The organism is Rhizorhabdus antheiae (assembly GCF_049889055.1).
GTDB lineage: Bacteria > Pseudomonadota > Alphaproteobacteria > Sphingomonadales > Sphingomonadaceae > Rhizorhabdus.
On the sequence record NZ_JBLTWO010000001.1, the window covers coordinates 340,475 to 395,598 of the forward strand.

Here is a 55,124-nt window from a genome sequence, read left to right on the forward strand (position 1 = left end):
GCTGGTGCTCGTGCGGGGCATCGACCTTGCGTAGCCATGGCCCACAGGATCGGCAAGCGGCCCGGCTTTGACCGGGCCGCGCAGCGCGATGCGATCAGAGACTGTAGAAGTCGGGAAAGCGCTTCAGCAGTTCGCCGATCTCATTGTCCGATACGTTGAACTCGAAGCCTTCCTCATCGCCCTTGCGGCGATAGCCATAGACATTGGTCCACGACCAGCCGGGGGTGCCGTCGATCGGATAGACTTCCCAGGTCAGATGGCAGAGCGCCGCATCGGCCGACACCGGCACGACCTTGTAGTCGATCAGGCGGATGTCCGTTCCCACGCCGGTGCGGCCGAAACGGGCGACCTGATCGGTGCAGGCGGCATCGGCGGTCGCGCGGTCCTCGAAGCTGTGCACATGGCCCAGCGTGAAGGAGATATAGGGAAACAGATAATGGCCGGCGATGGCGCGGCCATCCTTGTCTAGCATCGCCTGCCCATAGCTGCGGCACAGCCCTTCGGGGCCCTTCAGCGCGGTGGTCGTCGTCATGTCTTTCCTCTCCCGTCCTGCAGCGCTCAGCCTTTGAAAACCTTGAAGATCCAGTCCCAATAGCCGGGCTCGGGACCGTCCTCGAACCCGAACTCGGCGCGGATATCGTCGATCTGGCGGTCGAGATGATCCTCCCAGCGGACCATGAACAGGGGCTTCTTCTGCTTGGCGCCGAGCGCATGGCCGCGCGCGAAGCCCTCGAGCAGCGACGGCAGCGCTTTCGGATAATGGAGCCCCGCGCGGCTGAGCGAGGTCGACATCAGCACCGTGCCGTAGAGGTTCAACTCATGGGCGAAGTCGGTCGAGAAATAATTGGCGTTGGCGACCGTGTTGGCGACGATCAGCGCGATCTCGCCCACCTGGCTCGGGCAGAGACCGGTGACCATATGTTCGATGTCGTGATTCTGTGCGCGCCGCTTGAGCAGGAATTCATAATCGTTGCGCGGCGCATCCTTGAACAGGAAATCGATCTGATAGCCGCTTCGCGCGATGAAGGCATGGATGCGCGCACCCAGCGTGCCCGGCGCGCAATGCGCGGTCTGTTCGGCGGTGAAGTCGGAGACGAAGCGCTCGTCGAGCCAGGCCGCGAATTCGGGCAGCCGCGCCTTTTCGGCCGCGAGCAACTCCATCGTTCGGACCGGATCGACCACCTCGCCCATCGCGCGCGACAGAGTGGGAATCAGATAGGCATCGGGCAGGTCGTGACCGTCGCGCTTCAACCCCATCTGCGCATAGACATCGCGGAACAGCGGACTGTTGAGATATTTGGAATTGCTGATCAGCACGCTCGACGTCACCGGCTCGACGGCGCCCATCAGATAGGCGGCTTCGTCGGCCGCGAGATTGGTTTCGACGTTCATGCCCTGTCATTCCTCTCCGTCCAGCCCGTGAAGGGCGGTTCCTCAATTTCGAGCACGGCCCAGCTCCGACCGACCAGATCGAGCGCATTGCTCACCCCGGCGCGGGCCATCACCCGGCGCATGCCGTCGGCATCGACCTGCACGTTCGACCGGCCGCCATTGGCGAAGCGCAGCGTCACGACCAGCGCCGCCTCCCCGTCATGGGTCGGGGTCAGGCACAGCGCCTCGATCACCGCGCCGTGGCTCACGTCCTGCCGCTCATGCCCCGCCAGCTTGGCCGGCCGAGGCCTGCGGCGGCTCGATGAACAAGATATCCGATGGCGTGATCACACTGGCCGGGCGGAAGACGAGGAACAGATTCCAGCTCTTGAGCTGCTCGATCGCCGCCTCGACCGGCGTGTCGGGCATCACCCGCGCGGCGATGCTCGGCCAGTCGTCGCCGCTCTGCGGCTGGATGAAGCGACGGCGCGGGGGAAGCGAAACGCTCATGCACTCTGCCTTTCGGTGATCTGGCCGGCGCGCGCCGGGGCATAGCCGGCCTCGCGGCTATAGGCCTGCACGCCGTTGACGAAGACGCGGTCGATGCCGCTCGCCCGTCGAATATAGCGGAATCCCGGCGCGGGCAGGTCCTCGACCGCGATCTCGGGGCCGCGATCGATCGTTGCGGGATCGAACAGCACGATGTCGGCCGCGTAGCCCGGCCGCAACAGGCCACGGTTGCGCAAGCCCCAGACCTGCGCCACGTCATGGGTCAGCTTGCGCACCGCGGTCTCCAGCGGCATCGCGCCGAAGCCGCGAACATAGCGGCTGAACAGATAGCCGGTGTCGCCATAGGTCGCGAAATTGGTGACATGCGCGCCGCCGTCACCCGCGCCGATGCCAATCAATGGGTCGGCCAGCATCTTGGCGATCTTGGCATCGTCATTATGGCCGATCGCATCGAGCCCGTAGGAGGTGGCGAGATTATCGGCCAGCGCGATGTCGATGATCACCTCGGCGATATGGCAGCCGCGCTCCTCCGCAAGATCGCCCACGCGCCGGCCCATCAGCGCCGGATCGGGCGTGCCCATCCGCTTCACATAGGCGTCGGCGAAGTCGATCTGCAGGCCGATCGGCATGAAGAAATTGTCCATCTCCGCCGCCAGCGCCTGCCGCCGCTCCGGATCGCGCAACACAGCGAGCTTTTCGTCATGCGGCAGCAGCGTCATCGCCCACCAGCCGGGCAGGGTCGCGAAGGTCGACATCGGCGCACCGAGATCGAAGGACAGGTCGATCGGCCGCGTCTGCATCTGCGGCACCACGCGCGCACCATGCGCGGTCTGCAGACGGATCCGGTCGAGCGCGATGCCGACCAGTTCGGGTGAGGCGTTACTGTCGAACAATGGGGAGAAGGTCGTCGAGATGCTGTGCTTGCGCGACAGGTCCGACAGCAGGTCGATCCGCGCGCAGAGCATGTCGGCATCCCAGAATTCGGGGACCATCTGCAGGATGCCGCCCTTCTTGCCGAGCGTTGCGCACAGGGCGTCGAGCTCGGCCGGTTCGGCCATGCGTGCGGGAACCGGGCGGTTCTCGTGATCGATATCGACCCAGGAGCCGCTCATCCCGACCGCGCCGGCGTCGAGGCATTCGGCGAGCAGCGCGCGCATCTGGGTGATCTCGGCATCGGTCGCCGCCCGCTCGCGCGCTTCGAGCCCCATCACCCACAGCCGCAGCAGGCTGTGCCCGACCAGCGGCGCGACATTGACGCCGAGGCGTGGCTTGATCGCCGCCAGATAGTCGGCGAAGCTCTCCCACGACCAGGTCAGACCCGCATCGAAGGCGTTTTTCGGCATCTCCTCGATCTTGCGGAAGGTCGCGCCGAGCAGGTCGCGATGCTCGGCCTTGAGCGGGGCCAGGCTGAGCGAGCAATTGCCCGGCATCACCGTGGTCACGCCATGTTCGAGCGAGGGCTGCGCCTGTCCGTCCCAGACCAGCTGCGCGTCATAATGGGTGTGCGGATCGATGAAGCCGGGTGCGATGACGCGCCCACCCGCGTCGACCGTCTCGCGGGCCTCGCCCTGGATTTCGCCGACCGCGACGATGCGGCCGTCGCGCACCGCGACATCGCCCCTGAAGGCCGGCGCTCCGCTGCCGTCACAGACCAGGCCATTGCGTATCACCAGATCGAGCATGGCATTCCCTCCTGTCCCGCCCGTGCTTTTCGCATCGAATGGCGGCTCTCGATAAAAAAGGTACATAGTGTCCCGAAAAAAGCAAGCGAGTCGGTGACGCGCGCTGGACTTGCCCTGCATCAGCGTGGCAGCGTGCAGCGATGGACATGACGGGCGAGAAGGTGACGACGCGCAGCCGGGGGCGACCGCGCGATGCGGAGATCGACCGGCGGATCATCGACGCGGCGCGGACGCTGCTCGCCGAGGGCGGCTATCATGCGCTCGCCTTCGACAGCATTTCGCAGATGACCGACATTCCGCGCTCGATGATCTATCGGCGCTGGCCGACCAAGGCGCATCTGGCGAACGAGATCGCCACCGGGGGCGGCGATCCTTTCCCCGACGTGATCGACCGGGACGGTCTGAAGGCGCAGATCGCGCTGCTCGCTGGACAGATTTTCGAGCGCTATCGCCGTGCCGACATTGGCGCGGCGGCGGTGGGCGTCATCGCCTCGACGCAGGGCGACCGCGCGTTGCAGGCCGAGTTGCAGCATGACAGCGAGTGCGACGCCCGCGCCCGCATGGCGTCGATCGTAGGCAAGGGAAAGGCGGCGGGCCTGATCGCGGCAAGCTGCGATTCCGACACGCTGTTCGACATGATGGTGGGCACGCTGCTCTACCGCGCGCTGTTCAGCCTCGAGACGCCGCCCGCCGACTATGTGGAGAGCGTCACGCGCCTCGTCGTCGACGGGGTCGCCACCCGCACGGAGCAATAGGACGGCGACCGCCGGTTTCCCGGACGGTCGCCACCGATTTCGTCAGGCCGGCTCGCCCGCCTGCACCGCCCGCGCCTCGCGCAGCACGGCTTCGGCCAGTTCGGGCCGGCAGATGATCAGGTCGGGCAGATAGACATCTTCCTGATTGTAGCGCAGCGGCGATCCGTCGACCCGCGAGCAGAACAGGCCATAAGCGGCGGCGACCGCCACCGGTGCGCAGCTGTCCCACTCATATTGCCCGCCGGTGTGGAGGTAGATGTCGGCCTCGCCGCGCACCACCGCCATCGCTTTGGCCCCGGCCGAACCCATCGCCACCAGTTCGGCGCCGAGCCGTTCGGCGACTTCGACCGCCTCGCGCGCCGGCCGCGTGCGGCTGACGAGCATCCGCAACGGCTGGTTGGCGGGCGGCAGAGGCTGCGGCCGGTCGGTCCGCAGCACGACGTCCAGCCCCGGCAACGCGACCGCGCCAACCGTGGCGACGCCGTCGATCGCAAGACCGACATGCACCGCCCAGTCGGCGCGCTCCTCGCCATATTCGCGGGTGCCGTCGACGGGATCGACAATCCACACCCGCGACTGCGCCAGCCGCTCGGCATTGTCCTTTTCCTCTTCCGAGAGCAGCCCGTCGTCAGGACGCTGCGCCCGCAAAGCATGGCAGAGGAACTGGTTGGCGGTCTGATCCCCCGCCTTGCCCAGCGCCTTGGCCGGGAACATGCCGCTGGCCCGCACTTCGAGCAGCAGCTTGCCCGCGACCTCGGCGAGGTGCGCCGCCAGTTCGGCGTCGGTCATCGCACCGCTCATGGGATGAGCCTGCGTATGATCTCCTCGGCCGCTTCCTCGGCAGTCATCGCGGTGGTGTCGATCCGGATCTCAGGGTCCTCGGGCGCCTCATAGGGACTGTCGATGCCGGTGAAGTTCTTCAGCTGGCCCGAGCGTGCCTTCGCATAGAGGCCCTTTACGTCGCGGGATTCGGCATCGGACAGCGGGGTGTCGATGTGGACCTCGATGAACTCGCCCGGCGCCATCATCGAGCGCACCATGTCGCGCTCCGCCCGGAAGGGCGAGATGAAGGCGGTGATCACGATCAGGCCGGCGTCGGTCATCAGCTTGGCGACCTCGCCCACCCGGCGGATATTCTCCACGCGGTCGGCATCGGTGAAGCCCAGATCCTTGTTCAGGCCATGGCGCACATTGTCGCCGTCGAGGAGGAAGGTGTGGCGGTTCATCCGCGCCAGCTTCTTCTCGACGATGTTGGCGATGGTCGACTTGCCCGCACCCGACAGACCGGTGAACCACAGCACGACCGGCTTCTGGTGCTTCATCGCGGCGTGATGTTCGCGCGAAATGTCGGTCGCCTGCCAATGGACATTCTGCGCACGACGCAGCGAGAAGTGCAGCATGCCGGCCGCGACGGTCGCATTGGTGATCTTGTCGATCAGGATGAAGCCGCCCAGCGAGTGGTTCTCGCCATAGGGCTCGAACACCAGGCTGCGGTCGGTCGACAGATTGGCCACGCCGATCGCGTTGAGCTCCAGCGTCTTCGCCGCCAGATGCTCCATCGTGTTGACGTTGACCTGATATTTGGGCGCCTGGATGCTCGCCGACACGGTCTGCGCGCCGAGCTTGAGCCAATAGGGTCGGCCCGGCAGCATCTCCTCGTCCGACATCCACACGATCGTGGCCTCGAACTGGTCGGCGGCCTGTGGGGGATTGTCGGCGGCAGCGATGACGTCGCCGCGCGAGCAGTCGATCTCGTCTTCGAGCGTGATCGTCACCGACTGGCCGGCGACGCCCGCGTCGAGATCGCCGTCGAGGGTCACGACACGCGCCACCGTCGAGGTCTTGCCCGAGGGCAGCACGCGGATCTTGTCGCCGGGCTTGACGGTGCCGGTCGCGATCAGGCCCGAGAAGCCCCGGAAATCGAGGTTCGGGCGATTGACCCACTGCACCGCCATGCGGAACGGCTTGTCCTGGTCCGACACCTGGTCGACCTCGACGGTCTCCAGATGCTCCATCAGCGCCGGGCCGCTATACCAGGGCGTGTTCGGCGACAGGCCGGTGATGTTGTCGCCCTTGAAGCCGGAAATCGGCATGGCGACGAACGCGCTGATGCCGATCGAATCGGCGAAGGCGCGATAGTCGGCGACGATGTCGTCGAAGATCTTCTGGTCGTAGCCGACCAGATCCATCTTGTTGACCGCCAGCACGATGTGCCGGATGCCGATCAGATGCGCGAGATAGCTGTGCCGCCGGGTCTGCGTCAGCACGCCCTTGCGCGCATCGATCAGGATGACGGCGAGGTCGGCGGTCGAGGCGCCGGTGACCATGTTGCGCGTATATTGTTCATGGCCGGGGGTGTCGGCGACGATGAACTTGCGCTTCTCGGTCCCGAAGAAACGATAGGCGACGTCGATCGTGATCCCCTGCTCGCGTTCGGCGGCGAGGCCGTCGACGAGCAGCGCAAAGTCGATCTCCTGCCCCTGCGTGCCGACGCGCTTGCTGTCGGCCTCGAGCGCGGCGAGCTGATCCTCGAAGATCATCTTGCTGTCGTAAAGCAGGCGGCCGATCAGCGTCGACTTGCCGTCGTCGACCGAGCCGCAGGTGATGAAGCGCAGCAGCGTCTTGTGCTGGTGGATCTTCAGATAGGCGTCGATGTCCTCGGCGATCAGGGATTCGACCTGATAGACGCTTTCCCCGGAGGTGGCGTTGAGCGTGCTCATCAGAAATAGCCCTCCTGCTTCTTCTTTTCCATGCCGGCGCCGCCGGCATCCTTGTCGATCACGCGTCCCTGGCGTTCGGACGTCGTCGTCAGCAGCGTTTCCTGGATCACTTCGGAGAGAGTCTTCGCCTCGCTCTCCACCGCGCCCGTCAGCGGGAAGCAGCCGAGCGTGCGGAAGCGGATCGAGCGTTCGGTGATCTCGGGGCGTTTGCCCATCACCTTTTCCAGGCGCTCGATATCGTCGGCCATGAACAGCTGGCCTTCCCATTCGAAGGTCGGGCGCTTCTCGGCGAAATAGAGCGGGACGATGGGGATGTCGTTCAGCTGGATATATTGCCAGATGTCGAGCTCGGTCCAGTTGGAGATCGGGAAGACGCGGATGCTCTCACCCTTGTTCTTCCGCGCATTGTAGAGATTCCACAGCTCCGGTCGCTGGTTCTTCGGATCCCAGCGATGGTTGGCCGAGCGGAAGCTGAACACGCGCTCCTTGGCGCGGCTCTTCTCCTCGTCGCGCCGCGCGCCACCGAAGGCCGCATCGAAGCCGTAGAGATCGAGCGCCTGCTTCAGCCCCTCGGTCTTCCACATGTCGGTGTGGAGCGGGCCGTGATCGAACGGGTTGATCCCGCGCTCCTGCGCTTCCGGATTCTGGTAGACGAGCAGTTCCATGCCGCTCTCTTCCGCCATGCGGTTGCGCAGCTCGTACATCGCCTTGAACTTCCAGGTCGTGTCGACATGGAGCAGCGGGAAAGGCGGCGGCGACGGATAGAAGGCCTTGCGGGCGAGATGCAGCATCACCGCCGAATCCTTGCCCACGGAATAGAGCATCACCGGCTTCTCGCACTCGGCAACGACTTCCCGGATAATGTGGATCGATTCGGCCTCGAGGCGTTCGAGATGGGTCAGGGTTATCGGGTTGGAAGCCATGCGGCACCCTCCTCATTTGTGGTTCCCTGCCATCTTACAGGGATGACTCGCGCTCGAAGCTCCCATATGGGAGATTGATGGCTCTTACGCGCACCGACGAAACGGAATTGCTGACCGCCCTGCACGAGGGGATGCATGAGACGCCGCGCTGGCAGACCTTCCTCGAACGCCTCCGCCGCCGCACGCGGGCCGACTATGTCTCGCTGATCTTCGCGCAGGGCCAGGCGCCGATGTACAAGGCGACCGAGGTTCATGCCGGGCGCAACATCCGCGCCGAGGCGCAGAAGCTGGAGGAACTCGCCCGGCTCGACCCGATTCCCTATGGCCGGCTGCGCCCGGGCCGCGTCTATTCGCCCGACGAACTGCTCGACCCGGCCGACCCGCGCTATGACCGCTTCCGGCACGAATATCTGTCGCAGATCGGCGTCAACCACAGCCGTTTCATGCGCGTGACCGAGCCTGGCGGCGCGAGCGCCTGGGCAGTCCTGCTGCGCGAGCGCGACAATTTCGTCGCCGCCGATGCCGCAGTGCTCGCCGCGCTGGAGCCGCATCTCGCCATCGCGCTGCGCAATTTCGCGACGCTGGAACGCGAGCGGATGCGCGCCAATGTCGGGGAGGATGTGCTGAAACGGGCCGGGCTGGCCTGGGCGGTCCTCGGCACCGAGGGCTCGGTGATCGCCAGTTCGCCCGATGCCCGGCCGATCCTGTCGCCGGGCGGCGCGCGCATCGTCGCGGGGACGGCGGAGGCGGAACGCAAGCTGGCGCGGCTGATCGAAACCTTCACCGCACAGCCGCATGGCGAACCGCAAGTGGTGCCGCTGGAGGACGATGCCGAACGCGGACTGGTCGCGCTGCCGATGCCCGATCGCCCGCTGACGGCGCTGACCATGCCCGCCTATGTCGCGGTCGTCCGCCTGCCCCGTGAACGCGACGACCGCCACGCCGCGCTGTTGTCCGCCCTGCACGGACTGACCGACAGCGAGGCGCGCCTCGCCATCGCCTTGTCGCGCGGCGAGTCGATCGCCGATGCCGCGTCGCTGCTCGGCCTCACCCTGGAGACCGCGCGCAACTACTCCAAACGAGTCTATGCCAAGACCGCCACGACCGGTCAGGCCGATCTCGTACGGCTCGTGCTCGAAAGCGTCGCGCTGCTCGCCTGAGCGACCTCAGGCCGGCTCGGCGACCCGCTGCGACGCCTTGGCCGAAGCCGCTGCCGACGTACCCGCCTTGCGCCCGAAGAAGGTGCAGTCGGCCAGGCTCATGCCCGAGCTATAGCCATGACCCCAGCGCGGCAGCCCGGAGGTCGCGCGTCCCGCCGCAAACAAGCCCGGTACCGGCTCGCCACCGCGATCGAGCACTTCGCCCGTCGGCAGCGTCGAGAGCCCGCCCAGCGTGAAGAAGGAGAAATAGCTGGTCGAGAAGTTGAGCTCGAGCGCGGCATAGGGCGGCTCGTCGAGCACCTTCAGCCATTTGGCTGACTTGTGCCAGACGGGGTCATGCCCCTCGGCCGCATAGCGGTTGAAAGTCCTGACCGTCGCGCTCAGCGTATCGGCGGGAAGGCCCAGTTCGGCCTCGACCTCTTCCCAGCTCTCATCGACCGCTGCGATGTCGATCCGGGCCAGTTCGATCGGCCGCGCGAAGATCGCATTGTCGACAAGCAGCCAGACGCGGTCGCCCGGCTGGTCGATCATCGTGCGGCTGACGCGGCCATGATAGCAATCCTCGTTCATGAACCGCTGTCCGTTGCGGTTGACGAAGATCCCCTTCACCAGGCTTTCGGGCATGATCCACGGACAGGTGGTGAAGAACTCGTCCATGTGGATCGCGTCGCCGCCGGCGCCCATGCCCATCAATATGCCCGATCCATTGTCATTCTCGCCGATCGGGTTGGCGAGCTTGATCGCCTCGGGCGCATAGCGGCGGAGCATGTCCTGGTTCATGCAGAAGCCGCCCGTACAGATCACGGTGGCGCCCGCGCGGACATAATGGTCCTTGTTGTCGATCCGCACGACCAGCCCGACGATCGCGGGGCCATCGGCGATCAGCGACACGACCCGCGCGTCGACGCGCACGTCGACCCCGGCCTCGCGCACGTTGCGCTCCAATATGTCGACGAGCTTGCGGCCTCCGCCCCAGCCCTCGAACTGGATCACATGGCCGCGCGGCGCCGGCTGGGCCTGCTCGCAGAAGGGCCAGGCTTCCTCGCTGCCCGACCATATCAGCGTGTCGTCGGTCGCCGGCTCGATGATCTTGCCGGGAACGAAGGTGCCCTTGTACGGCACGCCCTGCGCCTTCAGCCAGTCATAATGCGACAGGCTTTCGGCGGCGTAGAGATCGCACTTGGCATGGTCCGCGTCCGGCCCGCCCGCCATCTTGAGATAGGCGGCCAGCGCCTCCGGGCTGTCCTCGAAGCCGGCTGCCTTCTGCACGTCGGAGCCGCCGCCGATATAGATTTCCCCGCCCGACAGCGCCGAGGCGCCGCCGCTGCCCGATCCCATCTCGAACAGCGTGACCGACGCACCGCCGCGCGCAGCTTCGAGCGCCGCGCAGGCGCCCGACGCGCCGAAGCCGATTACCGCGACGTCGGTCTCGATGTCCCACCGGGCGACCTCGCCCACGCCAAGCGGCCGATGGAGCGAGGGGCTGGTCATTGCGCGGTCTCTCTTTCCTTGAGCATGTCGAGCGCAACGTCGACGATCATGTCCTCCTGCCCGCCGACCATCCGCCGGCGGCCGAGTTCGACGAGGATGGCGCGCGTGTCGAGGCCGTAGGTCTCCGCCGCTTTCTCCGCATGGCGCAGGAAGGAAGAATAGACCCCGGCATAGCCGAGCGCGAGCGTCTCGCGATCGACCCGCACCGGGCGGTCCTGCAACGGACGAACCAGATCCTCCGCCGCGTCCATCAGCGCCATGACGTCGCAGCCATGGTTCCAGCCCTTGCGGTCGACCGCGGCGACGAACACTTCGAGCGGCGCATTGCCGGCGCCCGCGCCCATGCCGGCCAGGCTGGCGTCGATGCGAACGGCACCTTGCTGTGCGGCGACGATCGAGTTGGCGACGCCGAGCGAGAGATTATGGTGCGCGTGCATGCCGCGCTCGGTCTCGGGCTTGAGCACCCGGTCATAGGCCTCGAAGCGCTCGCGGATGCCGTCCATATCGAGCGCGCCGCCGCTGTCGGTGACATAGACGCACTGCGCGCCATAGCTCTCCATCAGCAGCGCCTGTTGCGCTAGCGCCTCGGGCTCGATCATGTGGCTCATCATCAGGAAGCCCGACACGTCCATACCCAGGTCGCGGGCGATGCCGATATGCTGCTTCGACACGTCGGCCTCGGTGCAGTGCGTCGCCACGCGGACCGATCGCACGCCCAGATCATAGGCGCGCTTCAGTTCCTCGACCGTGCCGACCCCCGGCAGGATCAGCGTGGTGAGCACCGACTTCTCCAGCACGTCGGCGACGGCCTCGAGCCATTCCCAGTCGGTGTGCGCGCCGAAGCCATAATTGAAGCTGGCGCCCGACAGCCCGTCGCCATGGGCGACCTCGATCGCGTCGACGCCGGCGGCGTCGAGCGCCTTGGCGATCGCGCGGACATGGTCGATCCCGTACATGTGCCGGATCGCGTGCATGCCGTCGCGCAGCGTCACGTCCTGGATGTAGAGCTTGTTGCCGGCCTCTACGTCGAATCCCGCCATCTCGCGTCTCTCCTCAGGCGGCCATCGCGGCCAGGCGGCGCTTCGCGAGAAGCTCGCCCGTCGCCTTCGCGGCAGCGGTCATGATGTCCAGATTGCCCGAATAGCTGGGCAGATAGTCGCCGGCGCCCTCGACCTCGAGGAAGATCGAGGTCTTGATGCCGGTGAACTCGCCGCGTCCGGGGATGCGGAGCTTGTTGTTGTCGCCGAAGCGCTCGAACTGCACCTGCTGCTTCAGGCGATAGCCGGGCACATATTTCTGCACCTCGGCCACCATCTTCTCGACCGAGGCGCGGATCGTCTCCTCGTCCGCGCCTTCCGACAGGGTGAAGACGGTGTCGCGCATGATCATCGGCGGTTCGGCCGGGTTGAGGATGATGATCGCCTTGCCCTGCGTGGCACCGCCGACCGCTTCGATCGCGCGCGCGGTGGTGCGGGTGAACTCGTCGATATTGGCGCGCGTGCCGGGACCGGCCGAGCGCGACGAGACCGATGCGACGATCTCGGCATAATGGACCTTCGCCACCTGGCTGACTGCCGCGACCATCGGGATCGTCGCCTGGCCGCCGCAGGTGACCATGTTGACGTTGGGCTGGTCGAGATGCGCTTCCATGTTGACCGGCGGCACGGTGAACGGACCGATCGCCGCCGGGGTCAGGTCGACAACCTGCTTGCCGTCGGCGCGCAGCGCCTCGTCATGCACCTTGTGCGCATAGGCCGAGGTCGCGTCGAAAACGATGCCGATCTCCGGATAGCAGGGCAGCTTGCGCAGCCCCTCCAGCCCTTCATGCGTGGTCGCGATGCCATGCTCGCGCGCCATCGCCAGCCCCTCGGACGCGGCGTCGATGCCGACCACCGCCGCCAGCTCCATATTCTGCGGATATTTGATCATCTTCATCATCAGGTCGGTGCCGATATTGCCCGACCCGATGATCGCCGCCTTGAGACGTGCCATAATTTGTTCCTTAGACGAAGCGGGCGGCGCAGCGCCCGATGCCGTGCAATTCCATCTCGAAGACGTCGCCGGCCTTGGCGGGCGCCAGCGGGACCAGCGATCCCGACAGGATGACGTCTCCCGCCTCGAGGGTGACGCCGTGAGCGCCGAGCGTGTTGGCGAGCCATGCCACCGCTTCCGCCGGGGATCCCTGCACCGCCGAACCATAGCCCTCGGACAGCGGTTCGCCATTCTTGGTCACGGTGACGTGCAGCGCAGGCAGGTCGTGCGCGCGGGGATCGGCGCGGGCCTCGCCCAGCACGAACACGCCGCAGGACGCATTGTCGGCGACGGTGTCGACGATGCCGATCTTCCACTCGGCGATACGGCTGTCGACGATCTCGAAACAGGGCGCGATGCTCTCGGTCGCGGCGATCACCTGTTCGGCGGTCACGCCCGGCCCTTTCAGCGGTTCGCGCAGGATGAAGGCGATCTCGGCTTCGGCGCGGGGCTGGATGAGCCCCGTCGCGGCGATGTCGATCGTCTCACCGTCGATCCACATCCGATCGGTGAGGAAACCGAAATCGGGCTGGTGGACGCCCAGCATGTCCTGCACGGGCTTGGAGGTGACGCCGATCTTCTTGCCGACCACCCGCTCGCCATCGGCCTGGCGCCGTTCGAGGATGCCGAGCGAGATCGCATAGGCATCGTCGATCGTCAGGCTCGGGTCCTGACCGCTGATCGGCGCGAGCGTGGTGCCGTCCCGCAGTGCGCGATAGAGCCTCTCGGCCCAGACTGTCGTGTCAGCCATGGAGGAAGGCCAGCGTGTAGCGATTGAACTCCGCAGCCCGCTCAACCTGGACCCAATGGCCCACGCCGTTGAAGGTCATGAAGCGCGCATCGGGGCAGGCATCGAGAAAGCGCTGCGCCCCCGAGACCGGGCAGAAATCGTCCTGCAGACCCCAGAAGCCGAGGATCGGCATCGTCAGTTCGCCCAGGCGCGGGGCCAGATTGGGCGTCCGCATGCGGGCCAGCACGTCCTTCGACTGCGTGCGGGCAACCTCATAGCGCTCGGCGACGAGCTGGTCGCTGACGACCGACGCGTCATAGACGAGGTTGGTGATAAGCGCCCGCTGATCATCGAGCGAGAATTCGGGACTGCCGAAGCTCGACTTCATCTTCGCAATGCCGGGCATGGCGAAATAGACGGGCAGTTCCTCGATACAGCCCGGCGCCATCATCACCAGCTTCTCGACGAAGCCCGGATGATCGAACGCCAGCTGCATCGCGATGCCGCCGCCCAGCGAATTGCCGACGCACACCGCCGAGGTCACCCCGGCCTGGGTCAGCGCGTCATGGACGGTGTCGGTGAACAGCTGCAGCGTATAGTCGATTCCTTCGGGCTTCGACGACGCACCATAGCCGATCAGGTCGGGCAGCAGCACGCGATAGCCTGCAGCCACGAACTCCGACGCATTCAGGCGAAAGTTGGAAGCACCGGAGGCCCCCGGCCCGCTGCCGTGCAGGAACACGACAGCGGGGCCGGAGCCGGCCTCCGCCATGCTGATCTCATAATCTCCGCCGACCTTATAGGCCGTACGGACGAACTCGACTGTCATTGAAACCCCTCCAGTCGATTGGGAAAAAACTCAGAGGAACAGGAAGGACGGTGCCTGCCCGTTCAACGTGCCCACGAGGTCCGCCGCCATATTATTGGGGTCGTTCGCCACGTGCGCACGCGCCGCATTGATGTCGAGCCAGGGCTGAATGATCGGGCTGGACATATAGATCGCCCGGCCACCCAGCAGCGGCATGAGCTCGTCCACCAGATCGGCGCAGCGCCGGACGACGGTCGAAGACTGGTAGCGATAAAGAGCACGCTCGGACATTTCGAGCGGCTCGCCGCGATCGGCCTTCGCCATCATCTTGTCGAAGCTGGCCTCCAGCGTGGCCTCCATCTCGAGCAGCTGCGCATGCGCCTTGGCGATTGCGGCCATCAGGATGGGGTCGGTCTTCGACGCCTTGCCGGTGTTGGTCGATACGCGATCATTGGCGATCTTGATCGCCGCGTCGATCGCGGCGCGTGTACCGCCGAGTGCAGCCGAGGAGACCGAACGCACGAAGATCTGCGCCCAGGGCAGGCTGAACAGCGGCGCGCCATTCTCCTTCTGGCCGGGATTGGTGCAGAGGAAACCGTCCGCCGCGCGGTGGGTGCGATAGTCGGGAATGAAGGCCCGCTCGATCACGACATCGTGGCTACCGGTGCCCTGGAGGCCGAAGGTGTCCCATGTTTCCTCGATCCGGTAATCCTTGCGGGGGACCAGGAAGGTGCGCATGTCGGGCGCATCGCCCTCGTTCTTCGGCGGCACCAGCGAGCCGAGCAGCACCCAGTCGCAATGCTGCGATCCCGAAGAGAAACCCCAGCGGCCCGACAGATAGAAGCCGCCCTCGGCGTGCTCGACCTTGCCGACCGGCTGATAGGAGGAGGAAACCAGCACGCTGGTGTCCTCGCCCCAGACTTCGGCCTGCGCCTTGTCCGAAAAGAGCGCCAGCTCATAGGGATGACAGCCGACCACGCCATAGACCCAGCCCGTCGACATGCAGCCCTGCGCAATCTCCTTCAGCACCGAGAAGAAGACGTTGGGATGCATTTCATAGCCGCCCCAGCGCTTGGGCTGGAGGATGCGGAAGAAGCCGGCCTCCTTCATCTCGGCGATGGTTTCGTCGGGGATCCTGTGGGCGGCTGTCGCCTGCTTCGCGCGCGAGCGTAGCACGGGAATCATTGCACGCGCCCGCTCGACCAGATCTTCCGCGCTCGGGATCGCGACTTCCTCACTCTTAAGCATCGTCGCCATGTTCGTTTCCTGACCAGCCTCTCCGCATCCGATCCTTCATCAGATTCGTAATCCTAGCTATCGATTTCTACGCAAAGCGTCAACTATCGGAGCCAAGTTCTGCGATTGCCGATCTAGCAAAGCATGCAATCACGTGTTACGCATATGGTAGAAGGAGCGGGTTGACACCCGCCATATACGTAGTGGGAGGGTCGTTTTGAAACGCGCGCATAGGCTGTATGCAGCCTCTCTGGCTGTGCTGTCCACAGCGGGATTTTCGCCGCTTTCGGCGCAATCCGCCACCGACGACTCCGGCATCGGCGACATCGTCGTAACCGCCACTCGCATGGGCGAGACCCGGCTGCAGTCGACCCCGATCGCGGTGACGGTATTGGGCGGCGAAGCGCTCGATTCGCGCGGCGTGCGAGACGTTCAGGACCTGAAAGCCTATGTCCCGTCGCTCCAGGTCTCCGACCTGTCGGGCTACACGCAGCTGTTTATACGTGGCATCGGGTCGAACATCGTGTTCATCGGCTCGGACCCGAGCACGACGATCCACAGCGACGGCATCTACCTCGCCCGGCCGCTCAGCTACCTCACCGACTTCCTCGACGTCGAGCGGGTCGAGGTGCTGCGCGGGCCGCAGGGCACGCTCTATGGCCGCAACTCGGTCGGCGGCACGATCAATGTCGTATCGCGCAAGCCCTCCTCGACGCTGCAGGCGCAGGCGCAGTTCGGCTATGGCACCTATGACCGCTATGCAGCACAGGGCTATATCAGCGGCCCGATCGCGGGCGAGGTCCTTGCCAGCCTCGCGGTCGACGTCTCCGGCCATGACGCCTTTCGCGAAAATATCTCGACCGGCAATGACGTCGAAGATCTCAAATCGCGTGGTGTGCGGGCGCAGCTTCTTGCACCGATCGGCGAGGGAGAGTGGATCATACGCGGCGACTGGTCGCGCCAGTCGGGCGCGATGGCCGGCTATCCCAAGCTGATCCGGCCGACCGGCAATCCGTTCGACGACGCGATCCTCGGCGACTTCGACAAGGTGTCGATGAACCGCGACAATTTCACGGTGCTGAAGAATTACGGCCTGTCGAGCGACCTGTCCTTGCCGCTGTCCGATGGCCTCATCCTGCGCTCGCTGACCGGCTGGCGGGCCTTCCGGGGCTCGATCCTCACGGACTCGGATTCCAGCTCGCTCGACATTTTGCGCAACCTGATCGCGCCGATCCGCCAGAACCAGTTCAGCCAGGAGTTCACCCTGGTCGGCGAAAGCGACCGGTTCGACTGGGTGCTCGGCGCCTATTATTTCCAGGAGCGCAATCGCGAACCGCTCACGCTGGCCATCCTGCCCTTCGGCGCGTCGCATATCCAGCGGCCGCTGCTGAAGGCACGCTCCTATGCGGGCTTCGCGCAGGGCGAGTATAAGCTGACCGACGCGCTCTCCTTCGTCGCGGGCCTGCGCTATACGCGCGAGCGGAAGATCTATCGCATCACCGATTATTTCACGGCCTCGACCGATCCCGATCCGCGCGTCGCGGCGCAGGGGTTCGTCCTGTCGGGCGTGCCCGGTCTGCCTAACCCCTTCACCATCGACACCCGTCGCAACGATGATGCGCTGACGCCCAAATTCGGGATCAACTTCAAGCCGAGCGAGCAGATCCTGATCTACGCATCGGCGACGCGCGGCTTCAAGAGCGGCGGCTATGACTATGGCAGCAACAATGCCGTCGACGCCGCCGCCGGCTATGGCCCCGAAAAACTCTGGTCCTACGAAGTCGGCCTGAAGAGCGACATGCTCGACCGTCGGCTGCGCCTCAACCTGACGGGCTTCTATTATGACTATACCGATCTGCAGGTGCAGAGCTTCGTCCAGGTCGGCGCCTCCTTCGGCGCCAGGACGCAGAACGCGGCCACGGCGCGCGTGAAGGGGATCGAGGCGGAGATCGTAGCCAAGCCCGTACGAGCGCTGGAACTGACAGCCAATGTCGCCTGGCTCGATGCCGAGTATCAGCGTTACCCCAATGCCTTCGTCAGCACCTTCGGGTCCTTCGACGCCAAGGGGAAGCGCCTCAACAATGCGCCGACATGGTCCGCAACCTTCGGCGCGACCTATGCTTTCGATCTGAACGACGCCGGCAAGCTGACCGTCGGCGCCGACGCCCATGTCCAGAGCCGCATCTACTTCACCGCCGCGAATGACGGCGTCGGTGCGGTGGCGGGCTATGCCGAGCAGCAGCGCGGCTATGGCATCGTCAATGCGCGGATCGGCTGGACCAGCCCAGACGATGTGTGGAAGGCGCAGCTGATCGCGACCAACCTGTTCGACCGCGACTATATCGTGGGCACGGCCAACTATACGGCTGCGATCGCCGCGCGGCAGGGGCGCCCGCGTGAAATCCTCGGCCAGCTCAGCTACAGCTTCCGATGAACGCCCCCTTCCCGCCGGCGGCCGATGTCGGCGTTCCGGTCGAACAGCCGTTGTTGGTCGAGGATGTCGACACCGTCGCCTGGGACGAGAGCACCGACCTGCTCGTCGTCGGCCTCGGCGGAGCCGGCCTGGCGGCGGCGCTGGAGGGGATGGAGCGCGGTCTGTCGGTCACCGCCGTCGACCGCTACGCCTGTGGCGGATCGACCGCCGCCAATGGCGGTGTCTTCTATGCCGGCGGCGGCACCGCGATCCAGCGCGAGGCGGGCGAGGAAGACAGCCCGGAGGCGATGCTCGACTATTTGCGGATCGAGGCCGGCAAGGTCGTCAGCGACGAAACGCTGCGCCGCTTCGTCGAGCAGAGCCCCGAGACGGTCGACTGGATCCTGCGCCACGGCGGCAAGCTCGCCGCCTCGGTGTGGAAGGAGAAATGCTCCTATCCGCCGCTCGACCGTTTCCTCTACCACCCCGACAATTCGCTGGTGGCGAGCTATCGGGCGAAGGCGAAGCCCGCCGCACGCGGGCACCGTGCCTTTGGCCGCGACGGCAAGAAGGCCTGGGGCCTCGGCAAGTTCATCACCGGGCCGATGACCGAGTCCGCTCTGCGCCTAGGCCTCGTCTTCCACCGCTACAGCGAGGCTCGGCAATTGGTGGTCGACCGAGAGGGGCGCGTGGTCGGCGCGCGTATCCTGTCGATCCCCGAAGGGTCACCCGAGGCGCAACGCTTCGCCAGATATATCGCGCGCGCCAATGCCCTTCTCGCAGCACTTCCGCCCAGCATTCCACTCGCAGCGATCACCATCGCGCTCGGCAATCATTATCTGCGCAAGGCCGGCGAGATCGAGGCCAAGGCCCGTTTCTCGCGCCTGATCCGCGCGCGCGAAGGCGTGGTGTTGAGCGCCGGCGGCTTCATCATGAACCCCCAGATGGTCGGTCGTTATGCCCCGGCCTATGCCAGCGGCATGCCCAACGGGACGCTCGGCGACCAGGGCTCGGGCATATTGCTCGGCATGAGCGCGGGCGGTGCCACCGCATTGATGGACAAGGTCAGCGCCTGGCGCTTCATCAATCCGCCCAAGGCCTGGGCACAGGCGATCGCGGTCGACCGCGCAGGCGAACGTTTCGTCGACGAGACGGTCTATGGCGCGACGATGGGCGAGCATATCGTCGACCATCGCGGCGGGATCGCTTGGCTGATCTACGACAAGAACCTGCGGGAGGCCGCCTTCCGCCAGGCGCGCGATCCCAAGCTGGTACCCTTCCAGCGCGACGTCACGCTGATCAACCTGCTGTTCAATGCGCGCAAGGCCGATACGCTCGACGCACTGGCCCGGCGCATCGGCGTCGACGCAGCAGGGCTTGCCCGGACCGTCGCCGCCTATAATGCTGCCGCGCGCGGCGAGGCGCAGGACCCGTTCGGCAAGGAGGCGGTCGACATGCACCCGATCGAGCGCGGCCCCTTCTACGCAATGGACATATCGATCGACAGCCGCTTCCTGCCCCTGCCCGTGATCACCTTCGGCGGCCTGCGCGTCGCCGAGGAAAGCGGCCAGGTGCTCGACCGGGCGGGCAAGCCCATCGCCGGGCTTTATGCCGCCGGGCGCACGGCGGTGGGCCTAGCCTCGCAGACCTATGTCAGCGGGCTGTCCTTCGCCGACTGCTTCTTTTCCGGCCGCCGCGCCGCACGGCACGCGGCGCGGGCCAATGTCTGAGAGGAATTTGATGGACGACATTCACGGCATCGCGGGCAAGGTCGCCCTCGTCACCGGCGGTACGCGCGGGATCGGTCTCGCCATAGCGCGCAGGCTGGCCGGTGCGGGTGCCAAGGTCGTGGTCTGCGGGCGGAACAGCGGCTCGATCGAAGGCATCGAGGCTCTCGCCTGCGATGTGCGCGACCCGGACGCGGTCAAGGCGATGGTCGACGACATCGTCGCCCGCCATGGCCGCCTCGACATCCTCGTCAACAATGCCGGCGGTTCGCCCGACGCCGCGCTCGGAACGAGTTCGCCGCGCCTGGCCGAAAAGGTCGTCGGCCTCAACCTGATGGCGCCGATCTATATGTCGCAGGCCGCCTATCCGCATATGGTCAAGACCGGCGGCTCGATCATCAACATCGCCAGCGTGTCGGCGATGCGGCCGTCGCCGGGCACCGCCGCCTATTCCGCCGCCAAGGCCGGGCTGATCGCGCTGGGCCGCAGCCTCGCCCATGAATGGGGGCCCGATATCCGGGTCAATGCGATCGTCGTTGGCTATATCGAGACCGAGGCGACCGAGGCGACCTATGGCGATACCGCGACCCAGGCCGCCATTGCGCACAATATCGGCGCCCGCCGCCTGGGCCGCGCCGACGAGATCGCCGCCGCCGCGCTTTTCCTGGCCTCGCCGGCTTCGTCCTACGTCACCGGCGCTGCGCTCGAAGTCCATGGCGGCGGCGAGCGACCACCCTTTCTGGATATCGTGAAGGAGCAATCGGCATGAGCAACGACAATCGCAAGGTGGCCGTCGTCACCGGCGCCAGCCGCGGCGCGGGCGCAGGCATCGCCCGCGCGCTGGGCGAGGCCGGCTATGCCGTCTATGTGACAGGCCGGACGACGCAGGAAGGCACAGCCGCGCTGCCCGGCACGGTCGGGGCGACTGCGGCCGCGATCGACCGCCTCGGCGGGCGCGGCGTGGCGGTCGCGGTCGACCATCGCAAGGACGACGAGGTCAAGGCGCTGTTCGACCGGGTCGAACGCGACGAAGGACGGCTCGACATCCTGGTCAACAACGCCGCCATCATCGACGATGCGCTGATCCAGCCGGGCGGCTTCTGGGAACGGCCGCTGAGCCTCGTCGACATCCTCGATGTCGGCCTGCGCTCGGGCTATGTCGCCAGCTTCCACGCGGCGCCGCTGATGATCCGCACCGGCGGCGGCGTGATCGCCTTCACCTCCTCCTTCGGCTCCACCTGCTACATGCATGGGCCGGCCTATGGCGCGCAGAAGGCCGGCGTGGACAAGTTCGCCGCCGACATGGGCGTCGACCTGCGCGACCATGACGTCGCCGCCGTGTCGATCTGGATGGGCCCGCTCAAGACCGAGCGCACCGACAAGGCGATCGAGGAACGTCCCGACCAATATGAGGCGATCATGGCCAACGCCGAGACACCGGAGTTCACCGGCAAGCTGATCGCCGCCATCCATTCCGCCCCCGAGCGGATGGACATGTCGGGACAGACCTTCATCGGTGCGGAACTGGGGACACGCTTCGCGATACAGGACGCCGGCGGCAAGCAGCCCCCGTCTTTCCGTGAGATGCTGGGCGCTCCGCGCCTTCCCCACCCCGCAATCGTTCGCTAAGGAGTTTTACAATGTGGTCCCGGAGTATCGCCCTTTGGCGGGCTCCGGACCCACGGCAGGGACAGGCTTGTGGCAACGAAGAAACCGACGACCAAGAAGAAGACCGCTGGTGAAGAGACGGCATCAGTGCGTCAGGCTACGCCGCCGCCCCCCGCCGTGCTCGAACCGATCGACGAAAAGATCATCGCAGCTTTGCGCCAGTCCGGCCGCATCGCGAATCGCGACCTCGCCCGCCTGATCGACGTCAACGAGGCAACCGTTCGGACCCGGCTGCGCAAGCTGGAATCGACCAACGCCGTACGCGTCGTTGCCATGCGCGACCTGACCGCGATGGGCTTCAACGCCATCGCCGCGGTCGGCGTCCAGGTGAAGGGCCGCTCGGCGGCCGCCGTCGGCGCGGAACTCGCCGAACTGGAAAATGTCATCACGGTCAATGTGACGATCGGCATGTACGATCTCGAGGCACAGGTCGTGGCCGACAATATCGAGGAACTCGACCGGCTGCTGACCGACGTGATTGCCCATATCGATGGCGTCGAACGCCTGTTCCCCGGCCTGTCGATGAAGATCCTGAAGTATAACCCCGAATGGGCACCGCTATGACCCGCATCCCGCTCGACGACCTCGACCACAAGATCATCGACCGGCTGAGCCGCGATGCCCGCGTCAGCAATCGCGAGATCGGCCGCGAATTCGGCCTGACCGAGGGCACGATCCGCTCGCGCCTCAAGCGGCTGCTCGACAACAAGGTCATCCGCGTCGCCGCCGTCACCAACGCCAACCGCCTGAAGAACCCCTTCCTCGCCTATCTGTGGATCGAGGCGGACACGGCGGGCGACATCCAGGCGCTGGCCGAACGGCTCGCGTCACTGCCGGAGATCGGCTTCGTCTCGACGATGCTCGGCCGCGCCGACGTGCTGGCGATGACGCTGGTGGAGAATGGCAGCCAGCTGACCGACTTCCTCCACCAGACGATCGACAAGATCCCCGGCGTCCGCCGCGTGCGCTACAGCCTGGGGCAGAATTTCATCAAGCACGACTTCCGCTACTGCGTGCTGGTGGATTGAGAGCGGAGGCGGCGACTTCCCCTCCACCATGCTGCGCATGGTCCCCCTCCCCGTTCCGGGGAGGAACTCAAGACATTCCTCCCCGGAACGGGGAGGGGGACCGCCGAAGGCGGTGGAGGGGAAAGCGCAACGCCCGCGCTAGATCGAGCTGATCTTCTCTTCGACCAGGAACATCCGCGTCCCGCTACGGTCGAGGAAATTCTCCTCGTCCTCGGCAATCCGCTGGCCGATTTCCGGATCGGCGACCTTCGCCATCGCCGCGTCATAGGCGGTGCGGCTCTCGAACCAGAGCTCGGTGACGACATCGAAGTCGAACGGTGCCGCACCCTCGTTGACATAGGCGCCGTCGAACAGGGTGAAGTTCCGCCGATATTCGACGATGCCCGGCAACAGCGACCGGATCAGCGGCACGTGGCGGGTCTCATAATAGTCGATGAAGGCGTCGCGTCCGAGATCGGCGCGACGGCGCAGCAACGCAATGGACTTGACCCGGCTCATGCTTGGGCTCCCCGTTTCAGCATCTGGAAAAAGGCATAGGACGGGTCGGCCGGACCCGGCTTGCCGATATAGGCCCCTTCGAGGAAAGGGTGGGTCAGGTCGACGATCGAAGGACTGTGGATATTGGCCCAATCGGCGACGATCGCACGGTGCGCGAATTTCCAGCGCCCGTCTCGCCGCTCATATTTGTCGAAATAGCGGCCACCCACGAGCACATCGAACGGGCCATCCGGCCCCATCACCCGGTGCAGCGCAAGCAGATAGACCTCGCCCTCGGCACGGTCCCCGTCGATCGCCAGGTTGATCGTGGTGACGTTGTGATGGAGAATTTCCATCGGCGCCTGAATCTCGGGCAGCTTGTCGATGAAGTCCATCGCCGGCCCCTTCGACATATGCCCATGCTCGTCGATCGCATCCTCATGATAGAGGCTGCGCATCTTGTCCTGGTCGTGGCGATCGGCCGCGTTGCAATAGGCATGGATGAGCGTTCGTATCTCCTCGCGGTCGAGCAGTTCCTGGAGCCGTGCGGGATCGGGCGTCATGATGCGGCCTTGGTCGCGAGGAAATGCGCGGTCAGTCCAGGCGCCGGGTCATGATAGACACGCTCATAGACCCGGTCATATTCGCTGTGCGCGATCAGCCAACGGCCGTCGCGCTTGACATAGCGGTCGCGGTAGATCGCCGAGCCGACCGTCGTCTTGTTCCCTTCCGCCAGGTTCAGCGCATAGTCGAGCAGCGTCCAGATACCGGTCGCATTCTCCTCGTCGATCACCTCGATCTCGGGCATGTGCATCGTGTGCGAGCCCACGAAATGCGGGCCGAACATGCCCCGCAATATGTCGACGATCGCGTCGCGCCCCTTGAGCTGGACATGATAGCTGCCGCCGCGATAGTCGATCGTCGCATCCTCAGCGAAGAGCGATGCCACCGTCTCCATGTCGCCGGTGTCGATCCCGCGCGAATAGCGATATTTCAGCTGACGGATCAACTCGATATCTTCGAGCCGCAGCGTCATGCCGCAGCCTTGCGCGCCGCGTGGATCGCCTCGGCCCGCGCCTTCAGCGCGCGCGCCGTGTCGTCGAACGCCCGCTTCACCCACGGGCCGCAGAAGCGCATCACATGGATGCCGTTCTCGCCGAAGAAGGCGTCGGTCGACCAGTATCGGCAACGCTCCGGGCCATCGGCCTCGATGATCTGGTCACGCCGCGCCGGATAGGGCCACATCGGATTATCGAGCAGCTCCCAGGAAATCAGCCGCTCGGGGATCTTGGCACAGACATATTCGACGTTCGGCGCGGTCTCCCCCGGCATGGTGTAGTTGAGCAGCGTCATGTGGATCGGATCGCCTATCTCCAGCGTCGATTCCGCACCGATGCAGAAGGGGTTCCACTTGCCGTAATTGGGCAGGTCGGTCAGAATCTCCCACACGACCGAGGCCGGGGCATCGATCGTCACCGTCTCCGATCGCACGGTGCTGTCGGCCGGATAGTCCGGAAGGTCGAGGTTGTCGCTCACATCTACTCTCCTTGGATAGGCCAGCCCTTCAGGCGAGCGTCTTCATCTCATATTGCCGCATCGGGATGCAGTCGCAGCCCTTGGCCCCGATGAAATTGGCGCAGCTGTCCATCATGCGCTTTTCATTGGCTTCCAGCTTCGCCTGATCACCGGCCGCGTCATAGTAAAGCTGCTTGTCGTGGATCGCGGCGAGCGGGAAACATTCCTCGACCACCGCCGCATAGGGGCCGGCGCCGGGCGTCACCGGACGGACAACCAGATTCTGCACATATTCGAAATTGCTCTGCGTCACGATCGCGGTTTCGGTGTGCCCGTCCTGCCAGTTGCGGCGCCAGGTCTCATGATCGAGATGGTCGGGTTTCTCGATGAACACGACCTGCGAAAAGCCTTCGGTCGGCTTGCCCGGAGGATGAGCGCGGTTCGGCAGCGGGGTCGACTCCGCGACCAGCCAGCCTTCGACGCGGTTCGACAGCTGAGCCAGCGCCGCTTCGATCGGAGCCCGCGCGGGCGGGAAGGCGGTATCGACCCAGACCTGCACCGCCGCCTCCATCTGCGGCTGCGTGACGACGAACACAGGATTGCTGCCCCGGGGAAGCGCATCGTCCTGCACATTGATGCGCAGAGCGCGGACATGCGGGGCGATAGCCTCGGCGACCTCGCCCAGCAGCCGCTCGTTGAACGCCGCACGGGACGTGTCGGCATCGCGCCACAATGCGTAGATCAGCTTTTCCATTCAGTCCTCCAACTGGCGCAGGAAATCGACGAGCGCCGCTGCCAGCGCCTCACCCTGCTCTTCCTGCACGAAATGTCCCGCCCCCTCGATCCGGACATGCGGCGCCCGCGCCGCGCCGGGTATGCGGTCGCGAAAGACCTGCTCCCAGGCAGCCGTCGACGGATCGCCATCGCTGAACGCCGTCGCGAAGGGCCGGTCGAAGCGTTCGAGCACCGCCCAGGCCGCCTTGTTCTGCGCGATGCCGTCGCTGTCGGGCCGCGCCGGGATCAGCGTCGTGATCGCGAGCGCCGCCGCCTTGTAGCCGGCATCGGGGAAAGGAGCGTCATAGGCCGCCAGTATCTCGGGTGCGGGCCGGTGGACGCAGGTCGCCGCGACGATCTCGCTGACCGGCAGATCGTCGCTGGTTCGGCACAGTTCGATCCACGGCTCGATGATCGGCCCAGGCCAGCCGGCGACACCGCGCGGCGGTTCCTCGGCGGTCGGCAGCAGCGTGTTGGTGGCCAGCACGCCGATGAAGCGGTCGGGCATCTCCGCCAGCAGGCGCAGCCCGATCGGACCGCCCCAGTCCTGGATCACCAGCACGATCCGCTGCAGGTCGAGCTGCTCGATGAAGTCCCGCATCCAGCCGACGAACCGATCATAGCTGAAGATGGTGCGGTCGGCGGGCTTGTCCGAGCGACCGAAGCCGACATGGTCGGGCGCCACCGCCCGCCAGCCCGCAGCCGCGACCGGCCCGATCAGCTTGCGATAGAGAAAGCTCCAGCTCGGTTCGCCATGGAGCATCAGGACGGTGCCATGGATCGCATCGCCCTCGTCGACATAATGCATGCGCAAGGGCCCGAGATCGCGGTCGGCGACGTCGACATGATGCGGCTCGAAGGCGAAGCCGGGCAGGCTTGCGAAACGCTCGACCGGCGTGCGCAGCAGCTTCGACACGCGACATCCCCTCGAATCTCTTTGCGAATGCTTATTGGCCACAGTTTACGCATTGAGCATTTTGGATTGCAAGCCATTCGCGCTTCGCGCATCCTTTGACCCAATGTCGCCATCATGAGCGACGGAAAGGACGAGGGATGCTGTCGCTTCAGGAAATGTCTGACCGGCTCGAGATCCAGGATCTCATCACGCGCTATGCCTATGCGATCGACGAGCAGGACTGGGATGGGCTCGACCGCGTGTTCACCGCCGACGCTGTGATCGACTATACCGACCTCGGCGGCGCCAAGGGCAGTCTGTCGGAAACCAAGGCCTATCTGGCGCAGGCCATGCCGACCTTCCCCGCCTTCCAGCATCTGTCGACCACGACGCGCATCGACATCGACGGCGACAGCGCCCGGACCAAGACGATCCTGTTCAACCCGATGGTCATGAACCACGAGGGCGAGGAGCGAGTCTTCTTCATTGGCCTCTGGTATAATGACGAACTGGTTCGCACCGCCGACGGCTGGCGGATCAAGCACCGGCGCGAGCAGAAATGCTGGTCGTTCAACGCGCCGGCGGGGCTGCTTCCATGAGCGGACCGACCGCGAAGACGATCGGTTTCATGCCGCGCCGCGCCGACATTTCGCGCGCCGACTTCCGGACCTATTACGAAACCCGGCACGCCGTCCTCGCGGTCCCGCTCTTTCCGTTCCGGCGCTATCGCCGCAACCATCTGGTCGATCAGGCGATCGAGCCGGGCTTCGACTGCATCTCCGAATTCTGGGTGGGGTCGCTCGAGAAGATCGGCGAGCTGATGGCGGGCGAGGTCGGGGACACGATGCGCACCGACGAGCGGAATTTCCTCGACCAGCCGAACATCCTCGCCGTGCGCGCCGACCCGGTCGCGACGGGCAGCGACAGTGCCGGCACCCTCGCACTGCTGGTCTTGGACGGCGGTGACACCGCAGCGCTCACCGAGGCTGCGCGCGCGGCGGATGCGGGGCTCGACCTGCTCTCGCCGCTCGACGAGCGCCCTTCGCCCTGCGACGCGATCCTGCGCTTCGACAGCGGCCTGCCCACCCTTCCGCCAGGATGGCGCGTGAGCCGCCTCATCGAGGTCATCCCGTGCGAGACGGACCCGGCCCAGCTGCAGGGCTGAGCCGGTCCCCGCTTCAGATCGCGGTCTGTCCGCCGTCCACGGCCAGCGTCGTGCCGGTCACGAAGCGCGCGTCGCTCGACAGCAGAAAGGCCACCGCCGCCGCGACGTCCTCGGGCTGGGCTACCGGTCCGATCAGCGGCGTCATCCGCGCGAACAGGTCGAGGTCGACACCCTCGATCGCGTCGAAGCCACCGGCGATCAGCGGCGTGTCGACCGCACCGGGGCAGATTGCGTTCACGCGGACGCCGCGCCGCGCATATTCCGCCGCGACCGAGCGGGTCAGCCCGACCACCCCGCTCTTCGACGCCGAATAGGCCGCCGCATAGGGCGTCGCGACCAGCCCCGCCGCGCTGGCGATGTTGACGATCGCCCCGCCCTGCGCCTCGATCACAGGAAGCGCAGCGCGCGTCATCTGGAACACGCCGGTCAGGTTGATGCCGATGACGCGCTGCCATTCGGCATTGCTGGTCGCTGCCGCATGGCCGAAGCTGCCAACACCCGCGACATTGGCGAGACCGTCGAGCCGCCCGAAGCGCGCCTTGGCTTCTGCCACCGCCGCATCACAGGCCGCAGGATCGGACACGTCGACCTGTAGCGAGGCTGCATTGCCACAGCCTTCGGCCGTGGCAGCAGCTCCCGGTCCATTGATGTCGACGCAGAACAGGCTCGCCCCTTCTTCCGACAGCCGCAGCGCCGTCGCCTTGCCGATGCCCGAGGCGGCCCCAGTCACCAGCACCACCAGACCCTCGAAACGCTTCATCATCCCCTCCTCATGTCAGCGTGGTGAGAGCCGCGAGATCGAGCGCTTGAAGTTCGCCATCACGACCCTCCCGCACCTTGTTGGCCCATTGCGCGTCGGCGAGCAGCGAGCGGCCCACCGACAAAAGATCGAACTCGCCGCGCGCCAGCATCGCCGCCACCTCGTCCAGCCGATCGAGCGAGACACCAGGGAAGGCCGCGCCGGGGGTTGCGGCTTCCTCCTCGGTGAACAGCCCAGCCAGCCCCACCGAACCGACCGCGATCGTCGGCAGTCCGGTCAGCCGCCTGGCCCAACCGGCCAGATTGAGCGGGCTACCCTCGAAAGCGGGCTCCCACGCTTCGCGTTGCGAGCAGTGCAGGATATCCGCCCCGGCCGCCGCGAGCGGGCGCAGCAGATCGCCCAGTTCCTCGGGCGTCTCAGCGATCCGTGCGTCATAAGCGTCGATCTTGAACTGCGAGATGCGAACGAGGATCGGGAAATCGGGACCGGTGGCCGCACGGCAGGCGGCGATCACCTCGGCAGGGAAGCGCGCGCGATTGGCGGCGCTGCCGCCATAATCGTCGCGTCGGCGATTGGTCTGCGGCCACAGATACTGGTCGAGGAGAAAGCCATGGCCCGCATGGACCTCGACACCGTCGAAGCCGCGCATCTTCGCTGCGGCAGCCGAGTCGGCGAACGCGCGTGCCACGGCTGTCATGTCGGCCTCGGTCATGGCTTGCACGCTCGGCCCTCGGCCGGCGTCGAGATCGGCGACGGTGTAGCCCGACGGGCCTATCGCGGACCTGTCGGCAAAAGCATCGACATGGCGCGCGGCTCCCGTGTGCCACAGTTGGGGCATCAGCTTGCCGCCCGCTTCGTGGACCGCATCGAGCACATGGCTCCAACCATCGAGCGGCCCGTCGCCATAGAAGAGCGGACCGGTCCCGTCATAGTCGGCCAGGTCATGGCCGACCGCCGCCGCGCCGGTGATCGCGAGCGATACGCCGCCTTCGATACGCCGCCTGAAATAGCCGGCATAGTCTGCATGAGGCCGCCCGCCCTGCGCATGGGCGCGGCCCATCGGCGACATGACGATGCGGTTCGGCAGCGACAGGTTGCGCGAGACGAAGGGCTGGAACAGCGCCACGCGCGCGGGCGCGTCAGCAGAAATAGCTGCCTCCATTGGCCGCTACGACCGATCCGGTCACGAAGCTGGCATCGTCGCTGGCGAGGAAGGCGACCGCCGCCGCGATCTCCTCGGGCTGCGCCATCCGGCCGAGCGGCACCGCCCGCGCCAGATCGGCGCGCACCGAGTCGGGCACATTGGCCATGATCGGCGTGTCGGTCGGGCCGGGGTGGACCGCGTTGACGCGGATGTTCCGGCTGGCGACCTCGCGCGCGAGCCCCCGCGCAAGCCCGACGATCGCGGCCTTGCTGGTGACATAGTGGATCGGACCCTCGCCCGATGCGGCGGAGGTCGAGGCGATCAGCACGATCGACCCGGACGCGTTGCGCGCGGCCATGTCGCGCAGCGCGGCGCGGCAACAAAAGAAGGCCCCGTTGATGTTGACGCCCGTCACCGCGAGCCAGCCCGCGTCGGACATGTGGATGCTCTGGTCGGGATGCGCGGTCGGCGTCTCACCGCGCGCAATCTGGCCCGCGCGCTCGGCTGCACCCGCATACATCTGCTCGCTGCCGTCGTCGGGGCCTCGGCCGATGCCGGCATTGCATACCAATATGTCGATCCCGCCCAGGCGCCGGGCGACTTCGGCCATCGCCGCATCGACCGAGGCGCTTTCCGAGACATCGCAGCCGAGACCGATATGCCCGGCGGTATCGCCGAAGACCGCAGCAGCGGCAGCTTGCTCCCGGTCGATCACCGCGACCGTGGCGCCCTCGGCGGCCAGCCGCTCGGCGATCGCCCGACCGATGCCCTGCGCTCCGCCAGTGACCACGGCGCGACGCCCATGGAGCCGGTTCATGTCCCCCTCGCGCACATTCGTCATCCTCTCAAAACTTTACGCAGATACACATATTCTCATAATTCATATTACCATATGCGGAGTTACACCGCCCGCACAAGAAACTAAAATGCGGGTCCCGAGGGGAGGAAATCATCATGCGTCGAACCATCGCTTTGGCCATGCTCGCATCCGCGCCATGGCCGGTTAATGCCTTTGTCCAGCCCGCCTTCGAGCTCTACCATCCGGCGCAGGTCGAGGTGCTGCGCGGGCCGCAGGACACGCTGTTCGGCAAGAGCATGACGGGCAGCGCGAACAGCCGGACGACCGGGGCGCCGATCTTCGACCCTGCCTTCCGGGGCGAGGTGAGCTCTGGCAGATACCATCTGCTGCAGCTGCGTGCGCAACGCTATGTCGCCCAGGTGGGCGTGGTCGAAAGCCCCGTATCCCTGTTCGAACTGGACCCTGCATGAACCAAGGCACCACGGACGAAAAGCTGACCCGGCAGCATGTCGGCCTGCTGGCGATGCTGGCGGTCGTGGTCATGTTCGAGGGGTTCGACGTCAGCGCGACTGCGGTCGTCCTGCCCTATCTTGCCAAGGATTTCGCCACGACGACCGCTGCGTTGGGCGGCGCGCTCGGCCTCATCGCCCTGGGCTCGATCGCCGCCTGGGCGCTCGTCCGCCTCGGCGACCGCTTCGGGCGCCGCCCGATCCTGATCCTCGCGGCGGCCGGCTTCTCGCTCGGTTCCCTCGCCACCGTCCTGGTCGGCAGCGTCGGCCAATATACGGCGGTCCAGATGGCGACCCGGGCGCTGCTCGTCACGCAGATCGCCACCGCCTATCTGATCGTCAGCGAGACGCTGCCGCCTGCGACGCGCGGACGCGCCAACGGGCTGCTCGGCGCCTTCGGCAGCCTCGGCGCTGCCCTGCCTTTCCTGGTGCTGGCGCCCGCACTGGAAACCAGCCTCGGCTGGCGCATGCTGTTCCTGATCGGCGCCCTCCCGCTGCTGATGGTGCCGTTGCTGCTGTTCAAGCTGCGCGAGACCCCGGTCTGGCTCGACGCCCGCGCGCGCTCCGCGCCGCGCCTGTCACCGCTCGACGAGCTGCGCCAGTTGATGGTGCCGGGCCTGCGCATCCGCTTCGCGGCGATGAGCCTGCTCTGGTTCCTGGTCAATTTCGCGACCTCGGTCGGCAGCCTGTTCTTCACCCTCTATGCGGTGCGCGAGCGCAACTGGGCGCCGTCCGATTTCGCGGCGATCGCACCCGTCGGGCTGGTCGCCTGCTTCTTCGGCTATCTCGCGGTCGGCTGGTTGATGGACCGGATCGGACGCCGCTGGACGATCACCCTGTTCATGGCCGCGCTCGGGGGACTGACCCAGTTCTGCTATTCGGCGCAGGGCTGGTGGGCGGTTGCGGGCGGTTTCCTCGGCGTGCAGGTCGCGCTCGGCGTGTGGGTGGCGAGCTACACGCTCAATTCGGAGCTGTTCCCGACCCACCTGCGCGCCGCCGCCAATGGCTGGTGCCACAATCTGATCGGGCGCTGGGGCGTGGTGATCGCCCCCTGGCTGCTGGGCGCGGTCAGCGCGGCGATGGGGTCGATCGGTCCGGCGGTCACGCTGCTCGGCTTCGCCGCCTATCTCGCCATACCGCTGATCTGGCTGCTGATGCCCGAGACGCGTGGCGAACGGCTGGACCGCGATCCGCTCGTCACTGCGGACGCCCCGCGCGGTGGCGCTGCCGCCACGTCATAGGGCTGATCCCGAAGCGGCGACGGAAGGCGGTCGAAAAGGCCGCCTGCCCGGCAAAGCCGCATGCCCCGGCGATCGTCTTCACCGGCAGGTCATGACGCTCCTCCAGCATCCGGCGGGCTCGGTCGAAGGTGAACTGCTCGACCCGCTCCATCACCGTGCCGCCCATGCTGGCCTTCCAGGCGCGCATCAGGTGGCGGCGGCTGATCCCGCAGAGATCGGCGAGTTCCCCCAGATCGGGCGGCAGGCGTTCATCATCCTCCAGCCGCGCCTCGATCCGGCGGAGCTGCCAGTCGGCAAGGCCGCCACGCGGTCCTCCCGACTGGCGAATCTCGTCGAAATGCCGCGCCAGCTCGCCGAGCAGCACCATCCCCAGCCCCGCCACGATCGTCTCGCGCGCGATCGAGGGCCGCGCCATCTCGATGCTCAGCCGATCGAGCGTCGCGGCAATGCCCGCCGCCCGCACGTCGACGCAGGAAGCGAGCAACGCATCCTCCAGCCCCGCGCGGAGCCCGGTGAGTTCGGCAAAACGGTCGCGGTCGAAGCGCACGACGATCATCTCGCGCCCGCTGAAGCCATGCGAGCGTACGTGGAGCGGAACCTGCGCCGGCACGACGATCGCCGATCCGAAGCGGGTGAAGCTGCGATGCGAACGCGGCTCTCCGAAGCAGCCGATAGCGGCCTCCTCCCCGGTTCGCGTCATATAGACGATCGAGGGCTCGTCGAGTTCGTGGCAGCGCTCGAACGGGCCGCTGCGATCCTGCACCAGCCGTTCGACCCGCAAATCCGGCAAGGCCATTTCGACGACGCTGCGATAGTGGCCGTCCATCCGCTCCTCCGGCTCTTCTCTACGCGTCGCTTTAACGCATATCCGTCCCTGGCTCCATCTGCGTAGCGGTTGCGCGTCTCGCGCTACGCCTTAGCGTAAGAACCCAGAGAGAGGAGCCACAGCGTGAACCCGATTGCCACCGAAGAACAGGCCCGTTTCGAGCGCGAGGCGCTTGCCGTCCAGGCCGACCCGCGCATGCAGCAGACCATCGAGGACCGCCGCGCCTACTGGCTCGACAAGGCGCAGCCCTCTCCGGCCATGCGCAGGGCGTTCGAATGGGCCTATCCGGAGGTCGCCTTCGGCGCGATCCTCTGGTCGCTCAACACCGATCCGCAGCGGCCGGCGGTCGTCACGATCACACGCCTGCCGCACAAGCTGGGCGACCTCGACATTCCCGGCACCCGCTGGGGCATCGACAATCCCGATTCGGTCTATCGCGTGATCCCGATCGACGGGGCCGAGCGCTATGTGATCCGCGGCAGCGTCCCCGATCCGCGCCTGACCGAGAATTATTTCACCCTGTGGAACGCGCATATGGGCACGGTCGACGTGCTCGACGGCAAGTCGCTCGTCCTCGACGATGAGGGCAATTTCGAGATCTTCGTCGACGCCGACGAGAAGCGCGACCGGGCGAACCATATCCGCTCTTCGCCCGAGGCGGTCGAATTCTACATCCGCGACGTCGTGGCAGACTGGGCGCGCGAACGACCCAATATGTTGACGATCGAGCGGCTGGGCGGCGCGCCGAAAACGCCCGAACGCAGCTTCGACCAGAAGGTGGCCGACGCGCAGGCGATGCTCATCCGCAACGTCGACAGCACGATGCGCTGGAACGCACAGGCGACCACCAAGGCCGCCAACGGCTTCGACTTCACGATCGACCGCGACAGCGACGGCGCGCTGCGCAACCAGATCTACATCATGGGCCATTTCGACCTGAAGCCCGACGAGGCGCTGGTGATCGAAATCGGGCTGGGCGGTGCCGACTATTTCCTCGCGCCCATCACCAATATCTGGGGCACGACCAACGACATCATGCACCGGACGTCGAGCCTGAACCTGACGCAGGCGGTACGCGACGACCAGGACAGCCTGACATTCGTGGTCTCGGAGCGCGATCCCGGCGTGTGGAACTGGCTCGACCCCTGCGACATGCCCGAAGGCCTGCTCACCCTGCGCTGGGCCGAGTTCGCCAGTGGCCGGCCGGCCGAAGGCTTCGGCGCGCGCAGTCGCGTGGTGAAGCTCGACCGCCTGCGCGACGAGCTGCCGGCAGGCACGAAATGGGTCACGCCTGAGGAGCGCCGCCAGCAGCAGCAGGAGCGAGCCGCCTCTTATGCCTGGCGGATCGCGGAGTGAGCGGCATGCGCAGCTGGATCATCACCGGATGCTCGACCGGCATCGGCCGGGCCATCGCCACCCACGCCCTGTCGATCGGCGACCGCGTCGCCGTGACAGCGCGGAAAACCAGCGACGTGGAGGATCTCGTCGCCGCCTATCCCGACCGCGCCATCGCCCTGCCGCTGGACGTGGCTGACCCGGCACAGGTCGAGGCGGCCGTCGCGGAGACGGAAAAGCGCTTCGGCGCGATCGACGTCCTCGTGAACAATGCCGGCTATGGCTATGTCGCCTCGATCGAGGAGGGTGACGAGGCCGCCGTGAAGGCGATGTACGAGGTCAACCTGTTCGGTGCGATCCGGATGATGCAGGCGGTGCTGCCCGGCATGCGCGCGCGCCGGGCGGGGCACATCATCCAGATCTCCTCGCTCGCCGGTCGTATCAGCAATCCGGCGACCGGCTATTATTCGGGCTCGAAATTCGCGCTGGAGGCGATTTCCGAGGCGCTGTCGCGCGAGGTGGAGGGTCTCGGCATCCGCGTCTGCTCGATCGCGGCGGGCATGTTCCGGACGGACTTCTCCGGCCGCTCGCTCAAGACGGGCGAGTCGGGGGTCGCCGATTATGACGACGGCGTCCACGCCCGGATGCAGCTGGTGAAATCGGTCGACGGACGCCAGCCCGGCGATCCGGCCAAGCTGGCGGCGCTGGTCGCCGCGGTCGCCGACATGTCCTCCCCGCCGCGCCAGCTGATCGCCGGCCCCGACGCCTATGCCGCCGTCTGCGCGCGCATGGACGAGGTGCGCGCGGCGATGGAAGCGCATCGCGAGCTCAGCTGCGGGACCAATTTCGACGCCTGACGACAGGATGTTCCGGCGGGGGCGCAGGACGCTTCCGCCGGCGCTTTCTGCCTCTAGCCAAGCGCGCGATCCTGCTTTAGCTTCTGCGCACACAATATAAGCGCAGATTACGCAAATGGAGGGGTTCGTGGCCTATACGCTACAGCAACTGTCGGACCTTGAGGATATCCGCACGGTAAAGCATCGCTACTTCCGGTCGATCGACACGGCCGATCAGGCGGTTCTGGAGACGCTCTTCACCGACGACGTCTCGGTCGAATATCGCGGCGGCGGCTATTTCGTGCAGCTCGAAGGCGCGGCCAAGATGGTCGACTTCCTGATGAACAGCTTCAATGCGAGCGCAGTCGCCATGCACCATGGCCACATGCCCGACATCACCCTGATCGGCGACGACGAGGCCGAGGGCATCTGGTATCTCGAGGACATCTTCATCTCGCTCGACCGCAAGGACGTCACGACCGGCACCGCCATCTATCGCGACCGCTATCGCCGCGTCGACGGCAGGTGGAAGATCGCCCGCACCGAATATGACCGCATCATGGAGGTGGTCCAGCCGCTGACCGATGCGATGCAGATCACCGTGCATCATCTGGGCAAGGTCGGCCGCAAGCTCGAAGACTGCAGCGATATCAGCCACCTGATCACCTGGTACGACAAGGCCGCCTGAGACGCGGCCCCGCAAGAAAAATAGGAGAGAATGAACAATGTCAGGACAGTTCGAGGGCAAGGTCGCGCTCGTCACGGGTGCCGGCGGCGGCATCGGCCGCGCCACCGCGATCGCCTTTGCCCGTGAAGGCGCGAAAGTCGTCGTGGCGGACCTGCCGGGCCCCGGCGGCGACCAGACCGTCGCGACGATCAAGCAGGCCGGTGGCGAGGCGAGCTTCATCGCAACCGACGTGTCCGACGAACAGGCGGTCGCTACGCTCGTCGAGGGCACCGTCGCTGCCTATGGCCGCCTGGACATCGCGTTCAACAATGCGGGCGTCAATTTCGACGCCGACATCTGGGACAATGCGGAGGCCTTTAACAAGTCGATCGCCATCAACCTGACCGGCGTCGCCTCCTGCATCCGCCACGAGGTGCGGCAGATGCTCAAGCAGGGCGGCGGCGGCGCGATCGTCAACACCGCGTCGATCAACGGCATCGTCGGCTCGCCGCAGCCCGGCTATGTCGGATCGAAGCATGGCGTGGTCGGGCTCACGCGCTCGGCGGCGCTCGCCTTCGCCAAGGACGGCATCCGCGTGAACGCGGTCTGCCCCGGCGTGGTGCGCACGCCGATGACCGAGAAGTTCGACAACAACCCCCAGATCAAGGCCGTGATCGAGCAGATGACCCCGCTCGGTCGCTTCGCACAGCCCGAAGAAATAGCCTCGGCCGTGCTGTTCCTCAGCTCCGAAGCCGCGAGCTTCGTGACGGGTCACCCTCTCGTCGTGGACGGGGGCGCAACCGCGATGTGAGGGCGGGCGGCGCCGTCGGTTCGGGGGAATCGACGGCGCCCCCTTTTTTTCAGGCTTCCGACAATATCAGCCCGCTCGTCGGCACCCCTGTCCCCGCCGTCACCAGCACATGGCCGGGACCGGCCACCTGGTTGACCGACGTACCGCGCACCTGCCGCACTGCCTCGGCGATCCCGTTCATGCCGTGGATATAGGCCTCGCCCAGCTGCCCGCCATTGGTGTTGACCGGCAGGCGGCCGCCGATTTCGATCCCTTCCCTGGCGATGAAGTGCCGCGCCTGCCCGCGCCCGGCGAAGCCGAACGCCTCGAGTTGCGGCAGCACGAAGGGCGAGAAGTGATCGTACAGGGTCGCGGTCCGGATATCGCCCGGCCCCATCCCCGCCTGCGCGTAGAGCTGCTCGGCGACGAGGTCCATTTCCGACAGCCGCGCGATGTCCTGCCGATAATAGCTGGTCATCATCTGCTGGTCGTCAGACGCCCCCTGCGCCGCCGCACGGATGATCGCGGGCGGCTGCTTCAGCTTTGCCGCGCGCGCGGCGCTCGTCACGACGATCGCGACCGCCCCATCCGACTCCTGACAGCAGTCGAGCAGGTGGAGCGGCTCGACGATCCAGCGCGACGCCTGATGATCCTCCAGGCTGATCGGCTGCTGGTAGAACCAGGCCGCGGGGTTGTTCGCGGCATGACGGCGGCAGGCGACCGACACGCGGCCGAAATCCTCCGACGTGGCGCCCGTCTCGTACATGTAGCGCTGCGCAGACATCGCCACCCAGGACGCCGGCGAGATCAGTCCGAACGGGACATAATAGCCATAATGGGCGGACTCGGCATTGGGCACGGGCGGCGGGGTGTAGCCGGTGCCGAAGCGATATTGCGACCGCTCGTTCATCGCGCGGTAGCAGACCACGACCTCGGCCACGCCGGTCGCGACCGCCATCGCGGCCTGCATGATCGGGGCGCAGGCCGCTCCACCGCCATAATGGATGCGGCTGAAGAATTTCAGCTGCCGGCCGCCGATGTTCCGGAAGACCTCGATCTCCGGATTATTGTCCATCGTGTACGTGCTGAGACCGTCGACCTCGGCGCGGTCGATGCCGGCGTCCTCGAGCGCGCTCAGGATCGCCTCGACCGCCAGCCGCAGTTCGGAGCGGCCGCTGTTCTTGGAGAACTCAGTGGCGCCGATTCCGACGATCGCCGCCTTGCCCGCCAGTCCGCTCATGCCTCGGCTCCCATGTGCAGCGTGACCGTGGCGGAGACATGCTCGCCGATCTGGTTGCGCCCGCTGACCTTGACGTCGACCTCGCGGCCTTCCACCCGGGCGACTTCGCCCGTCAACCGCATCGTGTCGCCGACGAAATTGGGCGCGCCGAGCCGGATCTCGACCGAGGCGACGCGCGCCGAAGGGCCGCTCCAGTCGGACACATAGCGCTGCACCAGACCATTGGTGGTCAGGATGTTCATGAAGATGTCGGGCACCCCGGTCGCCTGCGCGGCCGCCTTGTCATGATGGACATTCTCATAATCATTGGTCGCGATGGCGCCTGCGACGATCGCCGAAGCGGTGATCGGGATGGCGAGTTCGGGCAGCGCCTGCCCCACGGCGATGGTCGTCATGCGAGTGCCTCCGTCTGGCCCGAAGCCACCGCTGCGCCGATCGCGGCGAGCATCGGCTGGGCGCCGCCCAGCGTTTCGCCGATCGCGACGGCATCGAGGAAATAGCGGTGGATCGGATAGGTCACGTCGGCACCCATGCCGCCGTGGAGATGCTGCGCGCTGTGGACGACGCGATGCCCCCCGATCGCCGCCCAATATTTGGCGGTGGCAATGTCCGCTGCCTGCGGGCGGCCCTGATCGATCTGCCAGGCCGCGAGCAGCGCGGTCGACCGCATCGCCTCGACGTCGATGAAAGCGTCGGCGGCGCGCTGCTGCACCGCCTGCATCGAACCGAGCGGCTTGCCGAACTGGATGCGCGCGCTCGAATAGGCAGCGGTGCGCTTGAGCGCCTCGGTAGCGACGCCGACCTGGCGCAGCGACAAGGCGACCTGCGCGCGCTGGACGAGCGCGGTGACGATCGCCCCACCCTCCTCCACGGTCCCGACGATCGCATTGCCGGACAACGGCGTGCCCGCGAAGCTGACCATCGCCTGCGGCTCGCCATTGGTGGATCGCTGCCCCTCGATCTTGAGCCCCTTCGCGTTCCGCTCGACGAGGAACAGCGCCGGTCCGCTATCGGTCCGCGCGGTGACGAGCAGCGCCTGCGCCTGTTCGCCATAGGGCACCGCGACCTTGACGCCGTCGAGGCGCCAGCCATTGCCATCGGCTGTCGCAGTGACAGCCGGCGCGGTCGGATCGACGCCGCCGACCTCGTCGATCGCGACGCTCAGCAGCGCCTCGCCCGACAGCAGGCGCGGCAGCCACGCCCACTGGCCGACGGTGCCATGGGCATCGAGCACCCATCCGGCGAGCAGGGTCGGGATCAATGGAATGGGAGCGAGCGTGCGCCCCTGCTCCTCCAGCAGCAGGCCGAGGTCGATCATGCCGAGCCCCATGCCGCCCGCGGCCTCGGACAGGCCGAGCCCGAGCAGCCCGGCCTCGGCGAGGGTCTTCCACAGCTTGTCGTCATAGGTCCGGCCGCTGCCGGCGAAGGCGCGCAGCGCGTCGTCGCCGGTGGCGTCGTCGAGGATGCGGGCCGCCAGATCGCGCAGGGCCATCTGGTCTTCGGAAAGGGTGAAATCCATGAAGTCCTCAGGCGAAACGGAAGGCGGGGAGCAGATAGCCGGGTTCGACTTTGACGAAATCGGCGACGACCGGGCGGCCGATCGCGATGTCCTCGGGCTTGGCGTCGATCATGTTGGCGACCATGCGGACGCCTTCCTCAAGTTCGACGAGGACGATCGGCAAGGGATAGTCGTAACCCGGCAGGCGCGGTTGGTGCATGACCACGAAGCTGTGGATCGTGCCGCGCCCGCTGGCCTCGACGATCTCGAAATCGAGCGAACCCGACACTGGATCCATCGGCCCCGGCGGATGGCGCAGACGGCCCTCGCACGACTGGAACAGCAATTTGCGCTGGGCGATCCCTTCCCAGAAGAAGGCATTGTCATGGGTGATCGCGGGGCGCGGATGCGGCCAGGCCTTGCCTTCGCCATCGGCAGGTGCGGCGGCCTTGGGCTGGGCCAGGTTCGGCTTGAACTTGAGCACGCGGAAGGTCATCCGGCCGACCGGCTCACCCTCGACGGTGAAGTCATAGGCCAGCGTCACGAAATGCCCGATACCGAGTGCGGTGCGCTTCTCGTCGGACACGTCCGCCACGGTCGGGGTGGAGGTGACCACGTCGCCGATCCGAAGATAGCGATGATAATCCTGCCGGACATTGGTCGCGACCACGCCGGTGTAGCCCGCCGCGTCGAACAGCGCGAGGACCGCCATATTCTCCTCCGCGGTCCGCCCGCCGGGACGATAAGGCGCCATCGCCCATACGTCGAGCATGGCAGGCGGCGCAACGATGCCGGGGTGGCCGGCGGCGATCGCGGCGGCCTCGTCGAGATAGATGGGGTTGGTGTCGCCCATCGCTTCGCACCAGCGGCGGATCATCGGCAGGTTCACTGCGTCGCGCGCCACGGCGGGTTTGTTGGCAGGGCGGCCGACCCACTGACGGGCCTGTTCGAGCAGATCGCTCATCAACGCGCCCCCCGGGGCATGCCGAGCCCGATCTGCGCCACCATGTCGCGCAGCACCTCGGCGGTGCCGCCGCCGAAGGTGTTGATCTGGCATTTGCGATATTCGCGCTCGATCCGCCCGCGCAGCACCGCGCCGGGCGATCCGTCGCGGATCAGCCCGACCGGGCCGAGCACGTCGAGCAGCAGGCGCATGACCTTGATCATCGCCTCGGTGCCGAACACCTTGAGGCCCGAGGCGAGATCGGCCCGGGTCGAGCCCTGCGCCACTTCGGCTGCGACGCGGTTCCCCATCACCCCGACCGCGCGCAACAGCGCGTAGGATTCGCCGAGCGCCGACTGGACCCAGGGCACGTCGATCAGGCGGCCCCCGCCCGACGGCGTCTCGCGCGCCCAGGCCACGACCTCGTCGAAGCAGCCATTGCCGGTATAGGTGAGCGCGGCGAGGCCAATGCGTTCATGGTTGAGCTGCTCGGCGATCAGCCGCCAGCCGCCATTCACTTCGCCGATCACCATGTCGGCGGGGACGCGGACGTCCTCATAGTAGGTGACGTTGGTGCGGAAGCCGCCGACGGTCCAGATCGGGGAGACCGAGAAACCGGGCAGCGACGTGTCCATCATCAGGATGGTGATCCCCTTGTGCGGAGGCGCATCGGGATCGGTCCGCACCGCGAGGAAGACATAGTCCGCCCCCTCGGCGCCGCTGGTGAAGATCTTCTGCCCGTTGATCACATAGTCGTCACCGTCGCGCACGGCCTTGGTCTTGAGCGCGGCGAGGTCGGTGCCGGCGCCCGGCTCAGAATAGCCGATCGCGAAGATGAGGTCGCCGCTGGCGATGCGCGGCAGGATGTCGCGCTTCTGCTTTTCGGTCCCCAGCCGCATCAGCGCCGGACCGACGGTGTTGACGGTGACGAAAGGAAATGGCGCCTCCGCCAGCACCAGTTCCTCGAGCAGGATCTTCTGGGTGAGCGGATCGAGGCCGCGTCCGCCATATTCGACCGGCCAACCGGGGGTCAGCCAGCCGTCGGCGCCCATCTTGCGGATGATCTGTCGATAGACGGGGCCGCTTTCGGCGTTGACCGTGGCGGCGCGCACCTCGGGCGTCATCAGCCTGTCGAGATAGGCGCGGAACTCGGCCCGCAGCGCCTGCTGGTCGGGCGTGAACTCAACGTGCATGGGGGGATGCTCCTGCAAAGGGAGGGATGTCGAGCCGCGCCAACGCATCGGGCGTCAGCGGCACATAGGTGCGGGCCTGGGGGTCGGCGACGTAGAGCGGATCGCCCTTTGCGGCCCCGGGATCATAGCCTTCGCGCTGCAGATCGACCTTGCGCAGCTTGAAGGTGGTGGTCATGTCGGCAGTGTCGGACAGCCTGACGAACAGCGGCATCGCATAGCTGGCCAGCCGCTCGGCCGCGAAGGCGTAGAAAGCCTCTGGCTCGAAAGCCTCGCCCTCAGGATAGGTCAGCGCGACCATGCCGGCGCGCCCCTCGGTCCCCGGCACCGCAACGCCATAGACGTTGACGATCGACGGACCGGGGAAGCCCGACAACACAGTCTCGACCTCGGCGGTGGAGACATTCTCGCTCTTCCAGCGATAGGTGTCGCCGACCCGGTCGACGAAGAAGAAATAGTCGTCCTCGTCGAAGCGCACGAGATCGCCCGAGCGGAACCAGCGGTCGCCCTCGCGGAACAGGTTGCGCAGCAGCTTCGCTTCGGTCGCCTCTGCCGAGGTATAGCCTTCGAAGAAGCCACCGACGCCGGTGCCGTCGAGCACCTCGGCGACCAGTTCGCCGACCTCGTGCGGCCCGGCCTCTACATAGGCGCCATCGGCGTCGCGGACATGCTCACCCGCCGCGACGTCCCATTTGAGGATGCGGATGTTGGTCGCCTTGGGATAGGGCAGCCGCCCGACCGAACCCGGTCGGCAATCGACATTGGTGATCCCGTAATTGGCCTCGGTCGATCCCAGCCCTTCGATGATCGTCTCGACCCCGAAGCGATCGGAAAAGGCGGTCCAGACATCGGGCTTCAGGCCCGCCCCGGTCATCACCCGCAGGCTGTGGTTACGGTCGTCGGGCGATGGCGGCGACGCCATCAGATAGCGGACGATCTCGCCGATATAATAGGTCGCGGTGATGCGATGCCGCCGCACATCCTGCCAGAAGCCCAAGCGGCTGAACTTGCGGCGGAGCACGAAGGGCCGGCCGGTGGCCAGCGCCACCGAAGGCACCACCATGCCGCCGGCTCCGTGATAGAGCGGCAGCACGCAATAGAAGACGTCCCCGGCGCCGAACTCCATCAGGCCGGTCATCATCTCACCGGCGTTCAGGAAGCGCATGTGGCTCATCCGCGCCGCCTTGGGCAGGCCGGTCGTGCCCGAGGTGAAGATCAGGTAGAGCGGATCGGCCATCACGACGCCCGCCCGCGCGCTGCGCGGGGGATTGGCATCGAATGCCGCCGCCATGTCCGCGTCGAGATCGCGCCAGCCCTGTGCGCTTCGATCCGCCCCCGTCTCCGACTGTTCGAACAGCAGCGCCGGTAGACTTTCGGCCGGCATGCGAGCGACGGTCTCGACCAGCTCCGAGCCGACGATCAGCCCCTTGGCCTCGACCTGGCGCAGCGCATGGGCAAGGACGTCCCCCGTCGCGCTCGTATTGAGCAGCGCGGTGACCACGCCGATCTTCGACAGGCCCAGCCAGACCATCAGGAATTCGGGCCGGTTGAGCATCAGCAGAGCGACGACATCGCCCTTCTTGAGGCCGACTGCCGATGCCGCATGGGCGACGCGGTTCGCGCGGCGGTTCATCTCGGCGAAGCTGATCGACTGCTCTTCGAACAGGATGAATGGCGTGTCGGCCGCATCTACGGCGCGTTCCTCGAGCCGGTCGGCGACACTGTAATCCATGTCGCGCGCGAAGCCGGCAACGCGCTGATAGCCGCGCATCAGCCGCGCCATGCTCTCCTCGCGGCTGGGGACGACGAAATCCTTCATGCAATGGGCTCCGGCAGCGTATCGAGAAAGGTCAGGAGGGCGCCGAGGAAGGCGTCATTGTCGTCGCCGGCGACCATGTGATGCGCACCCGCGATCGGCACGACCTGCGCATCGGGCAGCATCTCGCGAAAGCGCGCCGCACCCGCCTCGGACACGATCTCGCTCGCCGTGCCGTGGACCAGCATCAGCGGGCTGTTCACCGCCTGCGCGGCGGCGGACAGGCGCCGGTTGATGTCGTCCATGTCCCATTTGGCGTTGGGCCGGACGAAGGCGGGATCCCAATGCCAGTACCAGCGCCCGTCGGCGCGCTGGCGCAGGTTGCGCGACAGGCCATCGAGCCGATCGGGACGCGGGCGGTGAGGCAGATAGGCGGCGATCGCGTCGGCAGCCTCGTCGAGCGTGTCGAAGCCGCTATCGGTGCCGCGCATGAAGCCGACGACCTGCTCGCCGCCCTTCTTCTCCATCCAGGGCACGATATCGACCAGCACGATCCCCGCGACTTCGGCCTGCGGGGCCTCGCCCGCCGCCAGCAGCGACGCCAGCCCGCCGAGCGATGCGCCGACGAGGATAGGCGGAGCGTCGAGGCTACCGATCACGCGGCGCAGATCCTCACCGAAGCGGTCGAGCAGATAGTCGCCATCCTCCGACCAGCCGCTCTCGCCATGGCCGCGCTGGTCGACCGCGAGCGCGCGATAGCCGGCGCGCGCCAAGGCCGCGACCGCGTTGCGCCAGGATCCGCGCGTCTGACCGCCGCCATGCAGCAGGATGACGGGCTGGCCATCCGCCGGCCCGGCGACATCGGCCGCCAGCGCGATGCCGTCCGCGCCCTCCAGCCGGATCGCGGTCAGTTCCATTCGGCCGATGCCGCTGCAGTGTCCGCGAGACGGACGCCGCGTATGCCGAGATGCTCGCGCGCATCCTCCGGGGTCATGTGGAAGACCTCCTCATAGCGCATCAGGAAGATCGGGTCGGACTTGCGCCCGACCTTGGCACCGCGCTCGACTGCGTCGAGGACAGTCAGCCAGGTCTGCGGATAATGGAGCACCGCGCGGGTGATGATCCGCGTCGATCCGAGGATGGAGAAGACCGACAGTTCGCCAGCAAGTTCGGGGCTCAGATGCACGAACAGGTTCGCGAGGCGCATATAATAAGGCACGACCTCGCCGATGAAATCGAAGCCGCCGCCGCCGAGGATATGCTCGAGGTCATGCTGCTGTCCGGCGCGGAAGTTGAAATATTCATAGTCGTTGCGCGCCTTGACCGGCGGCACGATGTCGACCTGGAGATCATTGTCGACCAGCTGGCGATAGAAGATATTGCCGACCGTTCCCGGCGCATATTGGGCGAGGTCGTCGCGCTGGAAGGTAGAGGCATAGCCTTCCTCGAACCAGGCATTCAGCGCCGGGTTCTTCTTCCGCTCCTCGGCGAACAGCGCGTTGATATGGTCGATGTTCTGGATCTGCCGGAGCAGAAGAACGAGCTGGATCGAGTCGGACGGCGTCGGCACGTCGGGGCCGTTCCGCCGCAGCATGTGCGTCGACACCCAATCGCGCAGGCGGGCATCGTTGAGATATTTGGACGAGCTGATCAGCGTGCTGCTGTCGGTCGACAGCGGCACGATCCCTTTCATAAGATAGCTGTAATCGTTCATGCCAATGTCTCCGCATGGAGGGTCGCCGCGAGCGAGCGCGGCACTGCGACGGGAAAGCGCATGATCAGCTGCGCCATGCTCTTGGCGGCCGGATCGAGCCCGGCACCGCTCAATATGCCGCCGCCCAGGCAGCTATGGACGACGAAGTTCAGCGCCGAGAAACCGGGAACCGCATAGCGGTCGACCCGAGGCAGGCTGCCGTCAGGCGAGAAGTGGCGATACCATTTGCCCACTGTCTCGGGCGTCATCGCGGCGGCGATCCAGCCGATCCAGTCGGGGTTGCGCGCGATCACCGCGACGTTGAACAGGCTGCCCTTGTCGCCACTTCTTCCCCAGGCGAGGTCGATCAGGTCGACCCTCACCATGTCCTCCTCGGGCACGGCGACAACGATGGCCGGCGCAGCGATCTCGCTCGTCCGGCCGGGAGCGATCGGGACAGGCCAGCTATCGCCGCCCATCGTCACCAAAGGCTTCACCGTTTCGCGCGGCAGCAGAAAGCCGAACAGCCCGGTGAGCGGCTGGACGGTGGTCGCGAGGTTGATGCTGGTGCCGACCGACATCGTCGTGATGCCCGAGGCCTGCTCGCGCGCGAACAGGCCCGCGCCCTCGATCATGGGGTGGTCGACCGTCAGCTTGAGCACCACCTCGCGCGCGCCGGAGATGCGGGCATGCGGGCCGTAGCTGGCCTCCTCGCCGATCACGACGACCGAGGTGCCGCTGAAGTCCGGCAGGTTGCGCGCGCGCAGCAGGCTCCGGCCGCGTTCGATCAGCGCCTGCCCCTGACGCCGCGCCTTGGCGCCCGCGCTCTCGCCGATGATCGGGGTGAGCCCGGTGGTCCGCCAGCCCATGTCGAAGGTGACACTGGCCTTGAGCCACGGCGTTGGCGGCCGCCCGCGCGCGCCGCTGACATGCACCCGGTCGGGCCCAACCTGCTCTAGGCGGACCTCGCTGAAGTCGCAGGAGACGTCCGCGACCACATAGTCGGCCGGATTGCTGACCTCGTAGAGCAGCTGCTCGGCAACCGTTCCGACCGAGACCAGTCCGCCGGTTCCCTCGGGCTTGGTCAGGATCATGCTGCCGTCCGGGGCGACCTCCCCGATCGGAAAGCCGATCAACTCCCAGCCCTCCACCGCGTCCCAGTCGGTGAAGGTGCCGCCCGTGACCTGGGTGCTGCATTCGAGCAGATGACCGGCCAGCGTCCCCGCCGCGAGCATCGCATAATCGTCGGCTTGCCAGCCATATTCGTAAACCAGCGCACCGAGCACGATCGCGGAATCGACCACGCGCCCGGTGATCACGATGTCGGCGCCGCGAGCCAGCGCCGAAGCGATCGGAAAGGCGCCCAGATAGGCGTTGGCGGTGAGCACCTTATCGGGGAAAGCCGCACCGGTGAACATGTCGCACACGCCCGAGGCGCGCAGATCTTCGACCCGGTCGATGAGCTCGTCGCCGGTCACCGCCGCGACCTTCAGCGAAAGCCCCTCGGCCGCGATCTTCTCTTCGACGGCCCGGGCTAGGCCGAGCGGATCGAGCGCACCGGCATTGGCGATGATCTTCACCCCCTGCCGCGCGATCTCATGCAGATGCGGCCCGACATGGACCGTCAGGAAATCAGGCGGGTAGAGTGTGGGTGGTGTCGCCTGGCGCGAGCGGCCGAACATGCCCATGCTCGCCTCGGCCAGATAATCGAAAATGATATAGTCCAGACCGCCGGCGGCCAGCAGTTGCGGCACGCCCAGCGCGCTGTCGGCGAAATAGGCCGATCCGCCACCGATCCTGATCCTGCGGCCTGCGTCTGTCTTTATGGTCACGCGCGTCCCTTCTCCTCGGTGGACATAATCACGGCGGAGAGGACGCTGCGACAGGCGCGCCTGTATGTATCGCGGCGCCGATATTCCGATCCGCGCAGATCAGTCGATCGTCATTTCCGAGCGAAAACGGCCCGGCGTCGTCCCTGTCGCCTTGCGGAAGGCCAGCGTGAAGCTGCTCGCGCCGCTGAACCCCAGCGTGGCCGCAATCTGCTTCAGCGGCATGTCGGTCTCGCGCAGCATGGCCTGCGCGCGGGACAGCCGGATTTCCTCGACGAAGCGATGGACGGTGCGTCCGGTCGTCGCGCGGAACACGCGGGCGAAATGGCTGGGGCTGACCTCGGCGAGTTCGGCCAGTTCGGCGATGGTCAGCCGCTCGCCCGAGGATGCCGCGACACGATCCTCGATCCGGCGCAGCTGCCATGCCGCAAGCTTGCCGCGCACGCTGTCGGCATCGCTCGTCGAACGCCGGAAATAGCGGGCCAGATCGACCGCCAGTGTCGTCGCCAGCGCATCGATCAGCACATCCGATCCGAAACCGGGGGACAGCGCCTCGGCCGCCATGCGTTCCATCGCCGTGCGTACGCGCACGTCCCGCACGTCGCCGCAGAGCGCCAGCTGACGCCGGTCGGTCGGGTCGAAGTCCTCGGGCAGCCAGCCGACGGCCGAACTGCATACCGAGAGACGCCGATCCCCGCCCGGTCCCGTCGCGCTGATCGCCGCGCCGGCCGGGATGACCATCATGCCCCCCAGCGGCAGGACCGAGCTGCTCGCGTCCGCCGAACGGAAGATGCCGGCCGAACCCCGCGCCGGGTTTTCGCACAAAACGACAAGATCGCGTCCCGGCGCCCGCGTGTCGCGCGACGGCCGCTCATAGCGATAGGTATAGACGTGCACCCGCGTCCGATCGGTGCGGAGCTCGCCGTCAGTCCGGGCGCGTCGCATATAGCCTCTCCATCGGTCTGGTGCCGGGCGAAGTCAGCCTAGCCGAGGGCGAGCGGCATAACCAGCAGGAACACATCTATGCGTATCAGCGGCCAGCTTGTCTTTACGCAGCTACGCAAGCCTCAAAACACCAGCGCAAACGAATGCTGCGGCGCATTCTGACAAAAATGTCACAATTTGCGCATTGTTTGTAATTTTGAGATACGCATTCCGGATTGACTTGGGTCATTTTCGAGACTTATGCGTCGCCACGATACAGAAGCACCGGACCATGATCCGGGAACCGAGGGGACGTAGAATGTCGCATCATAAGGTTCGTTTCGCCACGCGCTGCGCCGTCATCGCGCTGGCCTTTTCCGCCATTTCCGCTCAGGCCCAGACCAACCCGGTCGAGGACGGCGCGAGCGAAGGCATCCAGGACATCGTTGTCACTGCGCGTCGCCAGTCCGAGTCGCTGCAGAAGACGCCGATCTCGATCACCGCGCTCGACAGCCGCGCCATCGAAAGGATCAACATCCAGGCGGTCGACAAACTCGGGCAGGTCGCGCCGAACCTTGTGATCAGCCAGCAATCCTCGTCGCTCTCCGCCGCGTCGATAAACATTCGCGGTATCGGCCAGACCGATCCTTCGCTCGGCCTCGACACCGCCGTCGGCATCTATCTCGACGGCGTCTATGTCGCGCGCAGCGCCGGCTCGATCTTCGATCTCGTCGACATCGAGCGGATCGAGGTGCTGCGCGGGCCGCAGGGCACATTGTTCGGCCGCAACACTACCGGCGGGGCGATCCAGATCGTGTCGAAGAAGCCGTCCGACGTTTTCGGCGCCACCCTGCGCGGCGGCTACGGCACCCGCAACAACTGGTTCGGACGCGGGCGGGTCGACACCGGCGAGCTTGGCGATTCCGGCATCTCGACGGCGTTCAGCTATTATCATCGCCAGCGCGACGGCTATTTCGACAACTTCCTGACGCCGCGCAGCAAGGATCCGGGTTCGCTCAACATCGACGCCTTCACGGTCGCCCTGTCGGGTGACTTCGGCCCGCTCCAGGTCGACTATGGCTTCGACTATGACGACCGCACCGGTGCGCCCGGCTTCTTCCAGACGGTGGCGCTGAGCCCCGACGCCCGGACCTACTACAGCCGCTCGCAGAGCCTGGGAGGGGCCGCGCTGCAGTTCGTTGGCGCCGACACCCGCCTGAACAGCGGGCTTCAGCAGCCGGGCGGCCCCGGCAACACCTACACCTCGCACACGCGCAGCCAGGGCCACACGCTGACCCTGTCCTACGAAGCGTCGGACGCGATCACGATCAAGTCGATCACCGGCTATCGCAAGCTGCTGCTCGAAAATGTCCTCGGCCTCAGCGGGCAGGGCGACCTCAAGGGCCTGGTCCTCGACTTTACCTCGCCGACGCTGACCTCGGTCCAGTCGGTCACGCCCTATAATGGCTATAACAGTCCGCAGAAGCAGAAGCAGTTCTCCGAGGAGCTCCAACTGCTCGGCAAGGCCGGCGACTTCAGCTATGTGCTCGGCGCCTATTATTTCCGCGAGAAAGTATCGGAGGACAACAACCAGAACCTGACTCTGGTGTTGTCGCCCTTCGCCCTGCCCTTCCTCGGCTTCCCCACGGCGGTGCAGGACGCGCTGGTGGGCCAGGGCATCGACCTGATCGGCTTCAACCTCTCGCCGATCGCGCGCTATTCGCAGGTCTCCAAATCCTATGCCGCCTTCGGCGAGGTAAGCTGGAAGCCGCAGTCACTCGACGAGCGGTTCGAGCTGACGGGCGGCATCCGCTATACCGAGGATCGCAAGAGCATCTTCCTGCAGAATCTGTCGAACGGCGTCTCCAGCGTCGTCGGTCCGCCGCGCGGAAGCGTGAAATACACCAACACCTCATTCCTTGGGTCAGCCAGCTATCAGCTGAGCCCCGACGCTCTGGTCTACGCAAAGCTGTCGACCGGATACAAATCGGGCGGCTTCAATCCGCGCGCCGATCGGCTCAACAGCTTCGCGCCGGAAAAGCTGGTGTCATACGAAGCAGGCGCCAAGCTTGACCTGTTCAACCGCCGCCTGCGCATCAACGGCGCGGCCTTCCTGAGCAAATATGACGACCTTCAGGTCCCGCAGTTCGCGGCGGGCAGTGGCGGCGCGTCGACCCTGCTGGTCAATGCCGGCAAGGCCGAATTCAAGGGCGTCGAATTGGAAATCACGGCACTGCCCGCCCGCGGCCTGACTCTGTCGGCATCGATGGGCTACACCGATCCCAAATATAAGAGCTTCCTCTTCCTCAATCCCAACACCAATACCGTCAGCGACATCGCCAGCACGGCGCGCTTCCCCAATGTGGCGAAGTTCAACTCGAACCTGGCAGTCGACTATGTGTTCGAACCCATGGCGATCGGCACGTTGTCGGCCCGGGTCTCCTATGCCTATCGCAGCCACGTCTATTTCTATCCGAACGACGCGGTAAACCCGTTCCAGCAGCAGGTCGACTCGCCCGCGACCAACACCGTCGACGCCCGCATCGCGCTCAGCGACATCGCCCTCGGCAGCGCGGCAAAAGGCGAATTGTCGCTGGTCGGCGAGAACCTCCTCAACGAGGACCAGGTTCTTTACGGCATCGACTTCGGCTCGCTCGGCTTCGGCGGCAAATTCTACAGCGAACCGCGCCGCGTGTCGGTCGAGTTCAAGATCAGCTTCTGATAGCGGCATGATCTCCACCGCCACCAATGCGGTCATCACCGGTGCGGCGAGCGGGATAGGCCTCGGCCTGGCCCGCGAAGCCGCCCGGCGGGGCCTCCGCCTGATCCTCGCCGATCGCGACGCCGATGCTTTGGCGGCTGCGACCGCCAAACTGCCCGACGCGCTGGCCGTGCCGACCGACGTGACCGACCGTGCGGCGGTCGACCGGCTGGCCGACATCGCCTTTGGGCGCTTCGGTCGGGTCGACCTCCTGTTCAACAATGCCGGGATCATGGCGACCGGCTTCAGCTGGGAAATCGAACCGGCCCGCTGGGACGCATCGCTGGCGGTCAATGTCGGCGGGGTGCTCAACGGCATCCGCAGCTTCGTGCCGCGCATGCTCAAGGCAAATGTCCCGGCGCGGATCATCAACACCGCTTCGGTCGGCGGCTTCAATCCCAGCCCGCTGATGGCGCCCTATAGCGCGACCAAATTCGCCGTCGTGTCGATCACGGAATCGCTGAAGGGTGAGCTCGACATGCTGGGCGCGCCGATCGCGGTCAGCCTGCTTGCCCCCGGGCCAGTCCGCTCCGCGATCTTCGACGATCCGTTCAGCGGCGACATCCATCCGGCCACGCAGAAATTCGTCGATGCGCTGCGCGGGATGATCCGCCACTATGGCATGGACCCCGAGCCCTTCGCCGCGGCTGTTTTCGATGCGATCGAGCGCGGCGATTACTGGATCGTGCCCCAGCCCGAGGCACTGGACCCGATGCTCGAACAGCGGCACAAGATGATCGCCGAGCGCGCGCAGCCACGGTTCGACTTCCTCTCCTGACCCGATTTCAGGCCATTGGCGCTCTGCGTAGCAGATCAAAGGATGTTCTACGCAGAGCGTTGATTTATGCGGCATATTCTGCCACTATTCGCGAACAATATAAGCCACCCAAGGGAGGGGAAATTGACCATCGCATCCAAGTTCCTTCGCGCGTCCGTGATCGCTCTCGCAGCCGCCGCGCTCGCGCCGCTGCACGCGCAGACCGCGCCCGCCGCTGACGAGGCGGTCAGCAATGACGGCCTCGAGGATATCGTCGTCACCGCCGAGCGCCGCGCCGAGAATCTGCAACGCACCCCCATCGCGATCACCGCGCTGACCGCCAATGCGCTCCAGGCATCGGGAATCACCGATCTGCGCGGCGTCGTGCAGGCGGCACCCAGCCTCTATTTCGCACCCTATCCCAGCTCGTCCACGACGCTGGTGCTGTTCATGCGCGGCCAGGGCATCGGCGATCCCAACCTGATCACCAAGGATGGTGGCGTCGGCCTCTATGTCGACGGCATCTATCAGTCTCGTCCCCAGGCATCGACCTTCGACCTTGCAGACGTGGAGCGGGTCGAGGTGCTGCGCGGTCCGCAGGGCACGCTCTACGGCCGCAACACCACGGGCGGCGCGGTCAACATCATCAGCCGCAAGCCGAGCGGCGAACTCGGCATTCGCGGCCTCGCCTCGGTCGGCAATTATGGCTATCGGCGCGTCCTCGCCAATGTCGATCTGCCGCAGTTCGGCGACTTCAAGGTGAAGCTGACCGGCCTTTATTCGAACCGTGACGGCTGGGCGAAGAACGCCAGCAACACGGCCGGCGTGCCGAACGCGAACGACTTCCAGGCCGATCGGAAATATGCCGTGCGTGGCGCCATACGCTGGGAACCGACCGACACGGTCACCGTCGATTATGCGGCCGACTATAGCGACCAGCGCACCACGCCCGTCCGCTATGTCACCGAAAACGCTTTCGCACCCTTCCTCTTCCCCGGCTACAGCTCGGACGTGGAGCGGACCTATCGGCCGGTCTATCTGCCCTACAGCCATGTCAAGTCGGACGGGCAGACGCTGGTCGGGGAATGGCAGGCGACCGATGGCCTGACGCTGCGTTCGCTGAGCAGTTACCGCAATATCCGGGTCAAGACCTATCAGGATTATGTCGAGGCCTTCCTCGCGCCCTTCTTCAGTTACGACAAGATCGGGTCGAAGACCTACACGCAGGAATTCCAGGCAGTCGGCAATTTCGACCAGTTCAAATATGTCGTCGGCGTCTATTATTTCCGTGAGAAGTCGGACCATCTGCTCAACGCCGACATCGGAACGGGTACCCCGAACCAGCTGGTGCTGGTCGACCGCCTGACCAACGCCAGGTCGACCTCCAAGGCGATCTTCGGCCAGCTCACCTGGACCCCCGATTTCGCCGAGGGCAAGTTCGACGTGACGGTGGGTGGTCGCTACACCAGCGACAAGCGCACGGCCGATCGTGTCCGGACGCAGAATTTCTTCATCGGGCAAACCTCCCCGCTCGTCTTCCGCGGCTTCAACGGAGCAGGCTTCACCGTGCCGCTCGGATCGGTGGTCGGCGCGACCAATGTGAAGAACAATAAGTTCAACCCGGCGCTGACACTGTCCTATCGTCCGGCGGACAATGTCTCGCTCTATGCGAAGGTCGTTACGGGCTACAAGGCGGGTGGCTCGAACGAGGCCTCGCCGACCTTCACCCGGACCTTCAACCCGGAGACTGTGACCAGTTGGGAGGCGGGCATCAAGACCGACCTGCTCGACCGGCGCCTGCGCTTCAACCTCGCCGGCTTCCTCGCCAAATATAAGAATCTGCAGCTCGACATTTCGGCCGATCCGGTCGACGCCTCGCTCGCCGACACCTTCAACGTCGGTCGCGCCACGGTGAAGGGCCTCGAAGCCGATCTGACCGCCGTTCCGATCAGCGGCCTGACACTGACGGCGAGCTATGCCTATACCGATGCAACCATCAAGAGCGTGCGGGCACCGGCCAGCTCGATCTTCGATCCGGCCGTCAACCCCACCTCGCCAGTGCAGGTCGGCGACGACATCACCGGATATTTCGTCCTGCCCTTCACGCCCAAGCACAGCGTACGCCTGTCGGGTGACTGGACGATCGCGACGATCGGCGACGGCACGCTCGCCGCGCACGCCGACTATACCTGGAAGGACAAGGTCTACACCACGGCGGGCGCGGGCCCGTCGGTGCCCTTCGGCCGCGATGCGCCGGTCAACGACAGCTTTGGCATCGTCGATGCGCGCCTGTCCTACACGATCGATCGCGGCGATGGCCGCAACATCTCGATCGCGCTGTGGGGCAAGAATGTGTTCGACAAGCGCTATCCCGGTTTCGTGATCGGATCGGGCTCGATCCTCACCGGCTATCCGAACCAGGCGATCTCCTACGGCGATCCGGCGACCTACGGCATCGACGTCGGCTTCTCCTTCTAAGCCGCCCGGCCAAGACCGAGGCCGGCGAGCCGCGCGATCATCGCGCGCTCGCCGGCCTCTTCCTTTTCCGAGGGTTCGCATTCCAGTTCGAGCAATCCCGCATAGCCGGCCGCATCGAGCGCCGCGAAAATTCCCTGCCAGTCGAGGCTGCCCGCCCCCGGCTCGACGCGGCCGGGGATGTCCGCAAGCTGCACGTTGCCGATCAGGCCGGCCGCGAGACCGATCAGTTCGACCGGATCGCGCCCATGCAGCGCGCCATGACCGAGATCGAGCGCAAGCCGCACCTTGGGATGATCGGCCATCCGAACGACCTCCAGCGCGTCCTCGACCTGCTCGTTCAACAGGCCCGGCGCGAAAGCGGGATGAGTCGCCTCGACGCAGAGCATGGGGCTGTCGGGCGGCAGGCGGTCTGCGGCGCGGCGCAGCATGTCCGCCATGGCCTGCCGATCGGCGGCCGGATCGCCGCACCCCGCCGTGATGCACGTGACCGAAGCGGCCCCGCTGCGCGCAGCGGCGGCGATCGTCCGGTCGAGCGAGGCGAGCGCCGTCCCGTCGATCCAGGCCGGCTGGTCCCAGCGTAGTGGATCATGAACGAAGGAGCCCATGTTCATGCCCAGGCGCCGAAGCTCGGCGCCGATCCTCGCCTGTTGCGCCTCCTCCCGCAGCAGCAGGTAATTGTCGAACACCCCGGAAAAACCGAGTTCCGCCATCAGGCGGATCTGCTCGATCGGATCGGCTGAGCCGCTCATATGTTGCAGCAAGGGCGCATCCGGCCCCCGCACCCCCAGATGCCCGGCGAAGCGGCGGCTCACGACAATCTGTCCAGAAAACGCAGCACGGCCGCGTTGAACGCCTCGGGTGCCTCTTGCTGGACAAGATGCCCGGCCCCTTCGATCGCGACGATGTCGACCAGCCCCGGAACCCGGCGGCGGAGCCGCGCCTCCCAGTCGGGGAAGAAGCCGAAGGACGGATCGGCGGCACCGTAGAGCATGAGCGTCGGCACGGTGACGTCGACATCGGCCCAGGCCCGGCCGATCTCCCAATTGGCGTCCGCCGTCCGATAGGAGTTGAGTCCCCCGATCATCCGCCGGTCGATGTCTTGGTGATCGTAGCGCTGCACATATTCGGCGAACTCCCCGGCGCTGAGCCAGGACCAGGGCAGGTCCGGCGCCGCTGGCAGCGCATCGAGATAGCCGGTGCCCTCCGACGGCAGCGCTTTCCACGCCCACAGGTCGCCCGATGCGCTGAGCGCGTGGAAGCTGCGCCGCAGATAATCGGCGAGCGCGCCGCCCAGTTCGAGGTCGGCAGGGCCGACCGTCTGGAAATAGTGGAAGTGGACGAAATGCGCCTTCGCCATCTCCGCAAAGCGCAGCGACGGCGGATGGTCGGGCGACGCCATGTCGGGTCGCGGCCCCTCCCCCTCCGCCTGGCGGGGCCGGCCACCCAGCATGGCGCGTCCCGCAAGGTCATAATCATAGGGGATGGTGGCGATCAGCGCCCGCACCCGCTCGGGTGACCGTACCGCCATGTTCCAGGCATATTGCGCCCCGAAATCCTGCCCGATGACGACGGCGTCGCGTGCGCCATAATGGTCGAGCAGTGCCGTCAGATAGCTCTGCATGTGCGCGGAGTCGTACAGCGTCGGATCGGCCGGGCGATCGCTCGCCCCATAGCCCAGGCTGTCGATGGCAACGGCCCGGAAGCCGGCGCGCGCGAAGGGCAGCAACTGGTGACGCCAGCTATAGGCGAGCCCCGGAAAACCGTGGATCATCAGCATCAAGGGGCCATCGCCCGCCTCCATGACGTTGAGGTTCAGCCCGTCGCCGACCGATATTCTGCGTTCCCGGATCGCGAGTTCGTCTCGCATATCTGATCCTTATCCTGCTCTTCCTGCCGCCCTTCGTAGCATCGAAGTTGGACAGGGCCGCAAGATGCTATAGTCTGCGCGGGCGAATAAGAGGGTCCGGAGGAGTCGCGCACGACGTCGCGAGGACGGCCCGGACGAAAGACGCCCGAAATCGCACGAGGATGAAGAGGAGAGTCCAGCATGCGCATCGACGTTCCGGCAG

Annotated in this window: 57 protein-coding genes (2 of these 57 running past the window's edge); 20 read left to right on the forward strand and 37 right to left on the reverse strand. The window is 66.2% G+C overall.

The window, feature by feature from the left end:
- From ACNI3R_RS01490 to ACNI3R_RS01515, 6 genes are all read right to left on the reverse strand, one after another.
- On the reverse strand, positions 1–21 hold the beginning of the coding sequence (locus tag ACNI3R_RS01490; RefSeq protein WP_426179305.1) for a TetR/AcrR family transcriptional regulator. 699 nt of this gene lie to the left of the window's left edge; 21 of the gene's 720 nt are visible here — the first part of the coding sequence; its start codon is at positions 19–21; the stop codon falls past the left edge of the window.
- 73 nt (positions 22–94) lie between these two features.
- A complete protein-coding gene (locus tag ACNI3R_RS01495; protein ID WP_426179307.1) occupies positions 95–532 on the reverse strand; it encodes a hypothetical protein in 438 nt (145 codons plus the stop codon).
- Between the two features lie 26 nt (positions 533–558).
- Complete coding sequence (locus tag ACNI3R_RS01500) at positions 559–1,392, reverse strand: Coq4 family protein (protein ID WP_426179309.1); 834 nt, start codon at positions 1,390–1,392, stop codon at positions 559–561.
- Positions 1,389–1,640: a hypothetical protein gene (locus tag ACNI3R_RS01505; protein ID WP_426179310.1), complete on the reverse strand. Its 252-nt coding sequence runs from the start codon at positions 1,638–1,640 to the stop codon at positions 1,389–1,391. The genes ACNI3R_RS01500 and ACNI3R_RS01505 overlap by 4 nt, the downstream gene beginning before the upstream one ends.
- Positions 1,641–1,650: 10 nt before the next feature.
- On the reverse strand, positions 1,651–1,881 hold the full coding sequence (locus tag ACNI3R_RS01510) for a hypothetical protein (protein ID WP_426179311.1): 231 nt from the start codon (positions 1,879–1,881) through the stop codon (positions 1,651–1,653).
- Positions 1,878–3,563 (reverse strand): N-acyl-D-amino-acid deacylase family protein, encoded by a 1,686-nt coding sequence (locus ACNI3R_RS01515; RefSeq protein ID WP_426179313.1) that lies wholly within the window; start codon positions 3,561–3,563, stop codon positions 1,878–1,880. Before ACNI3R_RS01515 ends, ACNI3R_RS01510 begins: the two co-directional genes overlap by 4 nt.
- A 140-nt stretch (positions 3,564–3,703) precedes the next feature.
- On the opposite strand from ACNI3R_RS01515, the gene ACNI3R_RS01520 reads away from it, so the two are divergent.
- Complete coding sequence (locus tag ACNI3R_RS01520) at positions 3,704–4,318, forward strand: TetR/AcrR family transcriptional regulator (protein WP_426179315.1); 615 nt, start codon at positions 3,704–3,706, stop codon at positions 4,316–4,318.
- A 42-nt stretch (positions 4,319–4,360) separates the two neighbouring features.
- Here the strand turns inward: ACNI3R_RS01520 and ACNI3R_RS01525 are convergent, their stop codons facing one another.
- The 3 genes from ACNI3R_RS01525 to cysD are packed head-to-tail and all read right to left on the reverse strand — an operon-like array spanning position 4,361 to position 7,961.
- Complete coding sequence (locus tag ACNI3R_RS01525; protein WP_426179316.1) at positions 4,361–5,119, reverse strand: 3'(2'),5'-bisphosphate nucleotidase CysQ; 759 nt, start codon at positions 5,117–5,119, stop codon at positions 4,361–4,363.
- Positions 5,116–7,038: a sulfate adenylyltransferase subunit CysN gene (gene cysN, locus ACNI3R_RS01530; protein ID WP_426179318.1), complete on the reverse strand. Its 1,923-nt coding sequence runs from the start codon at positions 7,036–7,038 to the stop codon at positions 5,116–5,118. Before cysN ends, ACNI3R_RS01525 begins: the two co-directional genes overlap by 4 nt.
- Complete coding sequence (gene cysD / locus ACNI3R_RS01535) at positions 7,038–7,961, reverse strand: sulfate adenylyltransferase subunit CysD (RefSeq protein WP_426179319.1); 924 nt, start codon at positions 7,959–7,961, stop codon at positions 7,038–7,040. Before cysD ends, cysN begins: the two co-directional genes overlap by 1 nt.
- A gap of 77 nt (positions 7,962–8,038) precedes the next feature.
- Here cysD and ACNI3R_RS01540 point away from each other — a divergent pair, with 77 nt between their 5' ends.
- Entirely contained in the window at positions 8,039–9,121 is a 1,083-nt protein-coding gene (locus ACNI3R_RS01540; protein WP_426179321.1) for a helix-turn-helix transcriptional regulator, read from the forward strand.
- A gap of 6 nt (positions 9,122–9,127) precedes the next feature.
- On the opposite strand, the gene ACNI3R_RS01545 is transcribed toward ACNI3R_RS01540, so the two are convergent.
- From ACNI3R_RS01545 to ACNI3R_RS01570, 6 genes are read right to left on the reverse strand one after another with little or no spacing between them, the layout of a single operon-like run.
- Entirely contained in the window at positions 9,128–10,612 is a 1,485-nt protein-coding gene (locus ACNI3R_RS01545; protein WP_426179323.1) for an FAD-dependent oxidoreductase, read from the reverse strand.
- Entirely contained in the window at positions 10,609–11,652 is a 1,044-nt protein-coding gene (dmpG, locus tag ACNI3R_RS01550; protein WP_426179325.1) for a 4-hydroxy-2-oxovalerate aldolase, read from the reverse strand. The genes ACNI3R_RS01545 and dmpG overlap by 4 nt, the downstream gene beginning before the upstream one ends.
- Positions 11,653–11,665: 13 nt before the next feature.
- Positions 11,666–12,604 carry an acetaldehyde dehydrogenase (acetylating) gene (locus tag ACNI3R_RS01555; protein WP_426179327.1) on the reverse strand — a complete coding sequence of 313 codons (939 nt, stop codon included), beginning with the start codon at positions 12,602–12,604 and terminating at the stop codon, positions 11,666–11,668.
- A gap of 10 nt (positions 12,605–12,614) precedes the next feature.
- Positions 12,615–13,394, reverse strand: a complete 780-nt coding sequence (locus ACNI3R_RS01560) for a fumarylacetoacetate hydrolase family protein (protein ID WP_426179328.1) — start codon at positions 13,392–13,394, stop codon at positions 12,615–12,617.
- Positions 13,387–14,202 (reverse strand): alpha/beta fold hydrolase, encoded by an 816-nt coding sequence (locus tag ACNI3R_RS01565; RefSeq protein WP_426179330.1) that lies wholly within the window; start codon positions 14,200–14,202, stop codon positions 13,387–13,389. Before ACNI3R_RS01565 ends, ACNI3R_RS01560 begins: the two co-directional genes overlap by 8 nt.
- Before the next feature lie 30 nt (positions 14,203–14,232).
- Positions 14,233–15,438, reverse strand: coding sequence for an acyl-CoA dehydrogenase family protein (locus tag ACNI3R_RS01570; protein WP_426179331.1), 1,206 nt, complete (start codon positions 15,436–15,438; stop codon positions 14,233–14,235).
- A 235-nt stretch (positions 15,439–15,673) separates the two neighbouring features.
- Between ACNI3R_RS01570 and ACNI3R_RS01575 the strand changes: the two genes are divergently transcribed.
- The 6 genes from ACNI3R_RS01575 (at position 15,674) to ACNI3R_RS01600 (ending at position 22,253) form a co-directional block, all read left to right on the forward strand.
- Positions 15,674–17,851: a TonB-dependent receptor gene (locus ACNI3R_RS01575; RefSeq protein WP_426179333.1), complete on the forward strand. Its 2,178-nt coding sequence runs from the start codon at positions 15,674–15,676 to the stop codon at positions 17,849–17,851.
- The gene (locus tag ACNI3R_RS01580) at positions 17,848–19,560 is read left to right on the forward strand and encodes an FAD-binding protein (RefSeq protein ID WP_426179334.1); all 1,713 of its coding nucleotides are present in this window, start codon (positions 17,848–17,850) and stop codon (positions 19,558–19,560) included. The genes ACNI3R_RS01575 and ACNI3R_RS01580 overlap by 4 nt, the downstream gene beginning before the upstream one ends.
- Positions 19,561–19,570: 10 nt before the next feature.
- Positions 19,571–20,326, forward strand: coding sequence for an SDR family oxidoreductase (locus ACNI3R_RS01585; protein WP_426179335.1), 756 nt, complete (start codon positions 19,571–19,573; stop codon positions 20,324–20,326).
- Positions 20,323–21,186, forward strand: coding sequence for an SDR family NAD(P)-dependent oxidoreductase (locus ACNI3R_RS01590; RefSeq protein WP_426179337.1), 864 nt, complete (start codon positions 20,323–20,325; stop codon positions 21,184–21,186). The genes ACNI3R_RS01585 and ACNI3R_RS01590 overlap by 4 nt, the downstream gene beginning before the upstream one ends.
- A gap of 69 nt (positions 21,187–21,255) precedes the next feature.
- The gene (locus ACNI3R_RS01595; protein WP_426179339.1) at positions 21,256–21,789 is read left to right on the forward strand and encodes an Lrp/AsnC family transcriptional regulator; all 534 of its coding nucleotides are present in this window, start codon (positions 21,256–21,258) and stop codon (positions 21,787–21,789) included.
- On the forward strand, positions 21,786–22,253 hold the full coding sequence (locus ACNI3R_RS01600; RefSeq protein ID WP_296625251.1) for an Lrp/AsnC family transcriptional regulator: 468 nt from the start codon (positions 21,786–21,788) through the stop codon (positions 22,251–22,253). Before ACNI3R_RS01595 ends, ACNI3R_RS01600 begins: the two co-directional genes overlap by 4 nt.
- Positions 22,254–22,391: 138 nt before the next feature.
- Here ACNI3R_RS01600 and ACNI3R_RS01605 read toward each other — a convergent pair whose 3' ends face one another.
- From ACNI3R_RS01605 to ACNI3R_RS01630, 6 genes are read right to left on the reverse strand one after another with little or no spacing between them, the layout of a single operon-like run.
- Positions 22,392–22,751, reverse strand: coding sequence for an EthD domain-containing protein (locus ACNI3R_RS01605; RefSeq protein ID WP_426179340.1), 360 nt, complete (start codon positions 22,749–22,751; stop codon positions 22,392–22,394).
- Positions 22,748–23,293 (reverse strand): nuclear transport factor 2 family protein, encoded by a 546-nt coding sequence (locus tag ACNI3R_RS01610; protein ID WP_426179342.1) that lies wholly within the window; start codon positions 23,291–23,293, stop codon positions 22,748–22,750. Before ACNI3R_RS01610 ends, ACNI3R_RS01605 begins: the two co-directional genes overlap by 4 nt.
- A complete protein-coding gene (locus tag ACNI3R_RS01615; protein ID WP_426179344.1) occupies positions 23,290–23,766 on the reverse strand; it encodes a nuclear transport factor 2 family protein in 477 nt (158 codons plus the stop codon). The genes ACNI3R_RS01610 and ACNI3R_RS01615 overlap by 4 nt, the downstream gene beginning before the upstream one ends.
- Positions 23,763–24,266: an SRPBCC domain-containing protein gene (locus tag ACNI3R_RS01620; RefSeq protein WP_426179345.1), complete on the reverse strand. Its 504-nt coding sequence runs from the start codon at positions 24,264–24,266 to the stop codon at positions 23,763–23,765. The genes ACNI3R_RS01615 and ACNI3R_RS01620 overlap by 4 nt, the downstream gene beginning before the upstream one ends.
- Before the next feature lie 28 nt (positions 24,267–24,294).
- Positions 24,295–24,999, reverse strand: coding sequence for an EthD domain-containing protein (locus ACNI3R_RS01625; protein WP_426179347.1), 705 nt, complete (start codon positions 24,997–24,999; stop codon positions 24,295–24,297).
- Positions 25,000–25,935: a haloalkane dehalogenase gene (locus ACNI3R_RS01630; protein WP_426179348.1), complete on the reverse strand. Its 936-nt coding sequence runs from the start codon at positions 25,933–25,935 to the stop codon at positions 25,000–25,002.
- A 137-nt stretch (positions 25,936–26,072) separates the two neighbouring features.
- Between ACNI3R_RS01630 and ACNI3R_RS01635 the strand changes: the two genes are divergently transcribed.
- Together ACNI3R_RS01635 and ACNI3R_RS01640 are read left to right on the forward strand one after the other, a co-directional pair.
- The gene (locus ACNI3R_RS01635; RefSeq protein WP_426179349.1) at positions 26,073–26,513 is read left to right on the forward strand and encodes a nuclear transport factor 2 family protein; all 441 of its coding nucleotides are present in this window, start codon (positions 26,073–26,075) and stop codon (positions 26,511–26,513) included.
- Entirely contained in the window at positions 26,510–27,079 is a 570-nt protein-coding gene (locus tag ACNI3R_RS01640) for an EthD domain-containing protein (protein ID WP_426179351.1), read from the forward strand. The genes ACNI3R_RS01635 and ACNI3R_RS01640 overlap by 4 nt, the downstream gene beginning before the upstream one ends.
- A gap of 13 nt (positions 27,080–27,092) precedes the next feature.
- Here the strand turns inward: ACNI3R_RS01640 and ACNI3R_RS01645 are convergent, their stop codons facing one another.
- The 3 genes from ACNI3R_RS01645 to ACNI3R_RS01655 are packed head-to-tail and all read right to left on the reverse strand — an operon-like array spanning position 27,093 to position 29,815.
- Positions 27,093–27,842, reverse strand: a complete 750-nt coding sequence (locus tag ACNI3R_RS01645) for an SDR family NAD(P)-dependent oxidoreductase (RefSeq protein WP_426179353.1) — start codon at positions 27,840–27,842, stop codon at positions 27,093–27,095.
- 7 nt (positions 27,843–27,849) lie between these two features.
- Positions 27,850–29,001, reverse strand: a complete 1,152-nt coding sequence (locus ACNI3R_RS01650; protein WP_426179355.1) for an oxidoreductase — start codon at positions 28,999–29,001, stop codon at positions 27,850–27,852.
- Entirely contained in the window at positions 28,979–29,815 is an 837-nt protein-coding gene (locus tag ACNI3R_RS01655) for an SDR family NAD(P)-dependent oxidoreductase (RefSeq protein WP_426179357.1), read from the reverse strand. Before ACNI3R_RS01655 ends, ACNI3R_RS01650 begins: the two co-directional genes overlap by 23 nt.
- A gap of 122 nt (positions 29,816–29,937) precedes the next feature.
- Between ACNI3R_RS01655 and ACNI3R_RS01660 the strand changes: the two genes are divergently transcribed.
- Together ACNI3R_RS01660 and ACNI3R_RS01665 are read left to right on the forward strand one after the other, a co-directional pair.
- Complete coding sequence (locus ACNI3R_RS01660; protein WP_426179358.1) at positions 29,938–30,252, forward strand: hypothetical protein; 315 nt, start codon at positions 29,938–29,940, stop codon at positions 30,250–30,252.
- Entirely contained in the window at positions 30,249–31,532 is a 1,284-nt protein-coding gene (locus tag ACNI3R_RS01665) for an MFS transporter (RefSeq protein WP_426179361.1), read from the forward strand. The genes ACNI3R_RS01660 and ACNI3R_RS01665 overlap by 4 nt, the downstream gene beginning before the upstream one ends.
- Here the strand turns inward: ACNI3R_RS01665 and ACNI3R_RS01670 are convergent.
- Positions 31,489–32,358 carry a helix-turn-helix domain-containing protein gene (locus tag ACNI3R_RS01670; RefSeq protein ID WP_426179362.1) on the reverse strand — a complete coding sequence of 290 codons (870 nt, stop codon included), beginning with the start codon at positions 32,356–32,358 and terminating at the stop codon, positions 31,489–31,491. The genes ACNI3R_RS01665 and ACNI3R_RS01670 overlap by 44 nt on opposite strands.
- 123 nt (positions 32,359–32,481) lie before the next feature.
- Between ACNI3R_RS01670 and ACNI3R_RS01675 the strand changes: the two genes are divergently transcribed.
- The 4 genes from ACNI3R_RS01675 (at position 32,482) to ACNI3R_RS01690 (ending at position 36,007) form a co-directional block, all read left to right on the forward strand.
- Complete coding sequence (locus ACNI3R_RS01675) at positions 32,482–33,714, forward strand: hypothetical protein (RefSeq protein WP_426179364.1); 1,233 nt, start codon at positions 32,482–32,484, stop codon at positions 33,712–33,714.
- 5 nt (positions 33,715–33,719) lie between these two features.
- Positions 33,720–34,550: an oxidoreductase gene (locus tag ACNI3R_RS01680; protein ID WP_426179366.1), complete on the forward strand. Its 831-nt coding sequence runs from the start codon at positions 33,720–33,722 to the stop codon at positions 34,548–34,550.
- Between the two features lie 127 nt (positions 34,551–34,677).
- Positions 34,678–35,217, forward strand: coding sequence for a nuclear transport factor 2 family protein (locus ACNI3R_RS01685; protein WP_426179368.1), 540 nt, complete (start codon positions 34,678–34,680; stop codon positions 35,215–35,217).
- A 37-nt stretch (positions 35,218–35,254) separates the two neighbouring features.
- Positions 35,255–36,007, forward strand: coding sequence for a glucose 1-dehydrogenase (locus tag ACNI3R_RS01690; RefSeq protein ID WP_426179370.1), 753 nt, complete (start codon positions 35,255–35,257; stop codon positions 36,005–36,007).
- Positions 36,008–36,056: 49 nt separating this feature from the next.
- Here ACNI3R_RS01690 and ACNI3R_RS01695 read toward each other — a convergent pair whose 3' ends face one another.
- From ACNI3R_RS01695 to ACNI3R_RS01740, 10 genes are all read right to left on the reverse strand, one after another.
- Positions 36,057–37,226 (reverse strand): lipid-transfer protein, encoded by a 1,170-nt coding sequence (locus tag ACNI3R_RS01695; protein WP_426179372.1) that lies wholly within the window; start codon positions 37,224–37,226, stop codon positions 36,057–36,059.
- Positions 37,223–37,621 carry a MaoC family dehydratase gene (locus ACNI3R_RS01700; RefSeq protein WP_426179374.1) on the reverse strand — a complete coding sequence of 133 codons (399 nt, stop codon included), beginning with the start codon at positions 37,619–37,621 and terminating at the stop codon, positions 37,223–37,225. Before ACNI3R_RS01700 ends, ACNI3R_RS01695 begins: the two co-directional genes overlap by 4 nt.
- Positions 37,618–38,745 (reverse strand): acyl-CoA dehydrogenase family protein, encoded by a 1,128-nt coding sequence (locus ACNI3R_RS01705; RefSeq protein WP_426179375.1) that lies wholly within the window; start codon positions 38,743–38,745, stop codon positions 37,618–37,620. The genes ACNI3R_RS01700 and ACNI3R_RS01705 overlap by 4 nt, the downstream gene beginning before the upstream one ends.
- Before the next feature lie 7 nt (positions 38,746–38,752).
- Positions 38,753–39,688 carry a bifunctional MaoC family dehydratase N-terminal/OB-fold nucleic acid binding domain-containing protein gene (locus ACNI3R_RS01710; RefSeq protein ID WP_426179377.1) on the reverse strand — a complete coding sequence of 312 codons (936 nt, stop codon included), beginning with the start codon at positions 39,686–39,688 and terminating at the stop codon, positions 38,753–38,755.
- A complete protein-coding gene (locus tag ACNI3R_RS01715) occupies positions 39,688–40,860 on the reverse strand; it encodes an acyl-CoA dehydrogenase family protein (RefSeq protein WP_426179379.1) in 1,173 nt (390 codons plus the stop codon). The genes ACNI3R_RS01710 and ACNI3R_RS01715 overlap by 1 nt, the downstream gene beginning before the upstream one ends.
- Positions 40,850–42,676 carry a long-chain-acyl-CoA synthetase gene (locus tag ACNI3R_RS01720; protein WP_426179380.1) on the reverse strand — a complete coding sequence of 609 codons (1,827 nt, stop codon included), beginning with the start codon at positions 42,674–42,676 and terminating at the stop codon, positions 40,850–40,852. The genes ACNI3R_RS01715 and ACNI3R_RS01720 overlap by 11 nt, the downstream gene beginning before the upstream one ends.
- Positions 42,673–43,530, reverse strand: coding sequence for an alpha/beta fold hydrolase (locus tag ACNI3R_RS01725; RefSeq protein WP_426179381.1), 858 nt, complete (start codon positions 43,528–43,530; stop codon positions 42,673–42,675). The genes ACNI3R_RS01720 and ACNI3R_RS01725 overlap by 4 nt, the downstream gene beginning before the upstream one ends.
- Positions 43,521–44,327 (reverse strand): Coq4 family protein, encoded by an 807-nt coding sequence (locus ACNI3R_RS01730; protein ID WP_426179383.1) that lies wholly within the window; start codon positions 44,325–44,327, stop codon positions 43,521–43,523. The genes ACNI3R_RS01725 and ACNI3R_RS01730 overlap by 10 nt, the downstream gene beginning before the upstream one ends.
- Complete coding sequence (locus ACNI3R_RS01735; RefSeq protein WP_426179385.1) at positions 44,324–46,138, reverse strand: acyclic terpene utilization AtuA family protein; 1,815 nt, start codon at positions 46,136–46,138, stop codon at positions 44,324–44,326. Before ACNI3R_RS01735 ends, ACNI3R_RS01730 begins: the two co-directional genes overlap by 4 nt.
- 99 nt (positions 46,139–46,237) lie before the next feature.
- Positions 46,238–47,080: an AraC family transcriptional regulator gene (locus tag ACNI3R_RS01740; protein WP_426179387.1), complete on the reverse strand. Its 843-nt coding sequence runs from the start codon at positions 47,078–47,080 to the stop codon at positions 46,238–46,240.
- Between the two features lie 298 nt (positions 47,081–47,378).
- On the opposite strand from ACNI3R_RS01740, the gene ACNI3R_RS01745 reads away from it, so the two are divergent.
- The 3 genes from ACNI3R_RS01745 to ACNI3R_RS01755 all read left to right on the forward strand — a co-directional run bounded on the left by ACNI3R_RS01745 (position 47,379) and on the right by ACNI3R_RS01755 (position 53,055).
- Positions 47,379–49,781: a TonB-dependent receptor gene (locus ACNI3R_RS01745; RefSeq protein WP_426179389.1), complete on the forward strand. Its 2,403-nt coding sequence runs from the start codon at positions 47,379–47,381 to the stop codon at positions 49,779–49,781.
- A 7-nt stretch (positions 49,782–49,788) separates the two neighbouring features.
- Positions 49,789–50,598 carry an SDR family NAD(P)-dependent oxidoreductase gene (locus ACNI3R_RS01750; RefSeq protein WP_426179391.1) on the forward strand — a complete coding sequence of 270 codons (810 nt, stop codon included), beginning with the start codon at positions 49,789–49,791 and terminating at the stop codon, positions 50,596–50,598.
- Positions 50,599–50,721: 123 nt separating this feature from the next.
- Positions 50,722–53,055 (forward strand): TonB-dependent receptor, encoded by a 2,334-nt coding sequence (locus ACNI3R_RS01755; protein ID WP_426179393.1) that lies wholly within the window; start codon positions 50,722–50,724, stop codon positions 53,053–53,055.
- Here the strand turns inward: ACNI3R_RS01755 and ACNI3R_RS01760 are convergent.
- Together ACNI3R_RS01760 and ACNI3R_RS01765 are read right to left on the reverse strand one after the other, a co-directional pair.
- Positions 53,052–53,867: a TIM barrel protein gene (locus ACNI3R_RS01760; RefSeq protein WP_426179395.1), complete on the reverse strand. Its 816-nt coding sequence runs from the start codon at positions 53,865–53,867 to the stop codon at positions 53,052–53,054. The two genes, ACNI3R_RS01755 and ACNI3R_RS01760, sit on opposite strands and share 4 nt — an antisense overlap.
- Complete coding sequence (locus ACNI3R_RS01765; RefSeq protein ID WP_426179396.1) at positions 53,864–54,922, reverse strand: alpha/beta fold hydrolase; 1,059 nt, start codon at positions 54,920–54,922, stop codon at positions 53,864–53,866. The genes ACNI3R_RS01760 and ACNI3R_RS01765 overlap by 4 nt, the downstream gene beginning before the upstream one ends.
- 180 nt (positions 54,923–55,102) lie before the next feature.
- Between ACNI3R_RS01765 and ACNI3R_RS01770 the strand changes: the two genes are divergently transcribed.
- A protein-coding gene (locus ACNI3R_RS01770; protein WP_426179398.1) for a carboxymuconolactone decarboxylase family protein crosses the window boundary here: on the forward strand, positions 55,103–55,124 show its start. Its footprint extends 539 nt past the window's final position; the window shows 22 of its 561 coding nt (coding positions 1–22); the start codon lies at positions 55,103–55,105; its stop codon lies beyond the right edge, outside the window.

What these genes read in the sequence shown, in the direction of transcription:
- ACNI3R_RS01495 (WP_426179307.1), bottom strand. Translation starts at nt 532, where the DNA reads ATGACGACGACCACCGCGCTGAAGGGCCCCGAAGGGCTGTGCCGCAGC.
- ACNI3R_RS01500 (WP_426179309.1), bottom strand. Translation starts at nt 1,392, where the DNA reads ATGAACGTCGAAACCAATCTCGCGGCCGACGAAGCCGCCTATCTGATG.
- ACNI3R_RS01510 (WP_426179311.1), bottom strand. Translation starts at nt 1,881, where the DNA reads ATGAGCGTTTCGCTTCCCCCGCGCCGTCGCTTCATCCAGCCGCAGAGC.
- ACNI3R_RS01515 (WP_426179313.1), bottom strand. Translation starts at nt 3,563, where the DNA reads ATGCTCGATCTGGTGATACGCAATGGCCTGGTCTGTGACGGCAGCGGA.
- ACNI3R_RS01520 (WP_426179315.1), top strand. Translation starts at nt 3,704, where the DNA reads ATGGACATGACGGGCGAGAAGGTGACGACGCGCAGCCGGGGGCGACCG.
- ACNI3R_RS01525 (WP_426179316.1), bottom strand. Translation starts at nt 5,119, where the DNA reads ATGAGCGGTGCGATGACCGACGCCGAACTGGCGGCGCACCTCGCCGAG.
- cysN (WP_426179318.1), bottom strand. Translation starts at nt 7,038, where the DNA reads ATGAGCACGCTCAACGCCACCTCCGGGGAAAGCGTCTATCAGGTCGAA.
- cysD (WP_426179319.1), bottom strand. Translation starts at nt 7,961, where the DNA reads ATGGCTTCCAACCCGATAACCCTGACCCATCTCGAACGCCTCGAGGCC.
- ACNI3R_RS01540 (WP_426179321.1), top strand. Translation starts at nt 8,039, where the DNA reads ATGGCTCTTACGCGCACCGACGAAACGGAATTGCTGACCGCCCTGCAC.
- ACNI3R_RS01545 (WP_426179323.1), bottom strand. Translation starts at nt 10,612, where the DNA reads ATGACCAGCCCCTCGCTCCATCGGCCGCTTGGCGTGGGCGAGGTCGCC.
- dmpG (WP_426179325.1), bottom strand. Translation starts at nt 11,652, where the DNA reads ATGGCGGGATTCGACGTAGAGGCCGGCAACAAGCTCTACATCCAGGAC.
- ACNI3R_RS01555 (WP_426179327.1), bottom strand. Translation starts at nt 12,604, where the DNA reads ATGGCACGTCTCAAGGCGGCGATCATCGGGTCGGGCAATATCGGCACC.
- ACNI3R_RS01560 (WP_426179328.1), bottom strand. Translation starts at nt 13,394, where the DNA reads ATGGCTGACACGACAGTCTGGGCCGAGAGGCTCTATCGCGCACTGCGG.
- ACNI3R_RS01565 (WP_426179330.1), bottom strand. Translation starts at nt 14,202, where the DNA reads ATGACAGTCGAGTTCGTCCGTACGGCCTATAAGGTCGGCGGAGATTAT.
- ACNI3R_RS01570 (WP_426179331.1), bottom strand. Translation starts at nt 15,438, where the DNA reads ATGGCGACGATGCTTAAGAGTGAGGAAGTCGCGATCCCGAGCGCGGAA.
- ACNI3R_RS01580 (WP_426179334.1), top strand. Translation starts at nt 17,848, where the DNA reads ATGAACGCCCCCTTCCCGCCGGCGGCCGATGTCGGCGTTCCGGTCGAA.
- ACNI3R_RS01585 (WP_426179335.1), top strand. Translation starts at nt 19,571, where the DNA reads ATGGACGACATTCACGGCATCGCGGGCAAGGTCGCCCTCGTCACCGGC.
- ACNI3R_RS01590 (WP_426179337.1), top strand. Translation starts at nt 20,323, where the DNA reads ATGAGCAACGACAATCGCAAGGTGGCCGTCGTCACCGGCGCCAGCCGC.
- ACNI3R_RS01600 (WP_296625251.1), top strand. Translation starts at nt 21,786, where the DNA reads ATGACCCGCATCCCGCTCGACGACCTCGACCACAAGATCATCGACCGG.
- ACNI3R_RS01605 (WP_426179340.1), bottom strand. Translation starts at nt 22,751, where the DNA reads ATGAGCCGGGTCAAGTCCATTGCGTTGCTGCGCCGTCGCGCCGATCTC.
- ACNI3R_RS01610 (WP_426179342.1), bottom strand. Translation starts at nt 23,293, where the DNA reads ATGACGCCCGATCCCGCACGGCTCCAGGAACTGCTCGACCGCGAGGAG.
- ACNI3R_RS01615 (WP_426179344.1), bottom strand. Translation starts at nt 23,766, where the DNA reads ATGACGCTGCGGCTCGAAGATATCGAGTTGATCCGTCAGCTGAAATAT.
- ACNI3R_RS01625 (WP_426179347.1), bottom strand. Translation starts at nt 24,999, where the DNA reads ATGGAAAAGCTGATCTACGCATTGTGGCGCGATGCCGACACGTCCCGT.
- ACNI3R_RS01635 (WP_426179349.1), top strand. Translation starts at nt 26,073, where the DNA reads ATGCTGTCGCTTCAGGAAATGTCTGACCGGCTCGAGATCCAGGATCTC.
- ACNI3R_RS01640 (WP_426179351.1), top strand. Translation starts at nt 26,510, where the DNA reads ATGAGCGGACCGACCGCGAAGACGATCGGTTTCATGCCGCGCCGCGCC.
- ACNI3R_RS01645 (WP_426179353.1), bottom strand. Translation starts at nt 27,842, where the DNA reads ATGATGAAGCGTTTCGAGGGTCTGGTGGTGCTGGTGACTGGGGCCGCC.
- ACNI3R_RS01650 (WP_426179355.1), bottom strand. Translation starts at nt 29,001, where the DNA reads ATGGAGGCAGCTATTTCTGCTGACGCGCCCGCGCGCGTGGCGCTGTTC.
- ACNI3R_RS01660 (WP_426179358.1), top strand. Translation starts at nt 29,938, where the DNA reads ATGCGTCGAACCATCGCTTTGGCCATGCTCGCATCCGCGCCATGGCCG.
- ACNI3R_RS01665 (WP_426179361.1), top strand. Translation starts at nt 30,249, where the DNA reads ATGAACCAAGGCACCACGGACGAAAAGCTGACCCGGCAGCATGTCGGC.
- ACNI3R_RS01670 (WP_426179362.1), bottom strand. Translation starts at nt 32,358, where the DNA reads ATGGACGGCCACTATCGCAGCGTCGTCGAAATGGCCTTGCCGGATTTG.
- ACNI3R_RS01680 (WP_426179366.1), top strand. Translation starts at nt 33,720, where the DNA reads ATGCGCAGCTGGATCATCACCGGATGCTCGACCGGCATCGGCCGGGCC.
- ACNI3R_RS01690 (WP_426179370.1), top strand. Translation starts at nt 35,255, where the DNA reads ATGTCAGGACAGTTCGAGGGCAAGGTCGCGCTCGTCACGGGTGCCGGC.
- ACNI3R_RS01695 (WP_426179372.1), bottom strand. Translation starts at nt 37,226, where the DNA reads ATGAGCGGACTGGCGGGCAAGGCGGCGATCGTCGGAATCGGCGCCACT.
- ACNI3R_RS01700 (WP_426179374.1), bottom strand. Translation starts at nt 37,621, where the DNA reads ATGACGACCATCGCCGTGGGGCAGGCGCTGCCCGAACTCGCCATCCCG.
- ACNI3R_RS01705 (WP_426179375.1), bottom strand. Translation starts at nt 38,745, where the DNA reads ATGGATTTCACCCTTTCCGAAGACCAGATGGCCCTGCGCGATCTGGCG.
- ACNI3R_RS01710 (WP_426179377.1), bottom strand. Translation starts at nt 39,688, where the DNA reads ATGAGCGATCTGCTCGAACAGGCCCGTCAGTGGGTCGGCCGCCCTGCC.
- ACNI3R_RS01715 (WP_426179379.1), bottom strand. Translation starts at nt 40,860, where the DNA reads ATGCACGTTGAGTTCACGCCCGACCAGCAGGCGCTGCGGGCCGAGTTC.
- ACNI3R_RS01720 (WP_426179380.1), bottom strand. Translation starts at nt 42,676, where the DNA reads ATGAAGGATTTCGTCGTCCCCAGCCGCGAGGAGAGCATGGCGCGGCTG.
- ACNI3R_RS01725 (WP_426179381.1), bottom strand. Translation starts at nt 43,530, where the DNA reads ATGGAACTGACCGCGATCCGGCTGGAGGGCGCGGACGGCATCGCGCTG.
- ACNI3R_RS01730 (WP_426179383.1), bottom strand. Translation starts at nt 44,327, where the DNA reads ATGAACGATTACAGCTATCTTATGAAAGGGATCGTGCCGCTGTCGACC.
- ACNI3R_RS01740 (WP_426179387.1), bottom strand. Translation starts at nt 47,080, where the DNA reads ATGCGACGCGCCCGGACTGACGGCGAGCTCCGCACCGATCGGACGCGG.
- ACNI3R_RS01745 (WP_426179389.1), top strand. Translation starts at nt 47,379, where the DNA reads ATGTCGCATCATAAGGTTCGTTTCGCCACGCGCTGCGCCGTCATCGCG.
- ACNI3R_RS01750 (WP_426179391.1), top strand. Translation starts at nt 49,789, where the DNA reads ATGATCTCCACCGCCACCAATGCGGTCATCACCGGTGCGGCGAGCGGG.
- ACNI3R_RS01765 (WP_426179396.1), bottom strand. Translation starts at nt 54,922, where the DNA reads ATGCGAGACGAACTCGCGATCCGGGAACGCAGAATATCGGTCGGCGAC.